Origin of the sequence: Bradyrhizobium sp. CCBAU 51753, assembly GCF_015291565.1 — a bacterium.
Taxonomy (GTDB): domain Bacteria; phylum Pseudomonadota; class Alphaproteobacteria; order Rhizobiales; family Xanthobacteraceae; genus Bradyrhizobium; species Bradyrhizobium ivorense.
In genome coordinates this window covers 8,199,818-8,256,572 of the sequence record NZ_CP030037.1, presented here as the reverse complement: position 1 = coordinate 8,256,572, position 56,755 = coordinate 8,199,818, and the positions used below count along the sequence as shown (strand labels likewise).

Annotated in this window: 49 protein-coding genes and 2 pseudogenes (2 of these 51 cut by a window edge); 28 read left to right on the top strand and 23 right to left on the bottom strand. The window is 66.1% G+C overall.

Annotation, left to right across the window (positions count from 1 at the left end):
- Positions 1-1,981, bottom strand: partial view of a L,D-transpeptidase family protein gene (locus tag XH93_RS37940; protein ID WP_194471362.1) — the 5' portion only. 269 nt of this gene lie to the left of the window's left edge; only the first 1,981 of its 2,250 coding nucleotides appear in the window; it begins with the start codon at positions 1,979-1,981; its stop codon lies beyond the left edge, outside the window.
- Between the two features lie 362 nt (positions 1,982-2,343).
- The gene (locus XH93_RS37935; RefSeq protein ID WP_139857795.1) at positions 2,344-3,834 is read right to left on the bottom strand and encodes a sigma-54 dependent transcriptional regulator; all 1,491 of its coding nucleotides are present in this window, start codon (positions 3,832-3,834) and stop codon (positions 2,344-2,346) included.
- A 142-nt stretch (positions 3,835-3,976) separates the two neighbouring features.
- Between XH93_RS37935 and XH93_RS37930 the strand changes: the two genes are divergently transcribed.
- Complete coding sequence (locus XH93_RS37930) at positions 3,977-5,896, top strand: M3 family oligoendopeptidase (protein WP_194471361.1); 1,920 nt, start codon at positions 3,977-3,979, stop codon at positions 5,894-5,896.
- A gap of 30 nt (positions 5,897-5,926) precedes the next feature.
- On the opposite strand, the gene XH93_RS37925 is transcribed toward XH93_RS37930, so the two are convergent.
- The gene (locus tag XH93_RS37925; RefSeq protein WP_194471360.1) at positions 5,927-6,709 is read right to left on the bottom strand and encodes a sterol desaturase family protein; all 783 of its coding nucleotides are present in this window, start codon (positions 6,707-6,709) and stop codon (positions 5,927-5,929) included.
- 89 nt (positions 6,710-6,798) lie between these two features.
- Here XH93_RS37925 and XH93_RS37920 point away from each other — a divergent pair, with 89 nt between their 5' ends.
- The 10 genes from XH93_RS37920 to XH93_RS37875 all read left to right on the top strand — a co-directional run bounded on the left by XH93_RS37920 (position 6,799) and on the right by XH93_RS37875 (position 14,478).
- Positions 6,799-7,503 carry a TetR/AcrR family transcriptional regulator gene (locus XH93_RS37920; protein ID WP_194471359.1) on the top strand — a complete coding sequence of 235 codons (705 nt, stop codon included), beginning with the start codon at positions 6,799-6,801 and terminating at the stop codon, positions 7,501-7,503.
- A 129-nt stretch (positions 7,504-7,632) separates the two neighbouring features.
- On the top strand, positions 7,633-7,785 hold the full coding sequence (locus XH93_RS37915) for an aa3-type cytochrome c oxidase subunit IV (RefSeq protein WP_139486570.1): 153 nt from the start codon (positions 7,633-7,635) through the stop codon (positions 7,783-7,785).
- A 143-nt stretch (positions 7,786-7,928) separates the two neighbouring features.
- Positions 7,929-9,053 (top strand): Re/Si-specific NAD(P)(+) transhydrogenase subunit alpha, encoded by a 1,125-nt coding sequence (locus XH93_RS37910; RefSeq protein ID WP_139486571.1) that lies wholly within the window; start codon positions 7,929-7,931, stop codon positions 9,051-9,053.
- A 12-nt stretch (positions 9,054-9,065) separates the two neighbouring features.
- Complete coding sequence (locus XH93_RS37905; RefSeq protein ID WP_194471358.1) at positions 9,066-9,383, top strand: proton-translocating transhydrogenase family protein; 318 nt, start codon at positions 9,066-9,068, stop codon at positions 9,381-9,383.
- 44 nt (positions 9,384-9,427) lie between these two features.
- Positions 9,428-10,825: an NAD(P)(+) transhydrogenase (Re/Si-specific) subunit beta gene (locus tag XH93_RS37900; RefSeq protein WP_194471357.1), complete on the top strand. Its 1,398-nt coding sequence runs from the start codon at positions 9,428-9,430 to the stop codon at positions 10,823-10,825.
- A gap of 6 nt (positions 10,826-10,831) precedes the next feature.
- Positions 10,832-11,002 carry a hypothetical protein gene (locus XH93_RS37895; RefSeq protein WP_194471356.1) on the top strand — a complete coding sequence of 57 codons (171 nt, stop codon included), beginning with the start codon at positions 10,832-10,834 and terminating at the stop codon, positions 11,000-11,002.
- 15 nt (positions 11,003-11,017) lie between these two features.
- Positions 11,018-11,836, top strand: coding sequence for an alpha/beta hydrolase (locus tag XH93_RS37890; protein WP_194471355.1), 819 nt, complete (start codon positions 11,018-11,020; stop codon positions 11,834-11,836).
- A 56-nt stretch (positions 11,837-11,892) separates the two neighbouring features.
- The gene (locus XH93_RS37885; protein ID WP_194471354.1) at positions 11,893-12,990 is read left to right on the top strand and encodes a calcium:proton antiporter; all 1,098 of its coding nucleotides are present in this window, start codon (positions 11,893-11,895) and stop codon (positions 12,988-12,990) included.
- A 25-nt stretch (positions 12,991-13,015) separates the two neighbouring features.
- Complete coding sequence (locus XH93_RS37880; RefSeq protein WP_194471353.1) at positions 13,016-13,300, top strand: cupin domain-containing protein; 285 nt, start codon at positions 13,016-13,018, stop codon at positions 13,298-13,300.
- Positions 13,301-13,566: 266 nt separating this feature from the next.
- The gene (locus XH93_RS37875; protein WP_194471352.1) at positions 13,567-14,478 is read left to right on the top strand and encodes a hypothetical protein; all 912 of its coding nucleotides are present in this window, start codon (positions 13,567-13,569) and stop codon (positions 14,476-14,478) included.
- A gap of 107 nt (positions 14,479-14,585) precedes the next feature.
- Here XH93_RS37875 and XH93_RS37870 read toward each other — a convergent pair whose 3' ends face one another.
- Both XH93_RS37870 and rpsU read right to left on the bottom strand, forming a co-directional pair.
- Positions 14,586-15,185, bottom strand: coding sequence for a tetratricopeptide repeat protein (locus XH93_RS37870; RefSeq protein WP_246799424.1), 600 nt, complete (start codon positions 15,183-15,185; stop codon positions 14,586-14,588).
- Positions 15,186-15,355: 170 nt separating this feature from the next.
- Entirely contained in the window at positions 15,356-15,658 is a 303-nt protein-coding gene (rpsU, locus tag XH93_RS37865) for a 30S ribosomal protein S21 (RefSeq protein WP_139486579.1), read from the bottom strand.
- Between the two features lie 263 nt (positions 15,659-15,921).
- On the opposite strand from rpsU, the gene aqpZ reads away from it, so the two are divergent.
- A complete protein-coding gene (aqpZ, locus tag XH93_RS37860; RefSeq protein ID WP_194471350.1) occupies positions 15,922-16,644 on the top strand; it encodes an aquaporin Z in 723 nt (240 codons plus the stop codon).
- 78 nt (positions 16,645-16,722) lie between these two features.
- Here the strand turns inward: aqpZ and XH93_RS37855 are convergent, their stop codons facing one another.
- Together XH93_RS37855 and purE are read right to left on the bottom strand one after the other, a co-directional pair.
- Positions 16,723-17,826, bottom strand: a complete 1,104-nt coding sequence (locus XH93_RS37855) for a 5-(carboxyamino)imidazole ribonucleotide synthase (protein WP_194471349.1) — start codon at positions 17,824-17,826, stop codon at positions 16,723-16,725.
- Positions 17,823-18,311: a 5-(carboxyamino)imidazole ribonucleotide mutase gene (gene purE, locus XH93_RS37850; RefSeq protein ID WP_139486582.1), complete on the bottom strand. Its 489-nt coding sequence runs from the start codon at positions 18,309-18,311 to the stop codon at positions 17,823-17,825. The genes XH93_RS37855 and purE overlap by 4 nt, the downstream gene beginning before the upstream one ends.
- Before the next feature lie 147 nt (positions 18,312-18,458).
- Between purE and XH93_RS37845 the strand changes: the two genes are divergently transcribed.
- The gene (locus XH93_RS37845) at positions 18,459-19,151 is read left to right on the top strand and encodes a GGDEF domain-containing protein (RefSeq protein ID WP_194471348.1); all 693 of its coding nucleotides are present in this window, start codon (positions 18,459-18,461) and stop codon (positions 19,149-19,151) included.
- Positions 19,152-19,209: 58 nt separating this feature from the next.
- Here the strand turns inward: XH93_RS37845 and XH93_RS37840 are convergent, their stop codons facing one another.
- The 3 genes from XH93_RS37840 to XH93_RS37830 form a co-directional block, all read right to left on the bottom strand.
- Entirely contained in the window at positions 19,210-19,461 is a 252-nt protein-coding gene (locus XH93_RS37840) for a hypothetical protein (protein WP_139486584.1), read from the bottom strand.
- A gap of 18 nt (positions 19,462-19,479) precedes the next feature.
- Positions 19,480-19,689 (bottom strand): hypothetical protein, encoded by a 210-nt coding sequence (locus tag XH93_RS37835; RefSeq protein WP_139486585.1) that lies wholly within the window; start codon positions 19,687-19,689, stop codon positions 19,480-19,482.
- Positions 19,690-19,880: 191 nt separating this feature from the next.
- On the bottom strand, positions 19,881-20,087 hold the full coding sequence (locus tag XH93_RS37830; protein ID WP_029085523.1) for a YdcH family protein: 207 nt from the start codon (positions 20,085-20,087) through the stop codon (positions 19,881-19,883).
- 243 nt (positions 20,088-20,330) lie between these two features.
- Between XH93_RS37830 and XH93_RS37825 the strand changes: the two genes are divergently transcribed.
- On the top strand, positions 20,331-20,522 hold the full coding sequence (locus XH93_RS37825; RefSeq protein ID WP_139486586.1) for a YdcH family protein: 192 nt from the start codon (positions 20,331-20,333) through the stop codon (positions 20,520-20,522).
- An 88-nt stretch (positions 20,523-20,610) separates the two neighbouring features.
- Here the strand turns inward: XH93_RS37825 and XH93_RS37820 are convergent, their stop codons facing one another.
- Positions 20,611-21,714: an NAD(P)/FAD-dependent oxidoreductase gene (locus tag XH93_RS37820; RefSeq protein WP_194471347.1), complete on the bottom strand. Its 1,104-nt coding sequence runs from the start codon at positions 21,712-21,714 to the stop codon at positions 20,611-20,613.
- A gap of 252 nt (positions 21,715-21,966) precedes the next feature.
- Here XH93_RS37820 and XH93_RS37815 point away from each other — a divergent pair, with 252 nt between their 5' ends.
- The 5 genes from XH93_RS37815 to XH93_RS42635 all read left to right on the top strand — a co-directional run bounded on the left by XH93_RS37815 (position 21,967) and on the right by XH93_RS42635 (position 30,313).
- Positions 21,967-24,654, top strand: a complete 2,688-nt coding sequence (locus XH93_RS37815; RefSeq protein ID WP_194471346.1) for an EAL domain-containing protein — start codon at positions 21,967-21,969, stop codon at positions 24,652-24,654.
- 323 nt (positions 24,655-24,977) lie between these two features.
- Positions 24,978-26,501 carry an ABC-F family ATP-binding cassette domain-containing protein gene (locus tag XH93_RS37810; RefSeq protein ID WP_194471345.1) on the top strand — a complete coding sequence of 508 codons (1,524 nt, stop codon included), beginning with the start codon at positions 24,978-24,980 and terminating at the stop codon, positions 26,499-26,501.
- A gap of 482 nt (positions 26,502-26,983) precedes the next feature.
- The gene (locus XH93_RS37805; RefSeq protein ID WP_194471344.1) at positions 26,984-28,444 is read left to right on the top strand and encodes a glycerol-3-phosphate dehydrogenase; all 1,461 of its coding nucleotides are present in this window, start codon (positions 26,984-26,986) and stop codon (positions 28,442-28,444) included.
- A gap of 579 nt (positions 28,445-29,023) precedes the next feature.
- Positions 29,024-29,239 carry a hypothetical protein gene (locus XH93_RS37800; protein WP_194471343.1) on the top strand — a complete coding sequence of 72 codons (216 nt, stop codon included), beginning with the start codon at positions 29,024-29,026 and terminating at the stop codon, positions 29,237-29,239.
- 717 nt (positions 29,240-29,956) lie between these two features.
- Entirely contained in the window at positions 29,957-30,313 is a 357-nt protein-coding gene (locus XH93_RS42635; RefSeq protein WP_246799423.1) for a hypothetical protein, read from the top strand.
- Between the two features lie 316 nt (positions 30,314-30,629).
- On the opposite strand, the gene XH93_RS37795 is transcribed toward XH93_RS42635, so the two are convergent.
- Complete coding sequence (locus XH93_RS37795; protein WP_194475496.1) at positions 30,630-31,859, bottom strand: tetratricopeptide repeat protein; 1,230 nt, start codon at positions 31,857-31,859, stop codon at positions 30,630-30,632.
- Positions 31,860-32,130: 271 nt separating this feature from the next.
- Here XH93_RS37795 and XH93_RS37790 point away from each other — a divergent pair, with 271 nt between their 5' ends.
- The 3 genes from XH93_RS37790 to XH93_RS37780 are packed head-to-tail and all read left to right on the top strand — an operon-like array spanning position 32,131 to position 34,981.
- Complete coding sequence (locus XH93_RS37790) at positions 32,131-33,255, top strand: ABC transporter ATP-binding protein (protein ID WP_194475495.1); 1,125 nt, start codon at positions 32,131-32,133, stop codon at positions 33,253-33,255.
- Positions 33,252-34,166, top strand: coding sequence for an ABC transporter permease (locus XH93_RS37785; RefSeq protein ID WP_194471342.1), 915 nt, complete (start codon positions 33,252-33,254; stop codon positions 34,164-34,166). Before XH93_RS37790 ends, XH93_RS37785 begins: the two co-directional genes overlap by 4 nt.
- The gene (locus tag XH93_RS37780; protein ID WP_194471341.1) at positions 34,166-34,981 is read left to right on the top strand and encodes an ABC transporter permease; all 816 of its coding nucleotides are present in this window, start codon (positions 34,166-34,168) and stop codon (positions 34,979-34,981) included. Before XH93_RS37785 ends, XH93_RS37780 begins: the two co-directional genes overlap by 1 nt.
- Positions 34,982-35,516: 535 nt before the next feature.
- Here the strand turns inward: XH93_RS37780 and XH93_RS37775 are convergent.
- The 4 genes from XH93_RS37775 to XH93_RS37760 all read right to left on the bottom strand — a co-directional run bounded on the left by XH93_RS37775 (position 35,517) and on the right by XH93_RS37760 (position 40,950).
- Positions 35,517-36,368, bottom strand: coding sequence for a carbohydrate ABC transporter permease (locus tag XH93_RS37775; protein WP_194471340.1), 852 nt, complete (start codon positions 36,366-36,368; stop codon positions 35,517-35,519).
- Complete coding sequence (locus tag XH93_RS37770; RefSeq protein ID WP_139486593.1) at positions 36,365-37,237, bottom strand: carbohydrate ABC transporter permease; 873 nt, start codon at positions 37,235-37,237, stop codon at positions 36,365-36,367. The genes XH93_RS37775 and XH93_RS37770 overlap by 4 nt, the downstream gene beginning before the upstream one ends.
- A 185-nt stretch (positions 37,238-37,422) precedes the next feature.
- Positions 37,423-38,808, bottom strand: coding sequence for an ABC transporter substrate-binding protein (locus tag XH93_RS37765; RefSeq protein WP_139486594.1), 1,386 nt, complete (start codon positions 38,806-38,808; stop codon positions 37,423-37,425).
- 186 nt (positions 38,809-38,994) lie between these two features.
- Entirely contained in the window at positions 38,995-40,950 is a 1,956-nt protein-coding gene (locus tag XH93_RS37760; RefSeq protein WP_172627163.1) for an AsmA family protein, read from the bottom strand.
- 257 nt (positions 40,951-41,207) lie between these two features.
- On the opposite strand from XH93_RS37760, the gene XH93_RS37755 reads away from it, so the two are divergent.
- The 5 genes from XH93_RS37755 (at position 41,208) to XH93_RS37735 (ending at position 46,167) form a co-directional block, all read left to right on the top strand.
- The gene (locus XH93_RS37755) at positions 41,208-41,915 is read left to right on the top strand and encodes a CoA transferase subunit A (RefSeq protein ID WP_139486596.1); all 708 of its coding nucleotides are present in this window, start codon (positions 41,208-41,210) and stop codon (positions 41,913-41,915) included.
- Between the two features lie 24 nt (positions 41,916-41,939).
- Positions 41,940-42,590 (top strand): 3-oxoacid CoA-transferase subunit B, encoded by a 651-nt coding sequence (locus tag XH93_RS37750; RefSeq protein ID WP_139486597.1) that lies wholly within the window; start codon positions 41,940-41,942, stop codon positions 42,588-42,590.
- Between the two features lie 7 nt (positions 42,591-42,597).
- The gene (locus XH93_RS37745) at positions 42,598-43,236 is read left to right on the top strand and encodes a GNAT family N-acetyltransferase (RefSeq protein ID WP_371814862.1); all 639 of its coding nucleotides are present in this window, start codon (positions 42,598-42,600) and stop codon (positions 43,234-43,236) included.
- Between the two features lie 246 nt (positions 43,237-43,482).
- The gene (locus XH93_RS37740; protein WP_194471338.1) at positions 43,483-45,426 is read left to right on the top strand and encodes a PASTA domain-containing protein; all 1,944 of its coding nucleotides are present in this window, start codon (positions 43,483-43,485) and stop codon (positions 45,424-45,426) included.
- Positions 45,427-45,681: 255 nt separating this feature from the next.
- The gene (locus XH93_RS37735; RefSeq protein WP_194471337.1) at positions 45,682-46,167 is read left to right on the top strand and encodes a Crp/Fnr family transcriptional regulator; all 486 of its coding nucleotides are present in this window, start codon (positions 45,682-45,684) and stop codon (positions 46,165-46,167) included.
- On the opposite strand, the pseudogene XH93_RS37730 reads toward XH93_RS37735, so the two are convergent.
- The 6 genes and pseudogenes from XH93_RS37730 to XH93_RS37705 all read right to left on the bottom strand — a co-directional run.
- Positions 46,106-46,480, bottom strand: a pseudogene (locus XH93_RS37730) (phosphohydrolase); the annotation flags it as partial. The gene XH93_RS37735 and the pseudogene XH93_RS37730 overlap by 62 nt on opposite strands.
- A gap of 11 nt (positions 46,481-46,491) precedes the next feature.
- A protein-coding gene (locus XH93_RS37725) for an IS630 family transposase (protein ID WP_139480399.1) occupies positions 46,492-47,443 on the bottom strand; the annotation gives its coding sequence in 2 pieces (ribosomal slippage) (positions 46,492-47,098 and positions 47,097-47,443; 954 coding nt in all).
- 92 nt (positions 47,444-47,535) lie between these two features.
- Positions 47,536-47,991 (bottom strand): annotated as a pseudogene (locus tag XH93_RS37720) (metallophosphoesterase); the annotation flags it as partial.
- Positions 47,992-48,375: 384 nt separating this feature from the next.
- Positions 48,376-49,743: an MFS transporter gene (locus XH93_RS37715; protein ID WP_194471336.1), complete on the bottom strand. Its 1,368-nt coding sequence runs from the start codon at positions 49,741-49,743 to the stop codon at positions 48,376-48,378.
- A gap of 74 nt (positions 49,744-49,817) precedes the next feature.
- A complete protein-coding gene (locus tag XH93_RS37710; protein WP_194471335.1) occupies positions 49,818-51,347 on the bottom strand; it encodes an aldehyde dehydrogenase in 1,530 nt (509 codons plus the stop codon).
- Positions 51,344-51,994 carry a GntR family transcriptional regulator gene (locus tag XH93_RS37705; RefSeq protein WP_194471334.1) on the bottom strand — a complete coding sequence of 217 codons (651 nt, stop codon included), beginning with the start codon at positions 51,992-51,994 and terminating at the stop codon, positions 51,344-51,346. The genes XH93_RS37710 and XH93_RS37705 overlap by 4 nt, the downstream gene beginning before the upstream one ends.
- A 177-nt stretch (positions 51,995-52,171) precedes the next feature.
- Between XH93_RS37705 and XH93_RS37700 the strand changes: the two genes are divergently transcribed.
- Positions 52,172-52,966, top strand: coding sequence for an alpha/beta fold hydrolase (locus XH93_RS37700; RefSeq protein WP_194471333.1), 795 nt, complete (start codon positions 52,172-52,174; stop codon positions 52,964-52,966).
- Positions 52,967-53,258: 292 nt separating this feature from the next.
- Here XH93_RS37700 and XH93_RS37695 read toward each other — a convergent pair whose 3' ends face one another.
- A protein-coding gene (locus tag XH93_RS37695) for a PAS domain-containing protein (RefSeq protein WP_194471332.1) crosses the window boundary here: on the bottom strand, positions 53,259-56,755 show its 3' portion. 232 nt of this gene lie beyond the right edge of the window; 3,497 of the gene's 3,729 nt are visible here — the last part of the coding sequence; its start codon lies beyond the right edge, outside the window — the gene reads right to left on this strand; the stop codon is at positions 53,259-53,261.

The following is a 56,755-nucleotide window of genomic DNA, read 5'->3' as shown; positions in this document are numbered from 1 at the left end:
AGACGTCCCTGCGGAATTGCAGCTTGCCGGCGTCGTCGACGAACGCGGTCTGGTAGGTGATGTTGACCGGGATCGGCGTCGGGAATTTCAGGTCGATCTCGCTCGAGCCGTACATGCTGCGGATCTTCTCCGGCGTGTAGCGCTCGTTCGGCATCGTGATGTTGAGCAGCACCGAGGCGTACTGGTCGGGGTTCTGCACGCGCATGCAGCCGTGGCTGAAGGCGCGCTCGTCCTTGCCGAACAGGTACTTGTCCGGCGTGTCGTGCTGATAGACCAGGAACTTGTTCGGGAAGTTGAAGCGGATGCGGCCGAGCGCATTGGCTTCACCCGGCGGCTGCGAGATGTGGATCGAGCCGTCGCGGTTGCGCTCGAGGCGCAGGCCCATCCGCTGCAGCACCGTCGGGTCCTGCTGCAGGGCCGGCAGATACTCGTTGTAGATGATCGAGGGCGGCACGTTCCAGGTCGGGTTGACCGTGATGTACTTCATCGTCTCGGTCAGCAGCGGCGTGGCATGGGTGCCCGGCTTGCCGGTCACCACGCGCGTGGTCCAGACCTGCGCCCCGTTCTGCATCACCTTCAGCGTATAATCGGGGATGTTGAGGATCACATAGGCGTTGCCGACATTGGCCGCGCCGAGCTGGCGCGGCAGCCAGCGCCAGCGCTCCATGTTGACGATCACGGTGTCGATCTGCTTGTCGCGCTTCGGGCTGTTCAGCGCCTTCACCGTGCGTTCGTCGAGCACGCCGGTCGGCTTGAGATCGACGCTGTTCTGGAATTTCTCCACCGCCCTGGCGACGGTCGCGTCATAGGTCGTGCTGTCGGGATTTTCCGTGATGCCGAGCTTGTTGCGCAGGTCCGGCACGCGCGGATCGTCCATCTCGACGGCGGGCTGCTTCTTCTTCGCGGCGACGTATTTCAGCGCCGGTCCCTCGGCGATCGTGATCACCGGGCCGTCGCCCTGGCCGCGCAGCTCGGCGAGCTTCTTCTTCAGCTCCTTGTAGAGTTTTTGCGGTGGGTTGTAGCCGTCGAGCGCCGTCGAGGCGTCCTTGGCGGAGGTCACGTTGGCAAGCACTTCCGCCGGATCGATCGGATGTTCCGGATAGAGGATATCGCCCGACACCTGCGACCAGTGCATGCGGCCGCTCTGCGCCTGGCGCGCGTAGTCCAGCATGCTGGCGGCGAGCTTCAGCTCGGCGTCGGCCAGCGCATCCGGCGAGGTCGCGGCGGCGAAATCCGGCACCGGATATTCGGCCGGATCGAGGCCGTCGGCGGCGGCGTCCTTGAGGCGTGCGATTACGCCCTTGCCGGTCTCGTTCAGCTTGCCGCCATGCGTGAACACCGGCGCGTATTCGCGCGCCGAATAGAATTTCTCGGCCGCCGGACGTTCGTTCTTGCGGTCGAAGGTGCGCAGCGACTTGTTGGCGAGCATTTCGCGCAGCTTGTCGGCGACGGGCTGATCCTCGGCCGGAACGTTGCTGGCGGCCTTGACCGGCTCGGTGGCCGGAGCCGCAGCGGTCGCGGGAGCGGGAGCGGGAGCGGGAGTTGCGGCGGGCGCGGCGGCGGTGGCCGGGGCGGGCGCAGCCGCAGGTGGTGCGATGGCCGTATCCGTCTTCGGCGCGTCGGCGGGCTTGGTTGCCGGCGCGGTGGCAAGATCGGCGGGCTTGGCTTCCGGAGCGGTGGCCGCAGCGGTGGGCTCGGCCGGCTTGGCATCGGCGGCTTGCGCATCAGCCGGCTTGGTGTCGGCGGGCTTCGCGGCGTCGGGCAGTGCGGCCGTGGTATCCGCCTTGAAATCGGCAGCGGTCGGCGGCGGCACGTTGGCGGGTTCGGGGCGCGGGACCGCGGCGTCGATGGCAAGCTCCGCGGCACTGGTGCGAGGCGTGTCCTGCGCGAGGGCCGAGCTCGCGGACACCGTGAGGAAGGTTGCCGCGACGGCCATCAAGACGCGGTCAAATCCCCGACGGTTGTTCGAACAGTCACGCATCGTCACACCCCCTGGGCGAAACTGCCCCGGCTCTTGGAACAGTTCAAATCAGCATCTGGTTTCACAGCTTGCGCGAAAGCGCCGGCCTTCTCGATCGATTCGCACGCCTGCAACGCAACGAACGCAGACGATACATAGGCCCCTCTCATGCAGCCAGCGCCATGCGGGGCAACTCACGACAAACTGACCTCGAACCAACTGAATTCATTCGGGCTGTGCGTTTTTGCCACGCGGCACAGGCTTTGTCTGTCACCGCCAAGCCACGGTTCAAATGGTTCCCATCATTGCGGCCTTGAGGCCACAAGGCCTTGTTTCTTGTTCGAGCGTGATCTTCGGAGAACCGCATCACGCTCCAACTGGCGTTAGCTGGCGTCGCTGGTGCGCGTGCCGGCCGCGGCTTCGTCGAGCTTGCGGTAGAGCGTGGAGCGGCCGATTTTGAGGCGGCGCGCGACCTCCGACATCTGTCCACGATAATGCGAAATCGCGAAGCGGATGATCTCGTTCTCCAGATCTTCCAGCGGGCGCACATCGCCTGACGCGTTCAGCATCGCGAGGCCGCCCGCCGTGGGCAGGGGCGCCGGCGTTGGTATTTCGTTACCGGAATTCATCGCGGGCGCGGTCGACGGCGACACGATCAGCGGCTCGCCCTGCAGCGACTTGCCCTCGGGGACGGCGTGCGCCGTCGCCTGCGGGAAGTCGGCGAGGCCGAGCTGATCGCCGTCGCTCATCACCACGGCGCGATACACCGTGTTCTCGAGCTGGCGGATGTTGCCGGGCCAGTCGAGCTGCGCGAGATGCGCCATCGCCTCGCCGCTGATGCCGCTGATGTTGCGGTTTTCCTCGGCGCAGAACCGCGCCAGGAAATGCCGCAATAGATGCGGGATGTCCTCGCGCCGTTGCCGCAGCGCCGGGATCGTCAGCGGCAGCACATGCAGGCGATAGAACAGGTCCTCGCGGAACTGGCCGCCCTTCACGAGATCGAGCAGCTTGCGGTTGGTCGCCGAGATGATGCGGACATCGACCTTGACCGGCTTGCGTCCGCCGACCGCCTCGACGGTGCCCTCCTGCAGCGCGCGCAGCAGCTTGACCTGGGTCGCGAGCGGCAATTCGCCGACCTCGTCGAGAAACAGCGTGCCGCCATGGGCCTCGACGAACTTGCCCTGGTGTCGTTCGGTGGCGCCGGTGAAGGCGCCCTTCTCGTGGCCGAACAGGATCGACTCGACGAGATTGTCCGGGATCGCGCCGCAGTTCACCGCGACGAACGGCTTGGCCTTGCGCTCGCCGCTGCCGTGGATGGCGCGCGCGAACAATTCCTTGCCGACGCCGGATTCGCCCTCGATCAGCACCGGGATCGTCGAGGACGCCGCCTTCTGCGCGGTGCGCAGCACGCCGGCCATGGCCTCGCTGCGGGTGATGATGTCGGAGAAGGTCAGCCGGCCCTCGCGGCTGTGCCGGATGCGCTGCAACTCGCCCTTTAGCGCAGAGGCGTTCAGCGCGTTGCGCAGCGAGACCTGCAGCCGCTCGAAGCCGACCGGCTTGACCACGAAATCCTGGGCCCCGGCGCGCATCGCCGACACCACATTGTCGATGCCGCCATGTGCGGTCTGCACGATGACCGGGACGTTCAAACCAGCTTCACGAATCTTTGCGAGGACACCGAGGCCGTCGAGGCCGGGCATCACGAGGTCGAGCACCACGGCGTCGATGGTCTGGGTCTCGGATGCGGTCAGTGCAGCGACCGCCGCGTCGCCGGAGTCGACGACGAGGGGCTCATAGCCGCACTTCTGCACCATGTTTTCAACCAATCGGCGCTGTACGGCGTCGTCATCGGCGATCAAAATGGTGGCAGCCATGGTTTTCCCCGCACGCTACGATTATTTGTCTCGAATCGGGGCACTGTCGCCGATGCCGATTAACGCACTCTTAAACGTTGAACTCCCGCTTTGATTCCGCCGCAGCCGCCGTCTTACCGACTGAAGTAAGGTTTCGAACAAGATGACCTCGCGCTCCAAATCTGCTCTCGACAAGTCCGCTCTCCGCAAGGAAGCCACGCTTCGCAAGACAATTGCTCAACGCAAGACGACCGCACAACGCAAATCGGCCGCCGCAAAACCTGCGGCGAAAAAGCCGTCCGGCAACTCGGCCAAGCTGCCCGAATGGAATCTGGCAGATCTCTATGCCGGTATCGACGCGCCAGAAGTCGCGCGCGACCTCCAGAAGATGGATGCAGATTGCGTCGCGTTTGAGACCGAGTACAAGGGCAAATTGGCCGAAAATACCGCTCGCGACGGCGGCGGGAAGTGGCTTGCCGAGGCCGTCAGGCGCTACGAGGCGATCGACGATCTCGCTGGCCGTCTCGGCTCTTACGCCGGCCTCGTCCATGCCGGCGACAGCGTCGATCCCGCGATCTCGAAATTCTACGGCGACGTGTCCGAGCGGCTGACCGCGGCATCGGTGCATTTGCTGTTCTTTTCGCTCGAGCTGAACCGCGTTGACGATGATGTGATCGCGCGTGCGCTGGCCGAGCCCGAGCTCGGCCATTACCGGCCGTGGATCGAGGACCTGCGCAAGGACAAGCCGTACCAGCTCGAGGACCGCGTCGAGCAGCTCTTCCACGAGAAGGCGCAGAGCGGTTACGCGGCCTGGAACCGGCTGTTCGACCAGACCATCTCCGGCCTGCGCTTCAAGGTCGCGGGCAAGGAGCTCGCGATCGAGCCGACGCTGAACCTGCTGCAGGACAAGGCGGGCGACAAGCGCAAGGCGGCCGCGCAAGCGCTGGCAAAGACCTTCAAGGACAATGAGCGCACCTTTGCGCTCGTTACCAACACGCTGGCCAAGGACAAGGAGATTTCCGACCGCTGGCGCGGCTTCCAGGACGTTGCGGATTCCCGCCATCTCAACAACCGCGTCGAGCGCGAGGTGGTCGATGCGCTGGTCGCCTCGGTGCGATCAGCCTATCCCAAGCTTTCGCACCGCTACTATGCGCTGAAGGCCGGCTGGTTCAAAAAGAAGAAGCTGCCGCACTGGGACCGCAACGCGCCGCTGCCGTTCGCGGCAACAGGCACCATCGCCTGGCCGGAGGCGCGCAACATGGTGCTGACGGCCTATCGCGGCTTCTCGCCGCGGATGGCCGAGATCGCCGAGCGTTTCTTCGTTGACCGCTGGATCGATGCGCCGGTCCGCCCCGGCAAGGCGCCCGGCGCATTCTCGCATCCGACCACGCCGTCAGCGCACCCCTATGTGCTGATGAACTACCAGGGCAAGCCGCGCGACGTGATGACCTTGGCGCACGAGCTCGGCCATGGCGTGCACCAGGTGCTGGCCGCGAAGAACGGTGCGCTGATGGCGCCGACGCCGCTGACGCTGGCCGAGACCGCCAGCGTGTTCGGCGAGATGCTGACCTTCAAGCGGCTGCTGTCGCAGACCAAGAACGCAAAGCAGCGCCAGGCGCTGCTCGCCGGCAAGGTCGAGGACATGATCAACACCGTGGTGCGGCAGATCGCGTTCTACTCGTTCGAGCGCGCGGTGCACACCGAGCGCAAGAACGGCGAGCTCACCGCCGAGCGCATCGGCCAGATCTGGCTCAGCGTGCAGGGCGAGAGCCTTGGACCCGCGATCGAGATCAAGCCGGGCTACGAGACGTTCTGGATGTACATCCCGCACTTCATCCATTCGCCGTTCTACGTCTATGCCTACGCGTTCGGCGATTGCCTGGTGAACTCGCTCTATGCGGTCTACGAGCACGCCTCCGAAGGTTTTGCCGAGCGCTATCTCGACATGCTCGCGGCCGGCGGCACCAAGCACTATTCCGAACTGCTCAAGCCGTTCGGGCTCGACGCCAAGGATCCGAAGTTCTGGGATGGCGGCCTGTCCGTCATCGCCGGCATGATCGACGAGCTGGAGGCGATGGGCTGAGGCCGGCCATCGCCTGACCTCGCCCGCGCGTCAGGCGCGCTGATCGGCGCCGCGGCCGAGGCTGTTCGGCCCGGCCGCCTCGGCGTTGACGTCGACAAAGCCGAGCATCGCGGCCAGCCGGTCGCTCGCCGGCCGGTCGAAGCCCGCCTCGCCCTCGAAGCTTGCCGGATTGCGGAACGTGCCGAGCAGCATGTCCCAGATCGGCAGGTCGCCGTAATTGTAGGCGTGCACGTCGCGCTGATGATGGATGCAATGCGCTTCCGGCCGCTGGATCAGGTAGCCCAGCCATTGCGGCGTCCGGATATTCATGTGCTGGAAGTAGCCATAGAACGCGGCGATGTAACCGGTCAGTGCCGCCGCGACCGGATCGAGGCCGAGCACGAGCGTCGTGGTGACGGTCGAGATCGTCAGGAAGACCAGGGTCTCCAGCGGGTGGAACAGCGCCGCACCCGACATGTCGACGCGCTGTGGGCTGTGATGGATCTGGTGGAAGAGCCGCCACATCAATGGAAAGCTGTGGGCGCTGCGGTGCCAGGCGTAGCTGATCAACGACACCACGGCGTAGCCGAGCATCGCGCCGCCGATCACGCCAAGGCTCTCGAGATTGATCAGGCGGTGCTGCACCAGCCACGACTCGGGGATCAAGAGCGGCGTCAGCGCCGCGAGCAGCCCCTGCACGATCAGGAAGGCGAGGCCCTTCAGCCGCCAATAGGGCAGGGCGGGAAACACCCGCGCCGGAAACAGCGTCTCGATACCGAGCATGACGAGATAGGTGACGGGGACGAGCAGGCCAAACGCGTCGACTGCAGACATCGGAGCCCTCCGACCTTACGGTGTAAGTCTAATTTCACGATACAGCCTTCCAGTGTAAGGTTGCAAGCGATTCCTTGGAGGCGACGACATTGGCGAAATCGAAACCGACGGCGGGCCGGCCGGGCCGGCCGTCACGCCGCAAGGCGAAGACCCGTCCGGCGTCCGGGCTGTCGCGGGAGCGGATTGCCGCCGCGGCGATGGCACTGGTCGATCGCGAGGGACTGGCGGCGCTCAGCACGCGCCGGCTCGGCAGCGAGCTCGGCTGCGAGGCGATGAGCATCTACCACCATTTCCCCGGCAAGACGCATCTGATGGACGCGTTGGTCGACCTGATGCTGAAGGCGGCCGAGGTCCCGATCACCGGGGAGCAGGGCTGGCTCGAGCGGCTGCGCCGCGCGGCGCACGGCTTTCGCGCCATGGCGCTCAAGCATCCGAAGTTCTTTCCGTTCTTTGCGACCCACCGCCTCAACACGCCGGCCGGTGTCGCCTTCATCGACGGCATCATCGGCATCCTGCGCGACGCCGGCTTTTCCGATCGCGATGCCGCGACGTATTTTCGCGAGATCGGCTACTACCTGACCGGTGCGGCGCTGGACGAGACCGCGGGCTATGCCAGGGGGCCGTCGGCCGCGGAACCGGTCTCCGGCGAGATGATCGCGGCGAATTTCCCTCACCTTGCGGCCGCCGCGCCCTATTTCCAGCCGCAGCATTTCCAGGCGACCTTCGAGACCGGGCTCGAAATCCTGCTGGACGGCATCTGGCAGGCGCATCGGTCTCGGCACCGGGCGCCATAGCTGTTTGCGAACCCCGGCGGATCCGGGTCGATTGGCCTTCCAAATGGCCCGATTGGGACCGCGCCGTTGCCCTGTCTTCCCGTTTGCGGTAATGCCTCGCCGAACGCGAATTTCTGACTGGGGACAACGATGGCAGACCATAACGAAGTGGCCTACACGACCGCCGACGGCAACGATTACATCGCGCACGAGCAGACCTATGAAGGGTTCATCAAGCTCGTCAAATACGGCACCATCACCGTCGCCATCATCCTCATCCTGATGGCCTATTTCCTCGTCTGATCTCCTGATCGGTCAACGGTCCCGCCGTCCCGCGGCGGTGCCGGTATTCCTGTCGAGCCCGGTCCAAAGAAACCGGGTATCCAACCTGGCGAAAATAACGCTAGTTTGAAGACGCGTGCGCTGCTCGCGCCGCCGGAGGGCCAATGAAGATTGCCGTTGCCAAGGAAATCGATCCGTCCGAGCCGCGGGTTGCGGCTTCGCCTGATACCATCAAGAAATTCAAGGCGCTCGGCGCCGAGGTATTGGTCGAGCCGGGCGCGGGCATCAAGTCGGGCCTGCCCGATTCGGAGTTCACCGCGGCGGGCGCGACCGTCACCGCCGACGCGCTCAAGGACGCCGACATCGTCATCAAGGTGAAGCGGCCCGAGGCCTCCGAGCTTGCCAAGTACAAGCGTGGCGCGCTGGTCATCGCGATCATGGACCCCTACGGCAACGAAGCCGCGCTGAAGACGATCGCCGACGCTGGCGTCTCCGCCTTCGCGATGGAGTTGATGCCGCGCATCACCCGCGCCCAGGTGATGGACGTGCTGTCGTCGCAGGCGAACCTCGCCGGCTACCGCGCAGTCATCGAAGGCGCCGAGGCGTTCGGCCGCGCCTTCCCGATGATGATGACCGCGGCCGGCACCGTCCCCGCCGCCAAGGTATTCGTGATGGGCGTCGGCGTCGCCGGCCTGCAGGCGATCGCGACCGCGCGGCGCCTCGGCGCCGTCGTCACCGCGACCGACGTGCGGCCCGCGACCAAGGAGCAGGTCGAATCGCTCGGCGCAAAATTCCTTGCCGTCGAGGACGAGGAGTTCAAGAACGCGCAGACCGCCGGCGGCTACGCCAAGGAAATGTCCAAGGAGTACCAGGCCAAGCAGGCCGCGCTCACCGCCGAGCACATCAAGAAGCAGGACATCGTGATCACCACCGCGCTGATCCCGGGCCGTCCGGCCCCGAAGCTGATCAGCGCCGAGATGGTCCGCTCGATGAAGCCGGGTTCGGTGCTGGTCGATCTCGCCGTCGAGCGCGGCGGCAACGTCGAAGGCGCCAAAGCCAACGAGGTCGTCGACGTCGATGGCATCAAGATCGTCGGCTACACCAACGTCGCCGGCCGTGTTGCGGCCTCGGCCTCCGGACTTTACGCGCGCAATTTGTTCTCGTTCATCGAGACGATGGTCGACAAGGCCAACAAGGCGCTCGCGGTCAATTGGGACGACGAACTGGTCAAGGCCACCGCGCTGACCAAAGACGGCGCCGTCATCCATCCCAGCTTCCAGCCGAAATAAGGAGAGAAAGCCATGGAGCATCTCGCGCAGGCCGTCGATCCCTTCGTGTTCCGGCTGTCGATTTTCGTCCTCGCCGTGTTCGTCGGCTATTTCGTGGTGTGGTCGGTGACGCCGGCGCTGCATACGCCGCTGATGAGCGTGACCAACGCGATCTCGTCGGTGATCGTGGTCGGCGCGCTGCTCGCGGTCGGCGTCGGCATGGCCTCGAGCGGCTCGGGCTGGGCCCGCGGCTTCGGCTTCGTCGCGCTGATCTTCGCCTGCGTGAACATTTTCGGCGGCTTCCTCGTCACCCAGCGCATGCTGGCGATGTACAAGAAAAAAGCCAGGTGAGCGGCAACCACCTCGGGGTGAGTTAAGGATTTGGGGGACCTGAGATGAGCGCCAATCTCTCTGCATTGTTGTATCTGGTGGCAGGCGTGCTGTTCATCCTGTCGCTGCGCGGGCTGTCCAGCCCGGCGACGTCGCGCCAGGGCAACATGTTCGGCATGACCGGCATGGCGATCGCGGTCGCCACCACGCTGGCGAGCCACCCGCCGGCCGACGGCGTCGCCTGGCTCTTGGTCATCCTCGCGGTCGCGATCGGCGGCAGCATCGGCGCCGTGATCGCGCGCCGCGTGCCGATGACCTCGATGCCGGAACTGGTCGCCGCGTTCCACTCGCTGGTCGGCATGGCCGCGGTGCTGGTCGCCGCCGGCGCGTTCTATGCGCCCGAAGCCTTCGACATCGGCACGCCCGGCAACATCCATGCGCAGAGCCTGGTGGAAATGTCGCTCGGCGTCGCGATCGGCGCCCTGACCTTCACCGGCTCGGTGATCGCGTTCCTGAAGCTGTCGGCGCGGATGAGCGGCGCGCCGATCATCCTGCCGTTCCGGCACGCCATCAACATCGTGCTCGGCGTGCTCCTGGTGGTGTTCATCGTCGGCCTGGTGATGTCGGGCAGCGCACTCGACTTCTGGCTGATCACCATCATCGCGCTGGTGCTCGGCGTCCTGATCATCATCCCGATCGGCGGCGCCGACATGCCGGTGGTGATCTCGATGCTGAACTCATACTCGGGCTGGGCCGCGGCCGGCATCGGCTTCACGCTCGGCAACTCGGCGCTGATCATCACCGGCGCGCTGGTCGGATCAAGCGGCGCGATCCTGTCCTACATCATGTGCCACGCGATGAACCGCTCGTTCATCTCGGTGATCCTCGGCGGCTTCGGCGGCGAGACCGCGGCGGTCGGCGGCGGCTCCGGCGAGCAGAAGCCGGCCAAGCTCGGCTCGGCGGACGATGCGGCCTTCATCATGAAGAACGCTTCCAAGGTCATCATCGTGCCCGGCTACGGCATGGCGGTGGCGCAGGCCCAGCACGCGCTGCGCGAGATGGCCGACATCCTGAAGAAGGAAGGCGTCGAGGTGAAATACGCCATTCACCCGGTGGCGGGACGCATGCCCGGCCACATGAACGTGCTGCTCGCCGAAGCCAACGTGCCCTATGACGAGGTGTTCGAGCTCGAGGACATCAACTCCGAGTTCGCGCAGGCCGACATCGCCTTCGTGATCGGCGCCAACGACGTCACCAACCCGGCGGCGGAAGAGGACAAGACCTCGCCGATCTACGGCATGCCGGTGCTGCAGGTCTGGAAGGCCGGCACCGTGATGTTCATCAAGCGCTCGCTGGCCTCGGGCTATGCCGGCATCGACAACCCGCTGTTCTATCGCGACAACACCATGATGCTGCTCGGCGACGCCAAGAAGGTCACCGAGAACATCGTCAAGGCGATGTGAGGCACGATGGCGCTGAACCGGGAGTGGCATCGCGACCATCGCATGCCGCCCCGGGCGACGCGTGAGCAGCGGATCAAATGGCACGCGGCGCATGCGGTGGCCTGCGCCTGCCGGCCTGTCCCCGACGGCATCAAGCTTGAGGTCGAGAAGCTGCTCAAGCTCCGCCACAGAAAATAGCCGCGGCCTCCCCTGATGGCGCTGGTCCTCACAATCCTGAAATGGTTGCTGATCACAGCAGTCGTGATCTATCTCGCCGCTCTGGCGGTGCTGTTCGTCAGGCAGCGCGAGATGGTGTTTCCGGCGCCGCCGGTCGGGCGCACCGCGCCCGCTGATGCAGGGCTTCCCGAAGCCGAAGAGCACGTCCTGACCACCGCCGACGGCGAGAAGGTCATCGTCTGGCACGTCCCGGCGAAGCCGGGGCGGCCGGTCGTGCTGTTCTTCCCCGGCAATGGCGATTTCCTCGCCGGCCGCGTGGCGCGCTTCAAGGGTATCACGGCCGACGGCACCGGGCTGGTCGCGCTGTCCTACCGGGGCTACGCCGGCTCGAGCGGGTCGCCGAGCGAGCAGGGGCTGCTGCAAGATGCGGCGGCCGCCTACGCGTTCACCACCGCGCGCTACCGCGCCGAGCAGGTCGTGGTGTGGGGATTTTCGCTCGGCACCGGCGTTGCGGTCGCGATCGCCGCCGAACATCCGGTCGGCAGGCTGATCCTGGAGGCGCCCTATACCTCGACCGCGGAGGTCGCCAGCGCGACCTTCTGGTACGTGCCGATCCGGCTGTTGATGCGAGATCAATTCCATTCCGACCGACGCATCGGGCGCGTCACGGCGCCGCTGCTGATCATGCATGGCACGAGCGATGCGGCAATTCCGATTCGGTTCGGCGAGGGCCTGTTCAGCCTGGCGAAGGAGCCGAAGCAGTTCGTCCGCTTTCCCGGCGGCGGGCACGACAACCTCGACGAGTTCGGCGCGACCGGCGTCGCCATGCAATTTATCAACGCGTCGGGTGGCTGACGGCGGCGATTGTCTGTCGCATACTCGCGGTCAGTCGATTTGAGGGACCTGACGACATGAGCGCACACGGACCGATGCCGCGGTCGGCCTGGCTGTTTCCTGCCCTCGCGGTCGCGTTGTTCGCCGCGCTCACGGTAACCGGCTATTCGTTCGCGCCGTCGCCCGGCGGCTGGCTGTTCGCGCTCGTCCTGCTGGTGATCCTGTTCGGCACCGTGTTCGCGGCGGTTCATCATGCCGAGGTAATCGCGGAACGGATCGGCGAGCCGTTCGGCACGCTGCTGCTGACGCTGGCAGTCACCATCATCGAGGTGGCGCTGATCTCGACCATCATGCTCGGCGAGAAGCCGGTGCCGGCGCTGGCGCGCGACACCGTGTTCGCGGTGGTGATGATCGTCTGCAACGGCCTCGTCGGCCTCTGCGCCTTCATCGGCGGAGTGCGCTACCGCGAGCAGGACTTCCAGCTCACCGGCGCCAACCTCTATCTCAGCGTGCTGTTCGTGCTGGCGACGATCACGCTGATCATGCCGAACTACACCCTGACCGCACCCGGGCCGATCTATTCGACCGCGCAGCTTATCTTCGTCAGCGTCATCACCATGCTGCTCTACGCGGTGTTCCTCTATACCCAGACCATCCGTCACCGCGACTATTTCGTCAGCGGCGCCTCGGATGGCGGACACGGCGAAGCGCAGCTGTCGGGCCGCGCGTTGGCGCTCAGCGTCGTCCTGCTGGTGATCTCCCTGCTGGCGGTGGTGCTGCTGGCGAAGAAATTCTCGATCGTGATCGATGTGGTGACGGAGAAGATCGGCGCGCCGCCGGCGTTTGCCGGTGTGGTGGTGGCGCTCTTGATCCTGTTGCCGGAAAGCGTCGCGGCGGTCTCCGCCGCGCGCAAGAACGACCTGCAGAAGAGCATCAACCTCGCGCTCGGTTCCTCGCTTGCAACCATCGGCCTGACCATCCCGGCGGTCGCCGTCGCCGCCTACGCCCTCGACAAGCAACTGGTGCTCGGCCTCAATCCGCAGGAGTCGGTGCTGCTGCTGTTGACCTTCGCGGTCAGCATGCTCACCTTCGGCACCGGCCGCACCAACATCCTGTTCGGGCTCGTGCACATGGTGGTGTTTGCCGTGTTCGTGTTCATGGTGTTCGTGCCGTAGTTCCGCGGCGTAATGGAGAATCACAATGCTCAGCGCCAAATCGGACGTCCAGGTGGATACGGCGGAGGTCCGGGTGACCGAATGGCGGCTGGCGCCGGGCAGCGCCACCGGCCATCACACCCATGAGATGGACTATGTCATCGTGCCGATCACGGCGGGCGAGATGACGATCGTGGCGCCGAACGGCGACCGCTCGAAGGCCCGGCTCGGTGCCGGCAAGTCGTACTTCCGCAAGGCCGGCGTCCAGCACGACGTGCTGAACGAGACCTCCAGCGAGATCGTGTTCCTCGAGGTCGAGCTCAAGCCCTGACGGCGCGCCGCCGGCCGGCGCTGGAACTCTGCAAAGTGCGAATGGCAGGTCCGAGCCGGCGCGGCTGTGGACATTCATAGGCTGTTAACGGCTGCACGATGATCTGGATGGCGGATGCGTTCTGCGCAGGGGGCGCCTCCGGCTGAAACCAAAGTGACACCAAAGGTGACTGGCGGAACGGGCGTTTGCCACCGATCCGACGCAGTTGATCCCTCAATGTGCCTCAAAGTTCCAGCATGAAATCCGGGGCGGGGAGTTGGCAGGCCATGCTGAGTTACTTGAAGAAATTCGTGATGGACATCTTGCCGTCAGTGGCGGCGACCATCATCGGCGCGTACATCGTTAACCACTACATCGTCGCCAAGCCGGCAGCCCCGGTCACTGCCGCTGTGTCGGCCACCGCCGATCCCAAAGCCACCGATCCCAAAACCACCGACTCCAAAGCCGCCGCCAAGCCGACCGAGAAGCCCGAGGCCGGCGTGAAGGCCAAGGGCATGTCGGAGCGCACGCTGATCGAGCGCGCCGCGGCCGAGAAGGCCACCGTCACCGAGAAGCCTGCCGAGAAATCCGCCGACCAGAAGGCCGCCGATGCGCCGGCCGAGACCGCCAGCATCCCCGCCGATCCGCGCCATCATCAGGCAGCGCCGAAGGCGGTCGCCAAGCTGACGCCCGCAGCAGTGCCGCAGCCGGCCGCTCCTGCCGCAACGGCACCGGCTGCGCCGTCTGAGGCCGCGGCTACGCCGGACGAGGCCCGCGACGCCAACGATCTCGCGCGCGCCGCGATCGAGCGGCTGCGCCGCGAGCGTCCGCAGGACGCCGCGCGCGCCCAGGAAGCTGCCCGAACCGACGCCGCCCGCACCGATGTTGCCCGCCTGCCCGAGGCGCCGCGGACCGCGGCGGCGCCGGCGATCCGGCCATTGCCGCCGCCGATCATGGTGTCGAACCCGGCCGGCGAGAATGCCGACCAGCCCGCGCAGCCGCGTCCGCCCTACGCCGCCAACCCCCAGGATTCGAGCCGGCTGACGCCGCCGGCCGATATCCCGGTCCCGATCGTGCAGGCGCCGCTCGACCTGCGCGCGGAGGCCTCGATGCCGGCGCCGAAGGATGAGCGCACCTCCGTTGCCGACGACATGTTCTCCGGCATGAAGTCGATGTTCCACGCCGTCCTGCCGAAGTAAGCCGAGAGATCTGGAGCCCCGTTCCGATGCAATCGGAACGGGCTCCAGATTCTTGTTTTGACGCGTTTTCTTTACGCGAACCGGTACCCACTTCGCTCGAAAACGCTCTATCCGCCGGTGCGCGCCAGCCCGCTGCGCGCGCTCTCGTCCCTTGGCCGCAGCGCAAGCGCGCGGTTGTAGGAGGCCGCGGCCTTGGCCTTGTCGCCGAGCCGCTCATAGGCCTGGCCGCGGGAGCTCCACGCCGCAACGTTGTTCGGGGCCGCCTGCACCGCCTCGTCGAGGTCGGCGGCGGCTTCCTTGGCCTTGTCGAGCGCGAGATAGCTGGTGGCGCGGCCGATCAGCGGCTCGGCCTTCTGTGGCGATAGCCCGCTGGCCGCGGTGAAATCCTCGATCGCCTGCTGATGCTGGCCCCGGCCCTGGTAGAGCAGGCCGCGGCCATAGAGCGCCTGGATGTTGTAGGGGTCGGAGGCGAGCGCTTGGTCGAACTCCGCCACGGCCTCGTCGGTCTTGCCGGAGCGTGCCAGGTCCTGGCCACGCGTCGTGTGGTCCCTGGCACTGCTGATGTCCTGGGTCGTGATGGTGTCGGCCGGCTTGTCGGCGACCGGAGCCGATGTTTTCGCCTTGTCGTCCGAACCCCATGATCCCAGGTCGAACGAGCAGCCGCCGAGCGGCAGGCCGAGGACGACGGCAACGGCAACGAATCGCAACGCACGCTGGCGGTACGCAGGTCCGAAACGGGGGCGGGGCGCCGGAACAGCCATTATGCAAAACGCTCGTGCAGGGGGCTTTGCATAGGTAACCCGGATCGCCGCCCGCTTCAAAACAACAACGCGGGCCCAAGGCCCGCGTTGTTAGACTTTCAGATCGGCAAAACGGTTCAGCGCGGACCGCGGCCCGGGCCGCCGGCACCACCACGGCCACCGGCGCCGCGATCGGCACCCGGACCGGCGCCGAACACCGGCTTCGGCTTCATCGGCAGCAGGCCTTCGCGCTGCAGCTTCTTGCGCGCCAGCTTGCGCGCGCGGCGCACGGCTTCCGCCTTTTCGCGGGCCTTCTTCTCGGAGGGCTTTTCGTAGTGACCGCGGAGCTTCATCTCGCGGAAAATGCCCTCGCGCTGCATCTTCTTCTTCAGCGCCTTGAGAGCTTGGTCGACATTGTTATCGCGGACGAGAACCTGCACGCGGCATCCTCTTTTGCATTGATCGGTTCGGAATTCTGGCAAAGCAAAGGGGCGGCAAAGGCCTGCCTCTTAACCCTAGGCGCGCGCATGTATCAGACAAATGCGCAGATGTCCACCGGTGGTGTGACTTTCGGGCCTAGTAAAGCCACGAAATGCGGCGAAAATGCCTTGGTGCGGCCCCGATTTGGGAGGTTTGACGCCGAGATCGGGGCCGTTCCCGGCGTTTTGAGCAACCCGGACATTGGAAATAGGGGAGATGCCACATGGAGACGAAGAAATATGCGGCCGAGGCGATCGGCACGTTCTGGCTGACATTCGCCGGCTGCGGCAGCGCGGTGATTGCGGCTGCCTTTCCCCAGGTCGGAATCGGCCTGGTTGGCGTATCGTTCGCGTTCGGGCTGAGCGTGGTCACCATGGCCTATGCGATCGGCCATATCTCGGGTTGCCATCTCAACCCGGCCGTCACCGTCGGGCTTGCCGCCGGCGGGCGGTTTCCGACCGGCCAGATCCTGCCCTATATCATTTCGCAGGTCGTGGGCGCGATCGTTGCCGCTGCGGTGCTCTATGTGATCGCCAGCGGCGCACCCGGCTTCGATGTATCGAAGGGTTTTGCATCGAACGGCTATGACGCGCACTCGCCCGGCCAGTACAGCATGCTGGCCTGCTTCATCACCGAAGTGGTGATGACCATGATGTTCTTGTTCATCATCATGGGATCGACCCATGGCAAGGCGCCGGCCGGCTTCGCGCCGCTCGCGATCGGGCTCGCGCTGGTGATGATCCATCTGGTCAGCATCCCCGTCACCAACACCTCGGTCAATCCGGCCCGCAGCACCGGACCGGCGCTGTTCGTCGGCGGCTGGGCGACGGCGCAGCTCTGGCTGTTCTGGGTTGCGCCGCTGATCGGCGGCGCGCTGGGCGGGGCGCTCTATCGCTGGCTCAGCGACGAACCGACCGGCGTGGTCGCCGGGGTGAAGACGGCCTGATCGACAGATGGGATCGTGAACGTCACGATCCCATTTTTCTATCCGGCACGCGTGACCGCTGCGGCGGGCGACGATGGCCTACGGCCTGCGGGGTGGGGTCACTTCGGTGACATGGCCCATCTTGCGGCCGGGGCGCGGCACGCCCTTGCCGTAGAGATGCACTGTGGCGCCGGGGACGGTGAGCCATTGCTGATAGCTCAGGATGTCGTCGCCGATCAGGTTGGTCATGGTGACGTCGCCATGGCGCACCGGCTTGCCCAGCGGCCAGCCGGCGATGGCGCGGATGTGCTGCTCGAACTGCGAGATCGAGGCGCCGTCCAGCGTCCAGTGACCGGAATTATGCACGCGGGGCGCGATCTCGTTGACGAGCACCGCCGGCGCGCCGTTGCCAGGCACCACGAACATCTCGACCGCGAGCACGCCGACATAGTCGAGCGCTGACGCTATCTTTTCCGCGATTGCCCGCGCCTGCGCCGCGAGCGCGTCGGGGATCGCCGCCGGCGCCCGCGAAAATTTCAGGATGTGGTCGCGATGCTCGTTCTCGGTGACGTCGAAGCATTCGACCTCGCCCGTGGCCGAGCGCGCCGCGATCACCGAGATCTCGCGCTCGAACGGCACGAAGGCCTCGAGGATCGCCGATTTGGTGCCGAGATCCTCCCAGACCTGGTCGACGTCGTCGCCGTCGCGGATGATCGCCTGGCCCTTGCCGTCATAGCCGAAGCGGCGGGTCTTGATCACCGCGGGCAGGCCGATCCGCGCGATCGCCGCGTGCAGCGTGGCGATTGAGGAGACGTCGGCGTAATCGGCAGTGCCGATGCCGAGCTTGCTGACAAAATCCTTTTCGATCAGCCGGTCCTGCGTGGTTTCGAGGATCTTGTATGCCGGCAGCACCGGGCGGCGGGCGGCGAGCACCATCGCGGTCGCCGCCGGCACGTTCTCGAATTCATAGGTGACGACGTCGACGTCGTTGGCGAATAGTTCGAGCGCCTCGACGTCGGCATACTCCGCGCAGGTCGCGCTCTGCACCACGTCGAAGGCCGGCGAATCCGGATCGGGCGAGAACACCTGGCAGCGCAGCCCAAGGCGCGCCGCGGCCATCGCCAGCATCCGGCCCAATTGTCCGCCGCCGAGGATTCCAATGGTGTCGCCCGGCTTCAGCTTCACTGGATCGGAAGCCGTCACGCCGAGGCCTCCGGATGGTCCTTGACCTCATCGGTCTGCTGCTTTCGCCACACCGCCAGCCGCTTCGCCAGCGCGGGATCGTTGAGCGCGAGCACGCTGGCTGCGAGCAACGCGGCATTGATCGCGCCGGCCTTGCCGATGGCGAGCGTGCCGACCGGAACGCCGGCCGGCATCTGCACGATCGAATAGAGCGAATCGACCCCGGACAGCGCCTTCGATTCGACGGGAACGCCGAACACCGGAAGCTCGGTCAGCGCGGCGGCCATGCCCGGCAGGTGTGCGGCGCCGCCGGCGCCGGCGATGATCACCTTGTGGCCGGCCGCCTTGGCGCCCTTGGCAAAGGCATAGAGCCGGTCGGGGGTGCGGTGGGCGGACACGATCCGCGTTTCGCAGGCGACGCCGAGCGCAGCCAGCGTCTCGGCGGCGTGGCGCATGGTTTCCCAGTCGGACTGGCTTCCCATGATGATGGCGATCGGGGCGGTCATCTCGTCAATTCAGTGCAGGAATCCAAAAGCATAGGCCGATTATAGGGACGGCCCGGGCGGCATCCAAGGCGTGGCAAGGGAGTTAGAATGCACTATCCTGTCTTGGTGAATCCCGGCAAGCCTTCATTCAGCGGGCCTCAGTTAAGGATGCGCATGAAGAAGAGGACGAGGGCGCCCGCCGCCAAGGTTGCTTCCAAGCCCGCAAAACGGCGGAAAGGCGCAATCCCCGCGCGCAAGGCCGGGCCGGGAACCGCAGCTCCCGCGCGGAAGGCGGCCGGCGCCGGCGAAAAATTGACGATTCGCCGGCTCAGAGCGCAGCTGGCGCGAGCCCAAGCCCGGATCGAGGAACTGCAGGCCTCCGCCGAGACCGATTTCCTGCTCGACATCCTGAACCGGCGCGGCTTCGAGCGCGAGCTCGCCCGCTCGCTGTCCTTCATCAAGCGCTATCGCGCCAGCGGCGCGCTGGTCCTGCTCGACGTCGATCGTCTCAAGCCGATCAACGACACCTATGGCCATGCGGCGGGCGACGAGGTGCTGAAGGCGATCGTCGCCGCCTTGTCGGACCAGGTGCGCGCCTCCGATGTGATCGGCCGGCTCGGCGGCGACGAGTTTGCCGTGCTGCTGTGGAATCTCAGCGAGACCGATGCCCACGCCAAGGCCGCCGCGCTGGAGGAGATGATCGATGACCTGAGCTTCGTGTTTCGCGGCAGCCAGGTCTCCGCGGGCGCGTCCGCCGGGGTCGCGATCTTGACGCCGAATTCGGATGTCCAGCGCGTTCTCGATGAGGCCGATCGTGCGATGTATGTGCGCAAGGCGCAGCGGCGGCACGAAGCGCCTTAGGCGTGATCCGGAAAAGTGCGAAGCGGTTTTCCGAACGAGATCACGCCCCCACAAGGAGCTAAAGCGCGCTCAAATCAGTCGGCACGTTGCCGAACGCCCGCAGCAGCTTGGCGTCGCCGAATTCGCCGATCGCGGGATCGCCGGTGCGGCTGAACGCGACCGCGCCGATGCTGCCGGGCATCCGCGACATCGTCTCCGCTCGGCGCAGCGCAATGGTCGGACTCTGGCATTCCTCGGCATTGCCCGCGACCGGCTCGCCGTCATCGTCCTGCAGGAACGGCAGCGCCACGTAGTAGGTCACATCGGACATCGGTTGGCTCCTCACGGATCAGGCGGCGTCACTCGCCGCTTGCGTCGGCGCAGGCACGCAGCCGGCGGTGATCGCGGCCTGCAATTCCTCGAGCTCGGCTTCGAGATATTCGTTGGCCATGATCAGCGCCTTGATGGTGCTGCGCAGGTTGCCGTCGCACATCGCGATCGCCTGATCGCACGCCTTCTCGTAGCGGCTGTTGTCGGACAGGGAAGACGGCGCGGACATGGCAAAACTCCCTTGCTGGCTGGCGAGGCATGTTCTCTTTTTGTTCTAGGAGAGTCAAGGGCCGAAAATCGCCCCTCGCCGGTGTGTTGCCGCCAACGTGAAGCCGGCGGTTGCTGTGGATGACGGGGAAAACACCTGCGCGCCTTGAACCGATCCTGCCGACCGGCCGAACGCCAAAGAATGCGCGCGCGTCAAGCGATGATGTCGGGCGTGATCTGGTCTTCGATGAAGGCGATGCGATCACGCAATTGCAGCTTCCGCTTCTTCAGCCGCTGCAGCATCAGCAAGTCCGGCGCCGGCGACTGATGCAGCGCGTCGATCGCGGCATCGAGATCGCGGTGCTCTTGTTGCAGACGCGCAAGCTCGGCGTGGAGTTCGCGCTCATCCTGGTCGTTCATGGGTGTAAGCTAACTGATAAGCACGATAAGGTTGTGGCGGACGAAGCAGCCGCCGCCTGGCGAAATATCGTCCCTGGGCACGCGCCGCGCAAGCTGGACTGGTTCCGTAGTCACGATTGGTTACAGATCAGCCGGAAAATCTGCATGCGGCATTTCGCGTCCCCCATCGACAGTCCGGCGCACTTGTGTACACTCCACCGTCCGGATCGAACCTGAGGTTTAACGCACCGAGGAGAGTTCGCAATGGCAATCCAGGCCCATCTCGTTGAGCTGGAGCGTAAGCACAAAATACTAGAGAACGAACTGCACGAAGCCCTCGTGCACCCCTCCGTAGACGACCTCCACATTTGCGAGCTGAAGCGCCGCAAGTTGATGGTCAAGGATCAGATCGAACGGTTGAAGCACTCCGCGGTCCCTGACGATACGGTCCACTAGACCCCCACCAACATTAAAACCTGAGCTGATCTGCCGCCGGATGGACGCTTGAGCGCGACCATCCCTCGGCGGACTATGCTGCAGCTGCTCAGAGTCCGGCCAGCTCGCCGACGTGGTCGGCGATGGCCAGCGACGAGGTCAGCCCGGGCGATTCGATCCCGAACAGGTTGATCAGCCCGGCGACGCCGTGGTCCTGCGGTCCCTGAATCAGGAAATCCTGGGTCGCGACCGCCGGCGGCACGATCTTCGGCCGGATTCCCGAATAGCTCGGCATCAGCGCGCCGTCCGGCAGGGTCGGCCAGTATTTCCGGATCGCCGGATAGAACCGCTCGGCCCGCGCCGGGTCGACGGCGTAATCGACGTGGTCGATCCATTCGACGTCGGGGCCGAACCGCGCCTGTCCCGCCATGTCGAGGGTCAGGTGCACGCCGAGCCCGCCGGGCTCCGGCACCGGGTAGATCAGGCGCGAGAACGGCGCCCGGGCGCTGCAGCTGAAATAATTGCCCTTGGCAAGGTAGGCGGTCGGGATCAGGTCGAGCGGCATGCCGTCGATGCCGCGGGCGACCGCGCATGCGCCGAGGCCGGCCGCGTTGACCAGGAGATCGCAGCCGAGCGCCATCGGTGCGGCGCCGCCCGCCTCGATCTCGAACCCGCCGGCGGTGGCCCTGGCGTGCAGCAGCGGCGTGTGGAAGGCGAAGGCGGCGCCGGCCTCCTCGGCATCGCCGCGCAGCGCCAGCATGTAGGCATGGCTGTCGATGATCCCGGTCGAGGGCGACAGCAGCGCCGCGTCGCAGTTCAGCGCCGGCTCCAGCGCGCGTGCGGCCTCGCCCGATAGAAGCTGCATGTCGTCGACGCCATTGGCCTCGGCATGGGCGCGGATCGCCTCCAGCTTCGCGGTCTCCGCAGGTGAGGTGGCGACGATCAGCTTGCCGCAATTCCGGTGCGGGATGCCGTGTTTGGCGCAGTAGCGGTACAGCGCGTGCTTGCCGCTGACGCACATGCGCGCCATCAGGCTGCCGGCCCGGTAGTAGATGCCGGCGTGGATCACCTCGCTGTTGCGCGACGAGGTGATCGTGCCGATCCCCTCGGCCTCCTCGATCACGACCACCTCGCGGCCGGCCTGTGCCAGCCGCCGCGCCACGGCGAGGCCGATCACCCCGGCGCCGACGATTACGCAATCAACCCTGTCCATCTTGTCCTTCAGATCCGCGCCTTCGGCACCGCAACGCGCCGCGACCTGATCGTTTTGCGCAAGCTCGTTCTCTCGAGCAAGTGCTTGTCGCATCTGGAATAGTCGCAGGAGCCATGCCCTGTTAGTGGACTATTAATCATGTCAGGGCAATTGCCGCAAAATTGAGCGGCATTTTCCGGTTGCATCGGTGTGCGTTTACCCGATCCAAACCGCCGACCCCGGACACTCCGCCGCGAAATCCGCGGGTGACTGATGAGTGGAAGGAAGTGGCAGGCGGGCGGGCAGGATTCGATTCCGGCAAGGGCCGGGCTTTGCCTGATTGCCGTCACCACGGGGAGCAGCGCCGCCTGGGCGGGCTCCGGCTCCTTTGCGCCGTCGGGCTATCTCGGTGACCTCGATCCCAACGTGGTCTGGGAGCTCTTGATCGGCAGCGTCGTCGTCGCCTCCTTCCTTGGTGCCATCGGGCTCTGGATCCTGTCAGCGCTGCGCAAGGCCAAGCGATCGCAACTCCGTCGCAACGCCTTCGTCTCGTCCGCCCTCAACCACCTCAACCAGGGCGTGGTGATGACCGACGCCTGCGGGCGGATCGTGTTCTGCAACGATCGCTATCTCGACATCTACGGCCTGTCGCGTGCCGACATCCGCCGCAACATGACCGGGCCCGAGCTGCTGGAGCTGCGCCGCAGCCGCGGCGCGCTCGACGTCAGCCCCGACGATTTCTACACCAGGGCCGCGGCGCCCGAAGGCATGGTCACCGAACTGCCGGGCGGCCGCTCGGTGCTGGTGAAATATTTTCCGTTGCCGAACGGCGGTTCGGTGGCGACCCATCTCGATTGCACCGACCAGCGCCAGCTGTCGCGCAAGCTGGCGTCGACCACCCAATTCCTGGAATCGGTGCTCGACAACGTCCCGGTCTGCGTCGCGGCCAAGAACATCGAGGATGGCCGCTACATCTTCGCCAACCGCGCTTTCGAGCGCTTCTCCCGCTTCTCGCGCGATCATATCGTCGGCAGGCACGCCGACGAGATCTTCCGCCCCGAGACCGCCGCCAGCATCGCGTCCGCCGACCGTGCGGCGCTGGATGCGCCGGCGGGATACCATCGCAGCGAATTCGTCGTCGAGCGCGGCGCGGAGAAGCGCATTCTCGCCTCCAATCGCGTCGTCGCCCGCAACGAGGCGGGCGAACCGGAATTCCTGATCGCCCTGTTCGAGGACGTCACCGACCGCCGCTCGCTGTCGCGCGAGCTTGAGAACAACAAGAAATTCCTCGAACTGGTGGTCGACAACATCCCGGTCTCGCTGATCGTCCAGCGCGTCAGCGACGGCGGCTATCTGCTCGCCAACCGCAGCGCCGAGACCATCCTCAACCGCCGCCGCGAGGACGCCACCGGGCTGACCGCCACCGACATCTTCAATCCGCGCGAGGCCAAGCTGATCATCGCCCGCGACGAGGCGGCGATCCGCAAGCGCAGCATGGTCGCCGAGGAGCACCCGATCTCGACCAAGGACGGCCTGCGGCTGTTCCTGACCCGCCGCATGACCGTGCTCGACGACCATGGCGAGCCGCAATATCTGATCAAGACCCATGAGGACGTCACCGACCGGCGCCAGACCGAGTCGCGGATGGCGCACATGGCCTATCATGACGGCCTGACCGATCTGCCGAACCGCGCCGCGTTCCTGCAGGCGCTGACCCAGATGATCGAAGCCTGCGCCGGCACTGACGAGGAGTTCGCCGTGCTCTGCGTCGATCTCGACGGGCTGAAGGAGATCAACGACGTCTTCGGCCATGCGATGGGCGACAAGGTGCTGATCGAGGTCGCGCAGCGCCTGCAATCGGTGGCGCGCGGCGGCGTCGTGGCGCGGCTGTCCGGCGACGAATTCGGCCTGATCATCGACGGCAAGCAGCCTGCCGCAGGCATCGCGCTGGCCGAACAGGCGGCGGAGGCGTTCGGCGAGGATTTTGTCATCGACGGCAAGTCGGTGCGCACCGGCATCACGACCGGCATTGCCGTGTTCCCGCACAACGGCTCCGACGCGGCCTCGCTGCTCGCCAATTCCGGCGCGGCGTTGTTCCGCGCCAAGGCGAAGTCGCGCGGCACGATCTCGATCTACGAGCCGGAGATGGACCAGCAGATCCGCGACCGCCGCGTGCTGCACCAGGAGCTGTCGGTCGCGATCAAGAACGGCGAATTGTCGCTCTACTACCAGCCGCAGACGACGGCGGGCGCGAGCGCTGCGGAAAGCTCGGTGATCGGTTTCGAGGCGCTGGCGCGCTGGCACCATCCGCTGCGCGGCTTCGTGCCGCCCGGCGACTTCATTCCGCTCGCCGAAGAGAGCGGCCTGATCGTCGAGATGGGCGAATGGATCCTGCGCGAAGCCTGCCGCGAGGCGGCGTCCTGGGCGGTGCCGCTGCAGATCGCGGTCAACCTGTCGCCGGCGCAGTTCACCCATGGCGACCTCGTCGGCCTCGTGCATTCGATCCTGCTCGAAACCGGGCTGACCCCCGATCGGCTCGAGCTCGAAATCACCGAAGGCGTGCTGATCGAGGATCTCGACCGCGGCCTGTCGCTGCTGCGGCGGCTGAAGGCGCTCGGCGTGCGCATCTCAATGGACGATTTCGGCAGCGGCTATTCATCGCTGAGCTATCTGCAGGCGTTCCCGTTCGACAAGATCAAGATCGACCGCGCCTTCGTCATCAATCTCGGCCGCAACCCGCAATCGGCCGCGATCGTGCGCGCCGTGATCGATCTCGGCCATGGCCTCGAAATGTCGATCGTCGCCGAGGGCGTCGAGACCGAGGCGCAGCTCGGCTTCCTCGCCGAGGAGGGCTGCGACGCGGTGCAGGGCTATCTGCTCGGCAAGCCGGCGCCGATCGGCCAATACGCCGCACTGGTCGGCGGCGGCCATCTCCTGGAGACCGTGCGCAAGGCCGGGTAGGCGGCCTGCGCTTGCCATCGGTTGCATGCGCGGCTAAGTTTCAAGCCCACAACATTCCAACCGCGAAAGGAGGGCTGCGTCGTGACCAGATATGCCGATCACCACCTGCGGCGTGGCCCCGGTAGCGCCCTGCAAATGCGTTTGCAGGGCTGACCGGAAACTCGCGTAGCACTTCTTCCTGGTCTGCCCTTCGTGGCCGTGCGGCGCCGAACGCGTGAGCGTTTGTGCCTGCACCTCAATCCCTGCCGCGCTTCGACACGCCCATCCGATGATGGCTGCTGCCTCGGGATGTCGCGTTCGCCGGCAAGACCAGAGACTTGATCGTGACCCTCATCAACATACGCAATCTCGGCGTGACGCTGAACGCGCCGCTGTTTTCCGAGCTCAACCTCGTCGTCAATGCCGGCGACCGCATCGGCCTCGTCGCCGCCAACGGCCGCGGCAAATCCACGCTGCTGCGCTGTATCGCCGGCACCATGGAGGCGAACCAAGGCGAGATCACCCGATCGCGCGGCCTGACCATCGGTCATGTCGAGCAGGACGCACCATCGGCGCTGCTGGAGGCGCCGTTTCACGCCGCCGTTCTCGCGATGCTAGCCAGCGAGCAGCGCGCCAGCGAAGCCTGGCGGGTCGATGTCGCCCTGCAATCGCTCGAGGTGCCGGAGGAGCTGTGGGAACGACCGCTGCAGCAACTCAGCGGCGGCTGGCTGCGCTTTGCCATGCTCGCCCGCACTCTGGTGACCGAGCCCGACGTGCTGCTGCTGGACGAGCCGACCAACCATCTCGATCTCGCCAAGATCGGCCGGCTCGAGGCGTGGCTGACCGCGCTGCCGCGCGAAATGCCGGTGGTGATCGCAAGCCACGACCGCGCCTTTCTCGATGCGACCACCAACCGGACGCTGTTTTTGCGCCCGGAACGCTCGGCGCTTTTCGCGCTGCCCTATACGCCGGCGCGCGCCGCGCTCGACGAGGTGGATGCCGCGGATGAGCGGCGCTACGCCAGGGACATGAAGACGGTGCGGCAGCTCCGCCAGCAGGCGGCGAAGCTCAACAACCTCGGCATCAATTCCGGCAGCGATCTCTTGCTGTCGAAGACCAAGCAGTTGAAGCAGCGCGCCGAGAAGCTCGAGGAGACAGCGAAGCCGGCGCATCTCGAACGCTCCGCCGGCACCATCCGGCTCGCCAACCGCGATACCCGTGCCAAGGTTCTGATCAGGCTCGACAACGCCGCCATCGCCGCGCCGGACGGACGGCTGCTGTTCCGGACCGGCCAGCAATTCATCTGCAAGGGCGATCGCATCGCCTTGCTGGGACCGAATGGCGCGGGCAAGACCCGCTTCGTCACGGCGCTGCGCCAGGCAATCGAGCATCCCGAGACGGCGATGGCCGAGATCAAGGCGACGGAATCGCTGGTGCTGGGCTATTGCGACCAGGCGCTCGCCGATCTCACCGATACCGACACGCCGATGCGGATGCTGACCCGCCGCTTCGAGGTCGGCGACCAGCGTGCGCGCGGCCTGCTCGCCGGCGCCGGCCTGTCGATCGAGATGCAAGGCCGTCCGATCGGGCGGCTGTCGGGCGGGCAGAAGGCCCGGCTTGGCATGCTGGTGCTGCGGCTGACCCAGCCGAACTTCTATCTGCTCGACGAGCCGACCAACCACCTCGACATCGAGGGGCAGGAGGCGCTGGAAGCGGAGTTGATGGAACAACAGGCCAGCTGCCTCTTGGTGTCGCACGATCGCCAGTTCGTGCGCGAGGTCGCCAACCGGTTCTGGGTGATCGAGGGGAAGAAGCTCGTGGAGGCCGATGGACCCGAGCCCTTCTTTGCCTCTGTTGGTGCGGGCTAGCGCGGGATGGAGGGGCGGGACCAATATGGCGAAAACAACCCCATGCAAAGTAGCCGGCGGCGGCCGGCGTTCGACCAGGCGCTTGACACGTCGGGCAAGTCAGGGGTAATCTTCCAATATTCCGAAATTGTGCCGACGTCGCCCCTCGCCCCCGCGGGCGGGAGAGCGAAGCGTTTCCGTGCGGCGACGCTCAGGGTGACGGGTTGGCCTGCTCAACTTGCTCGGTGTCATCACCCGCACAAGCCCGGCCATGACGGCATGGGAATGGGGGCCGCTGTGATTGATTGAGAGGCCGCGGCGTACTGGGTCCCCCGGTCCCGTCTCCGCCAAGGCTTCGACGGGGCTCGGTATCAGGCACGCCGAAGCACCTTGCGAAGGCGGCAAGCCGGGGGACGACACCGAGTATGTGGCGCGCCATGCCGTGACGCGATTTGCGTGCGAAGACGTATTCCGTTCGCACGGAAATGCGATAGGCGTTGCGCATGGCGGACTACGATCTTGCGATCATCGGCGGCGGCTTGAACGGCACCAGCGTTGCGCGCGATGCCGCCGGCCGCGGCCTGCGCGTGATCCTGCTCGAGCAGGGCGATCTCGCCTCCGGCGCCTCGCAGGCTTCGCCGCGGCTGATCCATGGCGACCTCGCCGGGCTGGAGCGCCGTGCCTTGTTCCGCGTCCGCACCGCGTTGAAGGAGCGCGATGTCTGGCTGCGCATCGCGCCGCATCTGGTGCGGCCGGTGCGCTTTGCGATCCCGGCGCATGCCGAGGAGCGGCCGCTCTGGCAGCTGCGCACCTGGCTGCTGCTCTACGACCGCCTGGCGTCGCGCAGCGGGCTGCCGCGCTCGACCACGGTCGACGTCACGCACCATCCGATCGGTGATGCGCTGAAACGGCCGTTCGGAACCGCGTTCGAATATTCCGACTGCATCGTCGACGATTCCCGGCTCGTGGTGCTCAACGCCGTCGATGCCGCCGCGCGCGGCGCCGACATCCGCACCGGCGCGCGCGTGGCCCGGGCGGACCGCGGTGACGTCTGGCGGCTGGCCGTGATCGATCGCGGCTATCGCCAGGTGATCACGGCGCGGTCGCTGGTCAACGCCACGGGCGCATGGGCCGCCTCCGTCGCCGACACCGTGCTGCGCGTGCCGGCGCCGCCGCTCGCGAGCGTGCAGATCGGCCAGATCGTGGTGCGCAAGCTGTTCGACAACGACAATGTCTATGTGTTTCAGAACAGCGACCGCCGGCTGATCTTCGCCAGCCCCTATGAGCGCGAGTTCACCCTGATCGGCACGGTCGGTCACGCCTTCAAGGGCGATCCGGCCGTGGTTGCGATGGGCGTGCATGACGTCGCCTATCTCTGCGAGGCGGCCAATCGCTACTTTCGCCAGCAGATCGCGCCGTTCGACGTGGTCCGGACGGTGTCCGGCGCCAATTCCGTGATCGCGGGCCGGGCTTCGCGCGATGGAGCGATGACCCTCGATTTTGGACGCGGCCGGGCACCGTTGCTCACCATGCTCGGCGGCGATGTCACGACGTCGCGGCGTCGTGCCGAGCGCGCCGTCTCCGAGTTCACCCGGTTCTATCCGATGACGCCGCGCTGGACGTCGACGGCGCCGTTGCCCGGCGGCGCGTTCGCCTGGCGGCGCTTCGAGACCGAGGTCGACATCGCCCGCGACCGCTGGCGCTTTCTCGGCGAGGCGGAGGCGCGGCGGCTGGTGGCCGCCTACGGGCTGAACGTCGAGGAGATCCTGGGCGATGCCAAGCAGAAGGCCGATCTCGGCCCCGCGTTCGGCCCCGAACTGACCGGCGCGGAGGTGCGCTATCTGATGCAACGGGAATGGGCGCGCTTTCCGGACGACGTGTTGTGGCGGCGCACGAAGCTCGGGCTCAGCATGCCGGAAGCCGACCGCGAGGCGCTCGCGGCCTTCATGGCGAAGCGCGACTGAGCGGGCTCTCAAACCTCCCCTTGCAAAGGGGAGGTCGCTTTGCTCGCGAGAGCAAGCGGGTGGGGATCTGCTCTCTCCATACAGCGGAGCCCGCGGCTGACCCCCATCCCGACCTTCCCCCTTTCAGGGGGAAGGAGAAGAGGCACTTGTAGCCCGGATGGAGCGCAGCGTAATCCGGGAAGGTCTATCCGTGGACAAAGCGGCCCCGGATTGCGCTGCGCTCCATCCGGGCTACGGCTCACCTCCCCTTGCAAAGGGAAGGTCGCCTTGCTCGCCAGAGCAAAGCGGATCATCACCGCACAGGCGCTGTTTGTCCGTTGTCACGGCAGCGGGGAACGCCTGTTCGTCAATTAGGGCGACGCGATGGATTACAAATATCCATCCGGATCATTGGCCTCAAATCGCAAATGATTGGCATAATTTCACAAGCGGCTCCGAACGTCCGTGCGTAGCGTTCACCGGCGGTTTAACGCCGGCACTAGCGCTAACCGGCACGCTCGCCGATTTGCGATATTGATCCAGGTACGACGGGCCCAGGTCGGGTCACCAAAAGAAGCTCTGGGGGCAGGCAGAACTGACATGTTCAACTCGGTGACGGTCGTCCACTTGATCGGCGACCCGTGTCTGAAGCTGTATCGACACTGGAAAGGCTATTGGTGTTTTGCGTTCGATGACGACGGGCTGTGTGACACCCATCGCGTCAATGTTAAGAACCTCAACGACCTGCCGCTCGAAACATGGGTGAATGAGGGTAGGGAATTCGCCGCCGCGATGCGAGCGAAGCGCAAACGGTAGGAAACGCGCCCTCCATGTCGAACCCAGCGAGCATAAGCGCGAAGAGATGGCCGCTTAAGATTGCCGTGTTCTTATGAGGCCGCCGAAGGTGCAGAACTTAGAGAAGCTGTTGGTTTTGCGTATTGGGCTGATGCTCTTTCTGGTCACTGCGGGACTTCTTGCCCTGCTGTCGTTACCTGACCCCGAAAGCGTGACCGCAGGGTTCTCCGTCATTCACGCCGAGTAAGCCGTCCTAGCTCGCCTCGACGCGCCCAAGGTTCGGCCAGCCGAGCGCGCGATCATTGGATGCACCTGTCCCTCACCGGCGGCTCGGGAAAGAGCTGAACTGGCACAAATTGCACTATGCGCTCGGACAGCAGTCCCTTAACCTATGTTGGTAGACTTGAGGTTGTGTCATGACCGAATTGCTAGTCCGGGCGGTCATCATTGTATTGGGGCTGTGCCCTATCGCGATAACCGCCGTCGCTCTGTTTATCTGAGCACGAACTTGGCCCGGCCCCTCGGGCCGGTTGGCTCCAGCAACAGGCCCCCTACTACCCCCAACGTTGCTGGGGCACTCAACAGACGCCGCCTCAGTTGGCGTGAAGTCGTCTCTGAGGTTTGTTTGATCCAGATCAAGGGCGTTCAGCTCCCGCGCGTGAGGCTTCGCTCAGACCCGCGGTTCGGCGCGATGCGCAGGTGTCCGCGGGTTCGTCTCTTGAGGAAAGGAGCGCGCCAATGTTGCGTCGAATTCTCATCGCTTCGGCAGCCGCAGCCATGCTGCTGATCACCTTCACTCCCGACGACGCTTTCGCCCGACGCGGCGGCGGTGTGCGCGCGGGAGGCTTTCATGGCGGAGGAGCTGTCGCAGTTCGAGGGCCCCGCGGCGGCGCTGTCGCTGCTCGTGGATACCGGGGTGGTGCGGTCGCTGTGCGCGGCGGGCGCTATGGTTATCGCGGCTACGGTTATCGCGGCTACGGTGTAGGTGCGGCGGCAGTGGGCGCGGCCGCAGTCGGCGCAGCCGCGACGGGCGCTTACTACCGCGGCGGCTGCGGCTACGACGCCTACGGCCGCTGGGTTTGCCCGAACTACTGAGCGGCGCGACGCTCAGTCATCGGCATGACTTCCTGTGACAACTGGAAGGAAGCAAATGATCAGGGTGAACGGTCGCCGCGAGTCGCGCGCGCGACCTGCCGCCGCCCCTGCTGCGGCGCGACCTGCAGCGGCGCCATCCACGACCCAGCAACCCGCGGCTACTTTTCGGGCGAAGGCCGTTAAACCCTTCCTCCTTTCAGGGGGAAGGAGAAGAGGCACTTGTAGCCCGGATGGAGCGCAGCGTAATCCGGGACGGTCTATCCGCCGATAAAGCGGCCCCGGATTGCGCTGCGCTCCATCCGGGCTACGGCTCCCATTACTGCCGTGCCGCCTCTTGCGACCAGATCTGATCGCGCCGCGACGGGCGGCGGTGCAGGCGCTCCGAGATCAGGGCGCTGGCCTGCCGGCCCTGGCCTGAGCGCAGGCAGGCCACAATGAACGTGTCTTCCCACAATTCGCGCTGGGCGTGGCTGCCGCCGATCCGCACCAGTTCGGGCATCAGCGGGGCGAGGATGCGCACCGCCTCGCCATGATCGCCGGCGGCGAAGGCGGCGATGCCGCGGCAGAGGCCGATCGCAGGTGCGCCGGGCGCCAGCTTGCCGTCGGCGTGGCGCGCCTCCATCTCGGTGAGCCGTCTGTCGAGCGCATCGCCCTTGGTGGTGGCCGCGACCAGCGCCTGGTGGACGTCGGCGAAATGCGCGCCGGCTTTCGGGAAATAGCCGTCGCCGTAAGCGGCGACATCCTTCCAATGCGGCTCGAGGCCGGTCTTGCCGGCGAGCGCCAGCCGCCACAGCAGCGAAGCGGTGTCGGTATAGATGTTGAGCGGCGGATAGGGCCGGCCCGCCGGCTTGATGTGACGCTCGTAGATATCGAGCGCGGCGTCGGCGTCGCCCTCTTCGAGGTCGATCAGCGCGAGATGCCAGGCGAGGTGGCCCTGCAGAAAGCTGGTGCGGTCGTTCGCCGGCAGCCAGGCCGAGAGGAACGCGCGGCCCTCCGCGCCGCTGCCCTGCTCGAACAGCGCATGCGCCACGGCGTGGGCGGCGCCGGCATTCTCCGGCTTCAGCGCATAGCCGCGCTCGGTGATGGCGCGGCCCGAGACGACGTCGCCGGCCTCGGTCTTCGACCAGCCGAGATAGGTCAGGAACCACCAGTCGTCGCCATAATCGGCGGCGTAGCGTTCGCAAACCGCAAGGCGCGCCGCGTCATGGTCGGCACGGCCCGAGAAGGCATAGAGGCCGAAGGCGCCGAGCAAGAGCGACAGCACCGGCGCGTCGCGCGGATAGTCCTGCAGATGCTGCTCGGCCAACGTCAGGGCTTTTTTGGCCTGGCCTTCGATCGCGGCCGCGATGGTTTCGATGTGCTGGCGCTCGCGCGGGCTGGCGGCCGCGGCCAGCTCTCGGGCCTTGGCTGCCTTGGCGCGGGCATCGCCGGCTTCCATGTTGAGCTGGTGCACGCGGGCGCGCCCGAGATGGGCCATCGCGAAATCGGGATCCTCGGCGATCGCCGCGTCGAACGCCGCGTCCGCGCCATGCAGGGCGGCGAGCATGCGATCGACGCCGTCGACAAAGTAGGCGGCGGCGCGGTCGGAGGCGGTGGTCAGCGGCAGGCCGTAGCGGTCGAGCTTCATCGGTTGTCCTCCCGAATTCGGCGCGAAGCTTACCAGAGATGAGAGAGGCGACAATATTGCGGGAGTTGCCGCGTGAGGCGGTTGAGCCGGTGGCGATCCGCCGCTAGCTTGCGGCCATTATCGGAGCTGTGGGGAATCGGGGCTGAACGACGTGACGTCAAGCGAAGCGACCGCGGAGGCGGCGAGGCCGATGGTGGAATCGGCCGGGCTCGACATGCCCTTGCTGCGCATCGAAGGCGTCGCGAAATCGTTCGGCAATTTTCGCGCGGTCGACCAGCTCTCGCTCGACATCCGCGCCGGCGAGTTTTTTGCGCTGCTCGGCCCGAGCGGCTGCGGCAAGACCACGCTGCTGCGCATGCTGGCCGGGTTCGAGACGCCGGACGAGGGCCGCATCCTGCTCGGCGGCAACGACATCGCGCAGGTGCTGCCGCACGAGCGTCCCGTCAACATGATGTTCCAGAACTATGCGCTGTTTCCGCATCTGTCGGTGCGCGACAACATCGCTTTTGGGCTGAGGCGTGCCGGCATGCCGCGCGCCGAGATCGCGACCCGCGTCGCGGAGATGGTGGCGCTGGTCAGGCTGGAGGGCATGGAGAAGCGCAAGCCGGACCAGCTCTCCGGCGGGCAGCGGCAGCGCGTCGCGCTGGCGCGCTCGCTGGCGCGCCGCCCGCAGGTGCTGCTGCTCGACGAGCCGCTCGCTGCGCTCGACAAGAAGCTGCGCGAGAGCACGCAGGCCGAACTGATGGAGCTGCAGCGCCGGCTCGGCACCACCTTCGTCATCGTCACCCACGACCAGGAGGAGGCGATGACGATGGCCGGCCGGATCGGGGTGATGAACGCCGGCCGTCTGGTCCAGGTCGCGACCCCGCGCAATCTCTACGAGGCGCCGGCGACGCGCTGGATCGCGGAGTTCGTCGGCGACATCAATCTGTTCGAGGGACAGGTGATCGCCAGCGGTCACAGCCGCCTGACCATCTCGACCTCGGAGGCGGGAACGCTCACGGTCTCCGAATTGTGGCCGCCGGTGACGAAGAACGTGGTCAGCGTCGCGATCCGCCCCGAGAAGGTCAAGCTGTCGCGCCGCGCGCCGGCCGTCGAGGAGGGCGGTCCGCAGGCGATCAACCGGCTCGACGGCGTCGTCACCGAAGCCAACTATCTCGGCGGCGTCACCACCTACAAGGTGAAGCTGGAATCCGGCGCGGTGGTGCGCGCCGCGATGGCCAACACCGCGCGGCTCGATGTCGACGCCTATCTCGCCGGCCAGCGCGTGGTGGCGTGGTTCACCGCCGACGACTGCCTGGTGCTGGAGCAATGAGCGCGCGCCGCATCTTCGCCCGTCCGGCGCGGTTCGCCGCGATCGCGCCCTATCTCTGGATGGTGCTGTTCTTTCTGGTGCCGTTCGGCTTCGTGCTGAAGATCAGCCTGTCGCAGACCGCGATCGCGCAGCCGCCCTACACGCCGGTGTTCGATTTCACCGAGGGCCGCGCGGCGCTGGCAGCGGCGTTTGCGCAATTGTCGTTCGACAATTTCAGGCTGCTGGTCTCCGACAATCTCTACATCCTGTCCTATCTGCGCAGCCTCGTCGTCGCGGTGACCTCGACGCTGATCCTGCTCGTGATCGGATACCCGATCGCCTACGGCATGGCGCGATTGCCGCAGCGCTGGCAAGGCGTCGCGATGATGCTGGTGATCGTGCCGTTCTGGACCTCGTTCCTGATCCGGATCTATGCCTGGATCAACATCTTGCAGCATGACGGGCTGCTCAACCAGATCCTGCTGGCGCTGCACATCGTCTCCGCGCCGGTGGTCTGGCTGTCGACCGACAGCGCGATGTATCTCGGCATCATCTATTCCTATCTGCCGTTCATGATCCTGCCGCTCTACGCGACGCTGTCGAAGATGGATGCCGCGCTCCTGGAGGCGGCCGGCGATCTCGGCGCCTCGCCGCGCCAGGCGTTCTGGCTGGTGACGTTCCCGCTGTCGCTGCCGGGCGTCGGCGCCGGCGCGTTGCTTTGCTTCATCCCGATCGTTGGCGAGTTCGTGATCCCCGACCTGCTCGCCGGCTCGGGTTCGCTGATGATCGGGCAGACGCTGTGGCTGGAGTTCTTCACCAACAAGGACTGGCCGGTGGCCTCCGCCGCCGCGGTGGCGCTGCTGCTGCTGCTGGTGCCGCCGCTCGTGCTCTACGACCGCCTGCAGCGGCGCCAGCTCGAAGGACGCGGCTGATGGCGCGCACGGTCACCCGCCTCACGCGCTTCAACATGACCTCGCTGGCGCTTGGGCTCGCGTTCCTCTATCTGCCGATCGTTATTCTCGTCATCTACTCCTTCAACGCCTCGCGGCTGGTGACGGTGTGGGGCGGCTGGTCGCTGCGCTGGTACCACGAGTTCTTCAACGACCGCGCCATGCTGGACGCCGCCTGGATGAGCCTTGTCGTCGCCGCGGTATCCGCGACGCTGGCGGCGTTGCTCGGCACGCTGGCAGCGATCGGGCTGGCGCGCGGCGAGCGGTTCCGCGGCCGGGCGCTGTTCTCCGGCATGCTGTATTCGCCGCTGGTCATGCCCGAGGTGATCTCCGGCCTGTCGCTGCTGCTGCTGTTCGTGGCGCTGAACGCCGAACGCGGCTTCTGGACGGTGACGATCGCGCACACCACGCTGACGATGTGCTTCGTCACCGTCGTGGTGCAGTCGCGCCTCGCCGTGCTCGACCGCAGCCTGGAGGAAGCGGCGATGGATCTCGGCTGCGATCCGGTGCGCGCCTTCCTGCTGGTGACCTTGCCGCAGATCGTGCCGGCGATCGTCGCCGGCTGGATGCTGGCCTTCATCCTGTCGCTCGACGACGTCGTGATCGCGAGCTTCACCACCGGGCCCGGCTCGGCGACGCTGCCGATCCGGATCTATTCCGAGGTCCGGCTCGGCGTGAAACCCGAGATCAACGCGATCTGCACGATGTTCATCGCGCTGATCGCCGTGATCATCGTGGTGGCCTCGTTCGCCTCGAAGCTGACCAACGCGCGCGGCGAGAGCGCCGCGCCGCTGTAGACTCTCGTTTCGGCGCTTTTCCTTGCGCGCCGTGAGGGAGCCACCGGCGGAAGAGCTCCCTCCCCCCTTGCGGGGGAGGGTTGGGGAGAGGGGTACCACACGGCACACTCTCTCCATTCAGCGCTTCAACGAAGCGCGATCGAGATTGCGAGACCGAAGCTCGCGTCAATCATCTCACCCGGGGGCACCCCTCTCCCCACCCTCCCCCGCAAGGGGGGAGGGAGCCTGGGCAGCGTGCTCGCCTCACGTCGGTTGCTAACGCAGTGAGGAGAGAGAGCTTGCACGTGCCGCCGGACGTGATGGGAGCCACCGGCGGAAGGGCTCCCTCCCCCCTTGCGGGGGAGGGTTGGGGAGAGGGGTACTACACGGCACACTCTCTCCGTTCAGCGCTTCGACGAAGGGCGATCGAGATTGCGAGACCGGCGCTAGCGTCAATCATCTCACCCGGGGCACCCCTCTCCCCACCCTCTCCCGCAAGGGGGGAGGGAGCCTGGGCAGCGTGCTCACCTCACGTGCTCGAAAACGCTGTGAGGCGTCACGACTTCACCGCGCCGGCGGTCAGGCCGCCCACCATGTAGCGCTTGAAGGCGTAGTAGACCGCGGCCGGCGGCAGTGCGTAGATGAAGCCGGTGGTCATCAACAGCTCCCACGGCGAATCGTCGGCGGCGAGGAAGTTGCCGAGCGCGACCGGCAGCGTGATGTCGGTGTCCTTCGACAGCAGCAGGAAGGCGTAGAGATATTCGTTCCAGGCGAGCAGGATGGCGTAGGTGCCGATCGCGACCAGCGAGGGCATCATCAACGGCACATAGACCAGGCGGAACAGCTGCAGCGTGGTGGCGCCGTCCATCGTCGCGGCCTCGTCGAGCTCGACCGGCAGCTTGTCGGAGGCCTGCTTCAGCACCCAGATCGCGTAGGGCGAGGCGATCGTCACCATCGCGAGGATCAGCGACCAGTGATTGTTCAAGAGGCCGTAATTGCCCATGGTGCGGTACATCGGCACGGCGAGGAACGCGGCCGGGATGAAATAGGTGAACAGCGCGAGATTCATCACGGCGCGGCCGCCCGGCACCTTCAGCCGCGAGATCGAGAATGCGGCGGCGGTCGCGACGAACAGCGTCACCGCGCCGGCGGCGAGCGCGATCACCGTCGAATTCCAGAACTGGATCCAGAAGTCGCGCAGGAAGTAATGCTGCTGGTGAAACACGATCGAGAAATTGTGCAGCGTCGGATGGTTCGGCCACAGCTTGCCGGAGAACGCGTCCTCCTTCGGCGAGATCGCGAACAGGAACATGTGATAGATCGGAATCATGGTCCAGATGAAGACCGGGATGCCGATCAAGAGCAGCTTGGCTTCGGTGCCGACTTCGCGGAGGGTGGGCAGCTTCATCGCGACAACCGTTTCATCATGAAATAGACCAGCGGCAGCACGAACGGCATGGCGCAGACGATCGAGGCCATCGCCAGCGAGAGCTGGTCGAGGCGGAGATAGCGGATGCCGAGCGTCGACAGCACGTGGGTGAGGTCGGCCGGCCCGCCGCCGGTGAGCAGATAGACGCTGTTGAAGTCGCCCAGCGTCCAGATCATCGAGAGCAGCGTGCAGGTGACGTACAGCGTCTGCATCGACGGCCAGGTGATGTAGCGGAATTTCTGCCACCAATTGGCGCCGTCGACGTCGGATGCCTCGTACAAATCATGCGAGATGGCGAGCCGTCCGGTCAGCAGGATCAGCGTCCAGAACGGCAGCGACTTCCAGATGTGCACGCCGATCGCCATGGCGAGCGCCACCGCCGGATCGTTCAGCCAGTTCGGGCCGTCCTCGCCGGTGAACTTGAAGATCAATTGATTGACCACGCCCCATTCCGGATTGAGCATGAAGCGCACCGACAGGATGGTCGGGATCGACGGCACCGCCCAGGGCAGGATGAAGATCACCGACAGCCATCTGATCCAGGGACGCTGCTGGGCAAAGAAGCCGGACAGGAACAGTGCGATCAGCATCTTGATGTTGATACCGATGACCAGGAAGATCAGCGTGTTGACCGCGGCGCGCGCGAAAATCGGGTCATGATAGAGCGCGACATAGCTCGCCGGCTCGCGGGCCAGCCACAACCCGTAGCCGACCGGGTAGAGCACGAAGGCGAGAAACACCAGCAGATAGGGCGTGAGCAGCACGATGCCCCAGACCTGCGGCGGCGTCAGCCGCGCCGACAGCGGCGGGCCTGGTAACGCCTGATCGCCGGAAATCGTGATTGCCATGGTTCGCTAACTCGTCCTCGTCTCTTGGTCTCTTGCACCTCTCCCCGCTTGCGGGGAGAGGTCGGATCACATCGCAGATGTGATCCGGGTGAGGGGGTACGGGACTATCCACGCGCATCGCTCGCGGAGAAAGCCCCTCACCCCGGCCCTCTCCCCGCGAAGAGCGGGGAGAGGGGGAGTTACTATCAACCCGCGACCTGCTTGATGCGGGCGATCAATTCGTCGACGGCCTTGTCCACCGGCACCTTCTCGCTGACCACGCGGTTCATCGCCTTGGCCCAGACGTTCTCGTTGTTCAAGATGGTGAACTTCCAGTTCTTGGTAAAGTCGAACGGCGCGGTGCCGCCGGTGAACTGATTCCACACCGCCTTGCGATGCCGGTCGGCCTGCCAGAACGGGCTGGCCTGGCTGGCCTTGGTCACCGGGAACCAGCGGCCGAGCGCGCCCTCGATGTAGGGCCGCAGGTTCTCTTCCTGCATCAGGAACGCGATGAACTGCTTGCCCTCGGCCTTGTTCTTGGCGTTGGCGAAGATCAGCCCGGTCTTGACGTCGGAGCGGTAGCGGATCGTCGAGCCGTCCGGCGCCTTCGGGAACGAGGCGGTGATGATGTCCTGCTCATAGGCCTGCTTGCCGGCGGCGCGCTGTGCGTCGGTGAGCGCCGGGTTGGTGGAATCCTCGAACCACTTCGCCGCGATCGAGATCGTGAAATTGTGCGTCATCACGATCGTCTTGTTGTGGAAGGCGACGTTGTTGTCCGGGTCCTTCCAGGTCGTGGAGGAAGGCGGCGAGCAGCCCTTGATGTAGGTGTCGGTGTAGTCCTTCAGCGCGTGGATCAGCGCGTCGCGCACCTTGGGATCGTCGACCAAGAGCTTGCCGTCGTCGTCGACCAGCTTGACGTGGTAGGCGTCCATGAAGGTGTAGAACGACTGGAAGGAGTCGGTGGATTCCACGCCCATCGGCTGGCCGACGCCATAGATGCGCTGACCGGTCGCCTTGCGGATCGCCGGCTGCACCTTGTCGCACCAGAAGGTCCAGTAGTCCTCCCACTTGGTCGGAATGTCGGCGGCCTTGAAGCCGGCCTTCTCCAGCATGTCGCCCCAGATCTGGACGTGCATGCTCTGCTGCTTCAGCGGGAAGCCGTAATAGGTCTTCTTCTTGGCGACGTCGTTGTAGAGCAGCGCCGTCTCCAGCGTGTTCGGCGCGAACGCGTCCTTCATCGGCAGCAGGATGTCGGAGAGATCCTCGAGCTTGCCCTCATAGGCCCATTTGCCCTGCGCCTGTACGTCATAGCTGTCGGAATAGGCGACGTCGGGCACGGTGCCGGAATCGAGCGCGGCGACCGTCTTCGGGATCATGTCCTGGATCGCGTATTGCGACAGCTCGACCTTGATCCCGGTCTTGGCCTCGAACTTCTTGATGGTCTCGATCAGCGCGTCGTCTTCGGACTTGTAAAATCCCTTGCCCCACCAGACGGTAATCGTCTTGCCCTGGGCCAAAGCGGGTGCAGTTGCGGCGAAAAGGCCGACCGCAGCGACCGCGAGTGAAAGCGCAGCAATAACCTTGGATCTCACGTTGTTCTCCCTCAGTGAGGCCGGCTTTTTTAACCGGTTGGATAAAACACTAGCGCATGGCCGTGAGCTGATAAAGATGTCGCGGCGACGACTTCAGTAGGGGCTCGCGGTGCGAATGTGGATCAGTCCCGGCACATCGATGCGAAAAGTGAATGGATCAGTTCGACTTCTCAGTTCGACTTGCTCTCAGTTCGACTTGGCATTCTCGGCGGCCGCGGCCGGTCCGTTCGCCGGCGTCGCCGCATCGGGCGCCGCCTGCCGTGCGCCGCCGCCGGTGAGGCGGTCGAGCACCCCGCGCACCGCGTCGCGCGCCTTGGGGTCCTTCAGCGAGTCGATCAATTGCGCAGCGCCGGGCGAGCGCCGGATCAGGATATCCGGATCGGGGAAGATCAAGGGATCGTCCCACGGGCCCTGCACCACGAACGGCAGATCGTAGGCCTTGCCGCCGCTGGACGCCGCAGTCAGGCTGGCGACGCCCTTGAGGTCGTATTCGCGCGACGGCACCGAGGCGGTGCCGGTCAGCGTGATCCGCGCCGCCGGCCCCTCGACGCGGATGTCCTCGGCGGTCGCAATCCCGTCGGCGAATTTCACCGAGATGTTGAGGTTGTCATAGGGCGTCGAGCCGGAGCGGAAATTGCCGCCGCCGGACAGTGGCCGCTTCTCCAGCCGCCGCAGCAGCTGCTCGACATTGAAGCCCGCGATCGCGCCGTCATGGCCGTTCAGCGTGGCGCTGCCGTCGAGCGAGGAGGCGAGGCCGAACGGGCTCGAGCCCGAGGCCATCAGCGAGACGCCGAGATTGCCGCGGCCGGACAGCTTTGTGATGCCGAACAATTCGCTGGCGCAGGCCTGCAAATCGACATCGGTGAACTGGAATTGCGCCCGCACGTCGGCGACCGCGTCCGAGCGCGCGATCGCGAACGAGCCCTTGGCGATGCCGCCGAACATCTGCGCCTCGCCGACGCTGAGCGCCAGCGCGCCGCCGCGCAAGTTTGCGCCGAGCGCGGTGCGGCCGAGCTTGGACGGACCGACGGTCACCTTCGCCGCCGACAGCCGCATGTCGAGGTCGGTCGAGGACAGCGAGGACAGGTCGAACAGCTGCCTGTTCCAATCGCGCTGGCCGCTCGCCAGCAGGCGGAAGGTCGAGATGTAGGGCGTGAAGTCGAGATTGCCGGCCGCAAGCGTCGCCTGCAGCGTCTGCCGGCCGTTATTGACGTAGGTCATGACGCCTTCGGCGACGTTGCCGTCGAGCTCGACATTGACATTGGTGAACGCGATCGAGCCGCCGACCACGTTGGTGCGCGCCTTCAGGGCGAAGCGGCCGAAGCCGCCGCCACCGCCGGGCGGTGCCTGTCCCATCCAGCGCAGCGCATTGCGCAGCGACGGGCTGTCCATGGTCGCGACGCCCTCCATCATCAGACTGGAGCGGTTGGCGACGGTTCCGTCGAACGCAACCTTCAGCGGCGCGCTCGACAGCCGCGCCTTGAGGCCGGAGCGGTCGCCCGACAGCAGCGCGGCGAAATCGCTGGCGGCAATCGAGCCGTCGACGCGCTCGCCGCGCCAGTCGAACTGGCCGGTTGCGGCGAAAGAGCGCGAGATCGACGGCCAGGCCAGCGACAGGTCGATGTCGCCGAGCTTTTCGGAAACATGGTTGGTGCCGTCCTCGTAGTTCAGCTCGCCGTCCTGGATCCGGATCTCGGAGAACGACACCGCATTCTCGGCGCCGGGTGTCATCGCCTTCGCGATGGTCTCGACGAACGGTGTCCAGTTGCTCTCGCCGGCCGCGTCGCGCACCACATGGATATGCGGCCGCAGCATCATGACGTCGGCGATCTCGAACCGCCGCAGCAACAGCGGCAGCAGCCGCAGGTTGGCGGTCAGCACGTCGACCTGCAGCGCGGGGTCGATGGTATCGGCACCCTTCAGGCCGACATTATGAAAGGAGACGTAGCTGCCCGGAAACACCGAGACGTCAATGTTTCCGTTGACGACCAGTTCGAGCCCGGTCACGGCGCGGATCTGCGCCTCCACCGCACGCTGCAGCGCGTCCCGGTTGAGGAACCACGACGTGCCGACCAGGCCGATCACCGCGAGGCCGAAAAGCGCCGCGATCGGCATCCCCAGGCGCTTAATTCCTTGGGCCATCGTCAATGACATGTCCGGGTCGGGTTGAGGTTTTGTCGGGTCGTCGTCGAGCACTGCGGGCGGCGCTTGGTAGCCCGAGCCAACCCCCGCAACTTGAAGGGTTTTCTTGTCGCTTTCAAGGCCATGTTGGTGTCGCAGGCTGCCGCGCCCCGCCGCCGCCTTGCCACCCCTTGGCCGTGATTGACGCATTGCGAAGATTTCGCCTAATAATCCCCGACGCCACCGCGGTTTCGCGCCCTCCATCAGGTATTTGTTTCATGAACAAGGTTTATCCCGACGCCAAATCGGCACTCGATGGTCTCCTCAAGGACGGCATCATGATCATGTCGGGCGGCTTCGGCCTCTGCGGCATCGCCGAGACCCTGTCGGACGCGATCCGCGATTCCGGCGTCAAGGGCCTGACGGTGGTCTCCAACAATGCCGGCGTCGACGGCATCGGCTTGAGCCGCCTGCTGGAAACCCGCCAGATCAAGAAGATGATCTCGTCCTATGTCGGCGAGAACAAGCTGTTCGCCCAGCAATATCTCGCCGGCGAGCTCGAGCTCGAGTTCAACCCGCAGGGCACGCTGGCCGAGCGCATCCGCGCCGGCGGCGCCGGCATCCCGGCCTTCTTCACCAAGACCGGCGTCGGCACGCTGATCGCCGAAGGCAAGGAAGTGAAGGAATTCGACGGCCAGAAATACATCATGGAGCGCGGCCTGTTCGCCGACCTCGCCATCGTCCACGCCTGGAAGGGCGACACCGCCGGCAACCTGGTCTACCGCAAGACCGCGCGCAACTTTAACCCGATGATGGCGACCGCCGCGAAGGTCACCGTCGCCGAGGTCGAGCACCTGGTGCCGGCCGGCGAGATCGATCCGGACCACATCCACACCCCCGGCATTTTCGTCAAGCGCATCATCGAGGTCGGCACGGCGAAGAAGCGGATCGAGTTCCGCAACACCCGTCCGCGGCCCGCAGCGTAACCAGCAATTCGTCAGGAGAGCCTCATGGCCTGGACCCGTGAACAAATGGCCGCCCGCGCCGCCAAGGAGTTGCGCGACGGCTTCTACGTCAATCTCGGCATCGGCATCCCGACGCTGGTGTCGAACTACATCCCTGACGGCATCGACGTCAGCCTGCAGAGCGAGAACGGCATGCTCGGCATGGGCCCGTTCCCCTACGAGGACGAGGTCGACGCCGACCTGATCAATGCCGGCAAGCAGACCGTCAGCGAGCTGCCCTCGACCAGCTATTTCTCCTCGGCCGATTCCTTCGGCATGGTGCGCGGCGGCCATATCGATCTGTCGATCCTCGGCGCCATGCAGGTGGCGCAGAACGGCGACCTCGCCAACTGGATGATCCCCGGCAAGATGGTGAAGGGCATGGGCGGCGCCATGGACCTCGTCGCCGGCGTCAAGCGCGTCGTCGTGGTGATGGAGCATTCCGCCAAGGACGGCCCAAAGCTGCTCAAGCAGTGCAATCTGCCGCTGACCGGCGAGCGCGTCGTCGACATGGTGGTCACCGATCTTGCCGTGTTCACCATCGACAAGCACGGCAATGACGGCATGGCGCTGGTCGAGCTCGCCGACGGCGTCACCCTCGACGAGGTCAAGGCCAAGACCGAGGCCGAATTCCGCGTCGCGCTGAAGAACACCTGAGATGACCATGGCGGGAGGATCATCGATCCGTCCCGCCAATTCTGACGATGCGGCCTTCATCGCCCGCATCGTGCAGGCCGCGCAGCGCGGCGCGCTGCCGCGCGGCTGGTGCGACATCGCGCTCGCTCGCTCCGAGCCGGAGTGTCTGGCTTTCATGGCGCGGCTCGCAATTGCGCGGGCGCGGTCATGGTATCACGTGGCCCATTTCCTGATCGCCGAGGTCGATGGCGTGCCGGCCGCGGCGCTGTGCGCACTGCCGGCCGCGGGAACGCTCGCCGCCGTGCGCGCGGCGATCGCGGAGGTTGCGGCCGAGACCGGCGATGATGCGGCGGCGATCTTCACGCGCGGTGCCTACGCCCGCGATTGCTGGGTGCAGGGCGGTGAGGGCGACTGGCTGATCGAGCATGTCGCCACCGATCCGGCCTATCGCGGCGGCGGCCTGGTGCAGGGGTTGATCGCCCGCGCGCTCGCCGACGGCAAGGCCGCGGGTTTTGCGCAGGCGTCGATCTCGTTCCTGATCGGCAACGTTGCCGCCGAGCGTTGCTACGCCAAGGCCGGCTTTGCCTTCGCCGAAGAAAAGCGCGACGCCGCCTTCGCCGCGCTGACCGGCGCGCCCGGCTTTCGCCGGTTTGTCCGCGCGATGTGATTGACACGGCGATGCCAGGCTCGTCGTTCTGGCTTTGCGCCAGAACGACGCTGAATGCGTTGTACGGAGCTGCATCCGGGGCCGTGCTTCGCCGACCGCGCATCCTCAGCCGCGGCCGATGACCGCCTTTGAGACCCGTGCGCTACGGAGTTTGCTGCAACCAATTCGCAACCACAGCTTGTATTTTGCTGTCAAGTTCCTTAGCCTGCTGCTCCGTAGGATCTGTGGGACGTTTTGGGGGCGAGCATGGAGTTCTTCCGTGTGCATGAGGCCGTTGGGACGCGAATTCCAACCTATTTCATCGAGAGCACCGCGCCGTACAATGTCGACGACACGCAGTCGCCGGAGTCCAAGGAGCGGAAAGCGGCCGCTTCCCGCGTGCAAAAGATCGATTCCGACGAAGCAATCAAGCAGATCGCCGCGCGACTGCTCGCCGGATCGCGGCCGAATCTTGTTGTGATGGTCCACGGCTTCAACAATCCTGAGCCGGCCGTCCTGAAGATGTACACGTCTGCTGCGCTTGCCGTCGACCGCGACCAGGCGATCAACGGCGGACAGGGCCTTGTCTGCGTGGGCTACCGCTGGCCGTCGGAAAGGATGGGAATGCCTTGGCGCGGAACGTGGGACGCGTTACCGACGCTGCCGACCTGGATCCTGTATTTCGGCGCGTTGGTCGTCCTGTTCACCTTCCCGCTGTTCTATTTCACATCGGAGACCAGGCAATGGTGGATCGATGTGTTCCGCTACGTCTGGAATCCGACGGCCGTCCACTTCATCACGTTGCTCGGCTGGACGATCGCCGGCCTCGTGCTGATGACGGTGCTGCTGAGGACCATCGTCTATTTCCGCGACCACTATCGGGCATCCAATTATGGCGTACCCGATCTCATCCAGGTGATCAGCGTCATCGATGCCGAGATCATGCGACAGCATCGGCAAAGCGGCGAGGCAAGCCCTCCGCCGAGCGTCGAGCTCTCTTTTATCGGTCACAGCATGGGGGCCTTCGTCGTCACCAACGCCATCCGCGCCCTCTCGGACGTCTTCGCGGTCCCCGCCCAATCCCTCAATTCCTACGGCGCGGCCGCCACGGACGAGGCGCCGAGGCACGGCATCGGCAGAGCGTTCCAGCTGAAGCGTTTTGTACTCGCCTCGCCCGACATTCCAGCCGAGACGCTGCTGTCGAGCCGCAGCAACTTCCTCGCCTCCGCCCTGTCGCGCTTCGACGAGGCCTATCTGTTCAGCAACGAAGGCGACGCGGTGCTTCGCCAGATTTCGACGCTGGCGAACTACTTCGTGTTTCCGACCAAGAGCAAGAACCATGGCTTCCGTCTCGGCAACGTCGAAATCCTGTCGCGCAATTTCGGGCTCATCGATGTCGGCGGAGCCGATTTCCTGCGCGTCCTGCGCATCGGAAACCGGACCCTGCAACAGCTCTATGACGATCTCGAGGATGCCAAAGCGCAGCGCCAGCCGACCCAGCAATTGGGGCCGGAGCAGGCGCCGTTGCCGCAACGCTTCACCTATTTCGACTGCACCGACTACGTCGACATCGACGATCCAAACGAGGCGGACAAGCAAGGCAACAGGCGGCCGCTGCTCACCTTCGCAAAATGGAAAAAGCGGGACGACGCGGAGGCGCAGCTGCGTTGGTATTCGCACCTCTGGTTGCTGATCGTCTATGTGTTCAACCAACAGAAGCCGAACGTGCACGGCGGATATTTCGAAGGTCAGCTGTCGCAGCAATTGATCTATCGTCTCGCCTGTCTCGGCTATGGCGGCACTGTCGCGGCCTACGGCGGCGAGCCCGCGCTCGGCAAAGTTTGCGAGGAAAAGCAGATCAGGATGCTGGTCTCGCCGATGCTGTGGTCGGCGCGCACGGGCGCTACCCCGGTTGCGCCGCCGAGGCCGGCAAATGCCAGGACGCGGTCGGCGCCGCGCGGACCTGCTCCGCAGGCAGTACCCGCGGGTGTGATCGTGCCCGATCTGGTCGGCAAGCCGATCGTCGATGCACGCGCGCAAGTCGATGCATTGCGCGGCAGCGGACAAACGCCGCAACTCGTCCTTGTGGAGGTCGCACGAACGGCACGGGGGACCGGGCAGGCGGTGTCTGGATTCGTGTTGAGCCAGACGCCGGCTCCGGGCACCTCGGTCAAAGGACCGACGTCGATCGAGGTCATCGTCGTGAAATGACGAGGGCTCAGCGGCTGAAATCCACCGCGGTGGTGTTGCCGCCGCTGATCACGACGGCGTTGCGTTCGCTTGGTACCCCTCTCCCCAGCCCTCCCCCGCAAGGGGGGAGGGAGCCCGTCCGCTGGTGGCTCCCTTACACCGAGCGCGACGCTCGTGCCGGCGCCGCCTGCCGACAATTTGGGCAGAACGCCCAGCTAATCCGTTTTCATCCCGGCCGCATCTCCGCCTAGTCTGGCGAGACGGAGATGAGGCAGCATGCGTGCGATCCTTGATCATTGCAGCGGCGGGACCCGGCGGAGCCTGCCGGCGGGCACCGAGTTCATCCAGGAGGGCGGCAAGACCGGTCACCTGTTCGTGCTGGTCGACGGCAAGGTGGAGGTCGTGAAGGGCGACAATCTGGTGGCGGTGATCGAGGAGCCCGGCGCAGTGTTCGGCGAGATGTCGGTGCTGCTCGACAAGCCGCACAGCGCACAAGTGCGCGCCGCGTCCGATTGCGTGCTGTACGAGTTCGATGATGCGGCGTCGTTCCTGCGCGAGCAGCCCGCGATGGCGCTGTTGATCGCGCAGCTGCTGGCGCAGCGGCTTCAGGTTGCCACCAGCTATCTCGCCGACCTGATGCACCAATATGCCGATCACGGCACCCATCTGGCGATGGTCGGCGAAGTGCTGCAGAGCATGATCAACTTGCCGCCGATGCAGGTCGCGCCAGGCTCGGATCAGCAATCCGATCCAAGGATCTGAGCCAGTCCGGCGCCTCGCGCAGCGAAGCCGCCGGGCGCTGCAATGGCGCCTTGAGATCGATGCTCTGCGCAACGCCGGCGGACAGCCAGAATGCCTCGCTTCGATCGAGATCGAGCACGATGTAGACCGGCGGGCGGCCCGGCTGCAGCCCGGCATTGAACACCCAGGTGGTGCCGATCCGGTCGAACCACGAGCCGCTCGGGATGAACGGCGATTGATGCACATGACCCGAGATCACCATTTCCGGATGGTGGTGCGCGATCCAGCGCACCAACTCGACATCGCCGAAGAAGCGCTTGCCGCCCCAGCTAGAGCAGATTCTGATCAGACGCGATCATAGCCGGCAGCGGCGAAGAAGTTCAGACACTCTTGGGCGGTGAAGGCGGCCAAGGCGAGGGCGATAGCGTTGACCAAAGCCTCGATAGATCTGGCGGCCGCCTTTCGAAGGGCGGCTTTGAGCTTGGCGAAGGCCATTTCGATCGGATTGAGGTCGGGCGAATAAGGCGGCAGATAGAGGAGCCGAGCGCCCGCTGCATCGATTGCGATGCCGACCTCGGCCCGCTTGTGTGCTGCGAGATTGTCCATCACCACGATGTCGCCGGGCCTGAGTGTCGGCACGAGGACTTGCGTCACGTAAGCCTCGAACGCCGAACCATCCATGGGGCCATCGAGGACCATCGGCGCCGTCATGCCAGTCGCCCTGAGCGCGCCGACGAAGGTCGTCGTCTTCCAATGACCATGCGGGAGCGCTGCAACACAGCGCTGGCCGTACGGCGAACGGCCATAGAGCCGCGCCATCTTGGTCGAGGCTCCGGTCTCGTCGATGAACACCAACCGGTGGATGTCGATCTCAGGCTGGGATGCCTTCCACGCCGCGCGTTCAGCGGCGACGTCCGGCCGATCCTGCTCGCTGGCGTGCGATGTTTTTTTTGAACGTGATGTTGCGGCGATCGAAGAACCGCCAGACCACGCTCGGCGCGAAACGCTCGCCGTGGACTTTGAAGAGATGATCGGCGATCTCGGCCAGCGTCATGTCAGGCGTAGCCTCGACCAGGGAGAGGATCTCTGCAGCATGCCCCTCGATCCGAGCCGAACGCCGGTCGCCACCCTGCGCTCCCGCCTCACAGGCGCCGGTGCTTCGCCACTCGCTGACCAGTTCGATCGCTGTCGACGGCGCCACGCCGAACCGGCCGGCGGCGCCCCGACAGCTCATGCCTTCATCTTCCACGGCCCGAACAATGCGAAGGCGAAGATCCGGCGAGAGGGGTTTAGCCATGGGGGCTGGCCTCCATCACCAGCCCTCAGGGTGAATCACGATTTGCCCCGGAAGGGAATCCCTTTCGATTCCGCCAGATCGGAAAATGCTCTAGTCGGTGAATCCGCCGGCGGCGCGTGATGGACCCAGACCCAGCGGCGGTGCGGCAGCGCGGCCGCCTCGCGCAGCTGATCGTCGATCCGCGCCTTGACCAGCGGGCCGTCCCACCATGGGCACACCGTGAACAGCGTATCGCCGATGGTCAAATTGTCGCCGTCGCAGGCGACGCCGAATTCCCGGATGCCGGCGACCCAGCGCGCGATCTTCTCGCCCTCGGCGCTGCGTTCGTCGAGGTCATGATTGCCGGAGCAGAAGATCACGCGCGTGAGCGAGGCAAGCCGTGCGAGGTACTTGGTGACGACGACGATCTGGGCGCGAAAATCCACCGCCGAGCCGAGGTTGAGCGCATCGCCCGCGAAGATCACCAGATCGAATTGCGGCGCAGCCGCCAGCAGCCAGTCGAACTGCGGCAACGAATAATGCAAATCGGCAACGACGAGACAGCGCATCCGCCAAAATCCGATGCCCGGAAAACGGGCGGCCCCTACAACAATGCATGCAAATAATTCGGATTGCAGCAAGATCCATGCCGGTTGCGGCGCGGATCGGGCGCGACAGAGTCTCGCAGGGGGCCACGTTCAACCTCTCGCGCGCTGCTCACGTGAGGTGAGCACGCTCCTCAGGCTCCCTCTCCCCTTGCGGGAGAGGGTTGGGGAGAGGGTGGCCCCGGGCGAGATGATTGACGCGAGCGTCGGTCTCGCAATCTCGACCGCGTGTCGTTGAAAATGCTGAACGGAGGGAGTCCCCGAGTGTTCCCCTCTCCCTAACCCTCCCCCGCAAGGGGGGAGGGAACCCTTCCGTCGGTGGCGGCCTTACGCCGAGAGCGTACCCGCTCACGACGCTTCCTGGGGAAGCGCGGGTGCCGGCTCCTCGCCCTTCAGTTCTTCGAGGCTGCGGTGGCGCGGCTCGATGCCGAGGGCCCAGACCGTGATGATCTGCAGCACGAGTAGTCCGATCATCAGCGCCATCACGCCGGCGACGCCGCGCGCCTCGAACAGCATCACGACGAGGAACGGCGTGACGATGGTGGCGCCGCGGCCGAGCGTGTTGACGATGCCGGAAGCGCGCAGCCGCACCTCGGTCGGGAACAGCTCGGGGATGTAGATTCCGAACAGCAGCGCGACCAGCACGTAGATCGGCACGGTCAGCGCGAAGCCGACCGCCGGCAGCAGCACGGGATCCGAGATCATCGGATAGATCGCGCCGAGGATCACCGAGACCAGCGACGCGCCGATGATGGTGGGCTTGCGGCCCCAGCGGTCGGCGGTCAGGGCGCCGATCGCCGAGCCGATCGGCGCGCCGAGCGCCATCAACAGCGAGTAGCCGAACGACGTCGCGATCGAGAGGCCCTGCTTGATGAAGAACACCGGCAGCCAGGTGACGAAGCCGTAGAGCAGGGTGTTGATCGTGATCAGGCAGATCGCGCCGACGATCATGCGCGACAGCAGCGGCGCGGTGAACAGCGTGGCGAGCTCGCCCTGCACCGGTGCCGTCGTTGCCGCCGCGGGGGGCGGCAAAGGCTGGCCCTGGGCGGCTTCCTTCTCGATCGCCTGCATCAAGGCCTCGGCCTCGGCGGTGCGGCCCACCGCCTCGAGCCAGCGCGGCGATTCCGGCAGCGACTTGCGCAAGTACCAGACCACCATGGCGCCGACGCCGCCGAGCACGAACATGGCGCGCCAGCCGAAATGCGGCACGACGACGGACGCCACCAGCAGCGCCACCGGAAGCCCGGTCACCACGCAGACCGCGGTGAAGCCGAGCCACTTGCCGCGGCTGCGCGCCGGCACGAATTCGGTCATCGTGGAATAGCCGACGACGTTCTCGGCGCCGAGCCCGACGCCCATCACGAAGCGGCAGGCAATCAGAAACGCCATGTTGGGCGCGAAAGCCGCCGCGAGCGAGGCGATGCCGAACAGCAGCAGATTGAACTGGTAGGTGAAGCGACGGCCATAGCGGTCGCCGAGAAAGCCGGTGCCGAACGAGCCCAGCATCATGCCGACGAAGGTCGCCGAGATGAACGCCGCGTTCTCGGCGAGGGTGGAGAATCCGGTCTTCAGCGTCACGCCGAGCACGGTGCCGGCGATATAGATGTCGAAGCCGTCGAAGAACATGCCGATGCCGATCAGCAGCATGATGCGGCGATGAAACGGCCCGACCGGCAGCCGGTCGAGCCGGCCCCCCGCATTGACTGATGTCGACATCTACGCTCTCCCTTGACTGTTTCCTCGGTGATGCGGCCCGCCGTCTGTGGGCGGTGCCGCCGGCAATGCTTTGGTCAGTTCAACCGGCGCTGGCTCGCCGTGTCGCGGTACCAATCGAACGGCTGCTCGTGGGTCGCGACCATCACGCTCTTGGTGTTGAAGTGGTCGTCAAAACTCTCGGTGCCGCACTCGCGTCCGATGCCGGAATCGTCGACGCCGCCCCAGGGCGAGGCCGGATCGAGCCGGTGGTGGTCGTTGATCCAGACGATGCCGGCCTTGACCGCGGCGGCAACGCGGTGTGCGCGCGCGACGTCGCGGGTGCGGATGGCGGCTGCGAGACCGAACGGCGAGTCGTTGGCAAGCCGCAGCGCGTCGGCCTCGTCCTTGAACGGGGTGACCGAGGTGAACGGACCGAACACCTCCTCCTGGAAGATGCGCATGTCGGAGCGGACGTCGGCGAACACGGTGGGCTCGACAAAATAGCCGTTCTCGTGGCCCGCAATCTTGGCGGCGACGCCGCCGGTGACGAGCCGCGCGCCGTCCTCGTGGCCGAAAGCCGCATAGCTGAGCACGCGGTCGCGCTGGCGGGCGGAGATCACCGGCCCAAGCTGGGTGTTCGGATCGAAGGGATCGCCGATCCGGATCGCGCGGGTCTTGGCGTTCAGCTTCTCGACGAATTCGTCATAGATCGAGGCCTGCACGATATGGCGCGAGGCGCAGACGCAGGTCTGGCCGGCGCCGATGAAGGCGCCGAACGCGGCGTAGTTGACGGCGCGGTCGACGTCGAAATCGTCGAACACCATCACCGGCGTCTTGCCGCCGAGCTCCATGGTCTGATGCGCGAACACCTTTGCGGCGGCGCTGCCGGCGATGCGGCCGGCCTCGGTGCCGCCGGTCAGCACCAACTTGTCGATGTCGCCATGCTCGGCCAGCATCTTGCCCGCGCTCTGGCCGAGCCCGAGCACGATGTTGAAGACGCCGGGCGGCAGCCCGGCCTCGGTGAAGACCTGGGCGAGCTTCAGCGTCGTCAGCGGCGTGTATTCCGACGGCTTGACCACGGTGACGCAGCCGGTGGCGAGCACCACCGCCAGCGACTTGCACAAGATCATCAGCGGATGGTTGAAGGGCGTGCAGTTGGCGACGATCCCGATCGGCGTGCGCAGCGTGTAGTTCAGATAGGCGCCTTCCACGGGAATCACGGAGTCGCGGCGCGACAGGGCAACGCCGGCGAAGTAGCGGAAGAAATCCGGCAGGCGGGACAATTGCGCGCGGGTCTCGTTGACGGGGCGGCCGTTGTTGAGGGTTTCCAGGCGGTACAGCGCGTCGAGATTGGCTTCGAACGCGTCGGCAAGCCTGTTGACGAGCCTTGCACGGGCGCGCGTATCCATGCCGCCCCACGCCTTGCCTTCGAATGCTGCTCGCGCGCTCTTCATCGCGCGGTCGATGTCCGCGGCGGTGGAATTCGGGATTTTTGCGATAACGTCGCCGGTCGCGGGGTTGCGGACATCGAGCATCTCGTCGCCTCCGGCCTCGACCTCGCGTCCGTCAATGAAATTGCCGTGGATCTCGACGTCGATCGACGCCGGCTTCGACGGGATGTTCATGCTGACCTCTCTTCGATGATCACTGCGTTGCGCTTGAGCGCCGGCAGCACGCGTTTTTCGGTATCGGCGATGTGGGCCTTGATGATGCGGGCCGCGGTGCGCGCCTCGCGCTGCTGCATGGCATCGATCAGGGCCGCGTGTTCGGCCACCAGCTTCGCCGGGTCGTGGCCCTTCAGATTGGAGATGCTGACGCGCACCAGCCGGTCGGCCTGGCCGATCAGGTCGCACAGCGCGCTGGCCATGCGGCGGTTGCCTGATGCATGCGCCAGCGCGGTGTGGAAGCCGCGATTGTAGGCGATGAAGTCCTCATGGTTGCCGGCGAAGCGGCGGAATTCATCGAGCGATTTCAGGACGCTGTCCGGCGCGCTCTCGATCGCCTCGGCGACGCAGGCTGGCTCCAGCGCAAGGCGGAAACGTAAGAGGTCGCGCGCGTCGGCCAGCGAGATCGGATTGACCCGGTAGCCCTGGCGGGGCTGCACCGTCACGAGGTGCTCGCGCTCGAGCCGCAGCAAGGCGTCGCGGACCGGCTGGCGGCTGACGGCGTAGCGCTCCGCCAGATCCTGCTCGCGTATTTCATCGCCCGGAGCGAGCTCGCATGATAAAATATCAGCCCGCAGGTTTTCGTAGATATTTTCGCGCAGCAGCATGGAACGACCTAGCCTCCTGGCTCTAATTTGGCAATCGTGAAATATCACGTCAAGTCCTCAATCCTTGAATTTCATGTCATTTCGGGTATCAATCACCTTGGAAACGGCGCCCTGCTGTCCCGCCGCAAGGCCGTGTCGCAGCGTTGGGACGCCGTGAATTCTTGAAAGAGGCCGGCAATGGACAGGCTTTTTGCCAATGGCACCGTCAGCGCAGCAGTTTCGGGGGAGGGACCGCCGCTGCTGCTGTTTCACTCGCTGCTGTCGGACCGCGCGAGCTTCGATGCGATCGTGCCCGATCTCGCCGCGTCGTTTCGGACCATTGTGCCGGAACTGCCGGGGTTCGGCCGCTCGCATGCGGTCGACGGCGGCCTTGCGGCGGTTGCCGACCGCATGGCGGATGCCGTGCACGATGCGGCCAGCGGTGTGCCGGCCATCGTGCTCGGCAACGGCTATGGCGGCTTCGTCGCGCTGCAGATGGCGATCCGTCATCCGGCGGTCGTCAGCAAATTGATTCTCGCCGACGCCGGCGCCGCGTTTTCCGAACCGGGGCGCGAGGCGTTCCGGACCATGGCGAAGGTATCGCGCGAGAAGGGGCTGGCGGCGATCACCGACGTCGCGATGCGGCGGCTCTTCGCGGTGGAATTTCAGGCGCAGCATCCCGCGCTGATGCAGGACCGGCGCGACGCGTTCCTGCGCACCGACCCCGACGTGTTCCGCGCTGCATGCGACGCGCTGGCGAGCCTCGACCTCCGCGCCGACCTCGCCGGCATGACCGTGCCGACGCGCGTCGTGGTCGGCGAATTCGACGAGGCGACGCCGCCGCCGATGTCCTACGAACTGGCCGCCGCCTTGCCGCGCGCCAGCCTCAGGATCATCCCGGGATGCGCCCACGTCCCGCAACTGCAGTCGCCAAAACTGTTCCTCGATACGATCGGCGACTTCCTGTCGCTCAAGCAGACTGCTTCGGCCTGAGCCGGGCGTTCGCGCCCGCACCCTCATGCCTCGCCGAAGTGAGGTGAGCACGCTCGTCAGGCTCCCTCTCCCCTTGCGGGAGAGGGTTGGGGAGAGGGGTAGCCCCGGACGAGATGATTGACGTGACCGTCGGTCCCGCAATCTCGATCGCGTGTCGATGAAGCGAGCTGAGTGGAGAGAGTCCCCGTGGGGTACCCCTCTCCCTAACCTCCCCCGCAAGGGGGGAGGGGAACACCCTTCCGCCGGTGCGTTCCTCACGCGGCCGTAGAGAGAGACGATTCGCTTATCGCCCTCACGCCCTTGCCGCGGCGTGGGAAAACACCACCTCGATCAGCGTGCCGGAGCGGCCGGCGGTGCGGATCTGGAATTTGGCGCGGTTGGCTTCGACCAGCGCTTTGGTCAGCGACAGGCTGACGCCGCTGGAGCCGGCCTGGTCCGACGGCGCAGGGGCCCGGAACGGCTCCAGCGCGGCGGCGACCTCGTTGTCGTTCATGCTCTGGCCGGTGTCGCGCACCCGCAGCATCACCTCGCCGAAATCCGACAGCGCGGTCGAGACGATCACCTGGCCGCCGGCATTGGCGAGATGGATCGAGTTGCCGATCAGGTTCAGCGTGATCTGGCGCAGCGCGCGGGCGTCGGCGACAACAGGCGGCAGCGTATGCGCGAGCGAGGTGCGGATGATGATGCGCTCGCGGTTGGCCTGCGGCTGCATCACCGCGACGCAGCTCTCCACCATCTCGTTGAGGTTCTGGCTGGCGAAGGCGAGGTCGAGCTTGCCGGTCTCGATCTGCGCGAGGTCGAGCAGGTCGTTGACGATCGCGATCACGCGCTCGCCGGAGGCGCGGATGTCCTTCATGTATTCGACGTAGCGCTCGTTGCCGAGCGCGCCGAAGCGCTCGCCGATCATCACCTCGGCAAAGCCGATGATGGCGTTGAGCGGCGTGCGCAGCTCGTGACTGATCCGCGCCAGCATGTCGGATCTCGCATTGGCGGCGCGCTCGGCGAGCCGCCGCGCCTCGCGCAGCTCGCCCTCGCTCTTCTTGGCCTGCGACAGATCGCGGAACACGGCGAAGAAGTTCGGGCCGTCGGCGCGGGTGCGGCCCATCGTCACCGACAGCGGGATGATGCCGCCCTGGCGGACGCGGCCGAGTGTCTCGCGGCCGTGGTCGAGCAGGCTGGCGACGCCGGTGGATTTGACGCCGGCGAGATAGTCGAAGATGCCGGAGCGGCTTTCCGGCACGAACAGATCGGCGAGATTGTGCTTGATCAGCTCCTCGCCGTCATAGCCGAACAGCGCTTCCGCGCTGCGGTTGCAGGAATGAATGTGGCCCTCGGCATCGAACATGATGATGCCCTCGGCCGCGGTGTCGAGGATCGCGCCCAGCTCTTCGGCATCGGCGTGGCCGGCCTGCGGCGGCGCGGGCGTCAACACCGGCTCTGCGACGGCAGCGGGCTCGGGATCGGACAGCGCGGCGGCGACGGCGGCATCCTCGTCATGGGTGCGCGAGAAGATCAGCGCCAGCGCGGAATCGTCGTCCCAGCTGATGGTGTGCAGCCGCGCCTCGGCGGAGACCGAGCGTGCGTTGTCATCGCCGTTTTGATTGGCCGAGATCGTGACCGGCGTGCCGGTGCCCGACGTGCTGCTGGCCGTCGAGACACCGGGCTCGACATAGAGCGCATCGAGCCCGCCGGCGGCTTCCAGCGCGTGCAGGCTGTCATGGCCCATGCGGGCGAGGAAGGCCTGGTTGGCGTAGAGCAGGCGGTCAAGCCGGTAGATCAGAATGCCGACCGGCAGCAGATCGAGCAGCGCGCGGTCGCGGCGCGAGCTGCCGCGCGGCGCCGGCTCGGCCTGCGTCAACCACGCGGTCTGCTGGCGCTCGTCCTGCGGACGCTCCTCCTGCTGGCGCTCTTCATTACGCTGCCTGGGCTCTTCCTGCCGCGGCGCGCTTGCGAGCGGCTCGACGACCGTCTCCGTGGCGGCGCTCTCGGTGGCAGCCGTGCGGCTCGCTTCGTTCTCGAGCCGCGCCGACAATTGACGGGCGAGTTCGTTGAAGGCGTGGTTCTCGACCGGCGTCAGCGACGGCGGCCTTGCGTCGCCGGTGTGCGGGAACGGCACCACATTCTGCGGCGTGTCGTAACGCACCTCGTGCGTGTCTTGCGGCGTTTCCACGGCGTGATCCGGATCGGCTGGGTGTGAAGTCTCTAGTGCTGTCGGCTCGTTCAATTCCTCGGGTGGTGAAGCTGCATTGATCTCGGGCGGCGGCGCCGCTGGCGGCGTTGGCGCGGCGGCCACCGGCTCCGACAGCGGCTGCGGCGCGGAGCCGCTGAAGAACTCATAGCGGCGCAAGGCGGCGAGTCGCGCAAGGCCGTCGAGGTCGCGGCACACACCAAAGCCGCGATAGCCGGCGAAATTCCTGTTGCGGTCGAACACCGGCAGGCCGGACAGCTCGACCGGCAGCCGGCCGCCGCCGTCGACCGGCCAGTGCAGCGTGATGCCGCTCCAGGTGTCGTGGCCCGCGAACGCCTTCATGACGCGGCCCTCGGGATCGAGCCCGAAGGCCGCGGCGATGTCGCTCCAGAGCCGGCCGAAGCCCGCCGCAGTATGCATGCCGATCAGGCGGGTGAATTCGTCCGAGCCGAGCGAAAAGCGGCCCTCATGGTCCATCTGCCACATGAAGCGCAGCGGATGCCGCCGCGTCGGCAGCGGTTCGTCGAGCCATGACGGCGCCGCCACCGGCGCGGGCGCCGCAGCCGCCGGCGCGGCATCCTGCGCGGGCAGGTCCGCAATCGCGTAGGGCGAGAGGACCGGCTCGGGCGGAGTTGCCGCAGGCACGGGAGCGGGCGTGCTGCCCTGAGGCGTGAGATCGGGCGCGGCCGCTTGGGGCGCTACTTCGGTTTCCGCAGCGGCTGTCACCTCGTCCTTGTCCACCGCCACCTCCGTCAGCGCTTCTGTCAGCGGTTCGTCAGCCTCGTCCGGCGTCGCCTCCATCAGCGCTTCGATCAACAGCTCATCGGCCGGAGGAGCGTCGCCCGATGTGGCGTCAGGCGCGGGCACAGGTTCGGCCTGCGGAGTTTCCTCGGGCGGCGGCGGTTCTGCCGGCGCGGCGTCGGCAGTCTCCGGTGCGCCGACGACCGGCTCGGCCGTGGCAGGCTCTTCCGGCGACGGGTCGAGCGCGTCGAACAGCGTGAAGGTTTCCGGCGTTTCGCCGGCCGTCGCGGGGGCTTCGTGAGGCGTCGGTTCTGCGACCGGCTCCGGCGGCGGCTCAGCCGCGACTGCGTCTTGCGGCGGGATCGGGGCCGGCGCTTCCGGAGCCGTCTCTGGCGCAACGACATCAGGCACGACCGGCGGCGCGGGCTGTGCCGCGCGAACCAGCCTCGGCTTGATCAGCGCGACCAGCGCGAGGTCGGCGCCGCGGCCGATCCGGTGCAGCACGACGCGGCCGATTGCGACGCTCTCCGATGCACGGCCCTGCTTCAGCGCATCAGTGCGCGCGGTATCCAATCCGGCCTCGGTGAGATCATGCAGGCCGGGCAGCGGCCGCGCGCCGTCATTGGCGGCGATCAGCAGGCCGTCGCCGGAGAAAGCCGCGGCGGGGCGCGGCAGTCCCTGCACCAGCCGTTGCAGCCGCTCAGTCAGCGGCATGCTGCGGCCGGACCCGTTGATCGCGGTCATCAGCACGCCATGGCTGCCATCGGGCAAGTCGATCCGTGCGCAGCCGCAGGTCGCCAGCATCCCGGGCGCGGCGCCGAAGCCGGGCAGCCGTTCCAGCCGCACCGCGCCGCCCGCGG

What these genes read in the sequence shown, in the direction of transcription:
- XH93_RS37925 (WP_194471360.1), bottom strand. Translation starts at nt 6,709, where the DNA reads ATGTCTGCAGTCGACGCGTTTGGCCTGCTCGTCCCCGTCACCTATCTC.
- XH93_RS37780 (WP_194471341.1), top strand. Translation starts at nt 34,166, where the DNA reads ATGGCGCGCACGGTCACCCGCCTCACGCGCTTCAACATGACCTCGCTG.
- XH93_RS37875 (WP_194471352.1), top strand. Translation starts at nt 13,567, where the DNA reads ATGCTGAGTTACTTGAAGAAATTCGTGATGGACATCTTGCCGTCAGTG.
- XH93_RS37755 (WP_139486596.1), top strand. Translation starts at nt 41,208, where the DNA reads ATGAACAAGGTTTATCCCGACGCCAAATCGGCACTCGATGGTCTCCTC.
- XH93_RS37890 (WP_194471355.1), top strand. Translation starts at nt 11,018, where the DNA reads ATGGCGCTGGTCCTCACAATCCTGAAATGGTTGCTGATCACAGCAGTC.
- XH93_RS37735 (WP_194471337.1), top strand. Translation starts at nt 45,682, where the DNA reads ATGCGTGCGATCCTTGATCATTGCAGCGGCGGGACCCGGCGGAGCCTG.
- XH93_RS37805 (WP_194471344.1), top strand. Translation starts at nt 26,984, where the DNA reads ATGGCGGACTACGATCTTGCGATCATCGGCGGCGGCTTGAACGGCACC.
- XH93_RS37935 (WP_139857795.1), bottom strand. Translation starts at nt 3,834, where the DNA reads ATGGCTGCCACCATTTTGATCGCCGATGACGACGCCGTACAGCGCCGA.
- XH93_RS37885 (WP_194471354.1), top strand. Translation starts at nt 11,893, where the DNA reads ATGAGCGCACACGGACCGATGCCGCGGTCGGCCTGGCTGTTTCCTGCC.
- XH93_RS37825 (WP_139486586.1), top strand. Translation starts at nt 20,331, where the DNA reads ATGGCAATCCAGGCCCATCTCGTTGAGCTGGAGCGTAAGCACAAAATA.
- XH93_RS37845 (WP_194471348.1), top strand. Translation starts at nt 18,459, where the DNA reads ATGCGCATGAAGAAGAGGACGAGGGCGCCCGCCGCCAAGGTTGCTTCC.
- XH93_RS37785 (WP_194471342.1), top strand. Translation starts at nt 33,252, where the DNA reads ATGAGCGCGCGCCGCATCTTCGCCCGTCCGGCGCGGTTCGCCGCGATC.
- XH93_RS37770 (WP_139486593.1), bottom strand. Translation starts at nt 37,237, where the DNA reads ATGGCAATCACGATTTCCGGCGATCAGGCGTTACCAGGCCCGCCGCTG.
- XH93_RS37830 (WP_029085523.1), bottom strand. Translation starts at nt 20,087, where the DNA reads ATGAACGACCAGGATGAGCGCGAACTCCACGCCGAGCTTGCGCGTCTG.
- aqpZ (WP_194471350.1), top strand. Translation starts at nt 15,922, where the DNA reads ATGGAGACGAAGAAATATGCGGCCGAGGCGATCGGCACGTTCTGGCTG.
- XH93_RS37740 (WP_194471338.1), top strand. Translation starts at nt 43,483, where the DNA reads ATGGAGTTCTTCCGTGTGCATGAGGCCGTTGGGACGCGAATTCCAACC.
- XH93_RS37790 (WP_194475495.1), top strand. Translation starts at nt 32,131, where the DNA reads ATGGTGGAATCGGCCGGGCTCGACATGCCCTTGCTGCGCATCGAAGGC.
- XH93_RS37820 (WP_194471347.1), bottom strand. Translation starts at nt 21,714, where the DNA reads ATGGACAGGGTTGATTGCGTAATCGTCGGCGCCGGGGTGATCGGCCTC.
- XH93_RS37775 (WP_194471340.1), bottom strand. Translation starts at nt 36,368, where the DNA reads ATGAAGCTGCCCACCCTCCGCGAAGTCGGCACCGAAGCCAAGCTGCTC.
- XH93_RS37745 (WP_371814862.1), top strand. Translation starts at nt 42,598, where the DNA reads ATGGCGGGAGGATCATCGATCCGTCCCGCCAATTCTGACGATGCGGCC.
- XH93_RS37880 (WP_194471353.1), top strand. Translation starts at nt 13,016, where the DNA reads ATGCTCAGCGCCAAATCGGACGTCCAGGTGGATACGGCGGAGGTCCGG.
- XH93_RS37910 (WP_139486571.1), top strand. Translation starts at nt 7,929, where the DNA reads ATGAAGATTGCCGTTGCCAAGGAAATCGATCCGTCCGAGCCGCGGGTT.
- XH93_RS37915 (WP_139486570.1), top strand. Translation starts at nt 7,633, where the DNA reads ATGGCAGACCATAACGAAGTGGCCTACACGACCGCCGACGGCAACGAT.
- XH93_RS37905 (WP_194471358.1), top strand. Translation starts at nt 9,066, where the DNA reads ATGGAGCATCTCGCGCAGGCCGTCGATCCCTTCGTGTTCCGGCTGTCG.
- XH93_RS37705 (WP_194471334.1), bottom strand. Translation starts at nt 51,994, where the DNA reads ATGCTGCTGCGCGAAAATATCTACGAAAACCTGCGGGCTGATATTTTA.
- XH93_RS37835 (WP_139486585.1), bottom strand. Translation starts at nt 19,689, where the DNA reads ATGTCCGCGCCGTCTTCCCTGTCCGACAACAGCCGCTACGAGAAGGCG.
- XH93_RS37895 (WP_194471356.1), top strand. Translation starts at nt 10,832, where the DNA reads ATGGCGCTGAACCGGGAGTGGCATCGCGACCATCGCATGCCGCCCCGG.
- purE (WP_139486582.1), bottom strand. Translation starts at nt 18,311, where the DNA reads ATGACCGCCCCGATCGCCATCATCATGGGAAGCCAGTCCGACTGGGAA.
- XH93_RS37900 (WP_194471357.1), top strand. Translation starts at nt 9,428, where the DNA reads ATGAGCGCCAATCTCTCTGCATTGTTGTATCTGGTGGCAGGCGTGCTG.
- XH93_RS37795 (WP_194475496.1), bottom strand. Translation starts at nt 31,859, where the DNA reads ATGCTCGCCGCCCTGCATGGCGCGGACGCGGCGTTCGACGCGGCGATC.
- XH93_RS37930 (WP_194471361.1), top strand. Translation starts at nt 3,977, where the DNA reads ATGACCTCGCGCTCCAAATCTGCTCTCGACAAGTCCGCTCTCCGCAAG.
- XH93_RS37840 (WP_139486584.1), bottom strand. Translation starts at nt 19,461, where the DNA reads ATGTCCGATGTGACCTACTACGTGGCGCTGCCGTTCCTGCAGGACGAT.
- XH93_RS37750 (WP_139486597.1), top strand. Translation starts at nt 41,940, where the DNA reads ATGGCCTGGACCCGTGAACAAATGGCCGCCCGCGCCGCCAAGGAGTTG.
- XH93_RS42635 (WP_246799423.1), top strand. Translation starts at nt 29,957, where the DNA reads ATGTTGCGTCGAATTCTCATCGCTTCGGCAGCCGCAGCCATGCTGCTG.
- XH93_RS37760 (WP_172627163.1), bottom strand. Translation starts at nt 40,950, where the DNA reads ATGGCCCAAGGAATTAAGCGCCTGGGGATGCCGATCGCGGCGCTTTTC.
- XH93_RS37800 (WP_194471343.1), top strand. Translation starts at nt 29,024, where the DNA reads ATGTTCAACTCGGTGACGGTCGTCCACTTGATCGGCGACCCGTGTCTG.
- XH93_RS37710 (WP_194471335.1), bottom strand. Translation starts at nt 51,347, where the DNA reads ATGAACATCCCGTCGAAGCCGGCGTCGATCGACGTCGAGATCCACGGC.
- XH93_RS37700 (WP_194471333.1), top strand. Translation starts at nt 52,172, where the DNA reads ATGGACAGGCTTTTTGCCAATGGCACCGTCAGCGCAGCAGTTTCGGGG.
- XH93_RS37815 (WP_194471346.1), top strand. Translation starts at nt 21,967, where the DNA reads ATGAGTGGAAGGAAGTGGCAGGCGGGCGGGCAGGATTCGATTCCGGCA.
- XH93_RS37715 (WP_194471336.1), bottom strand. Translation starts at nt 49,743, where the DNA reads ATGTCGACATCAGTCAATGCGGGGGGCCGGCTCGACCGGCTGCCGGTC.